Origin of the sequence: Luedemannella flava (assembly GCF_039528515.1) — a bacterium.
Classification (GTDB): Bacteria; Actinomycetota; Actinomycetes; order Mycobacteriales; family Micromonosporaceae; genus Luedemannella; species Luedemannella flava.
Window position 1 is genome coordinate 1 of sequence record NZ_BAAALT010000101.1, and the last position, 56744, is coordinate 56744.

The 56744-nt window shown below is 71.6% G+C and carries 53 protein-coding genes and 1 pseudogene (1 of these 54 running past the window's edge); 32 read left to right on the forward strand and 22 right to left on the reverse strand.

Going from position 1 to position 56744, the window contains the following annotated elements; all coding sequences use genetic code 11:
* On the forward strand, positions 1-1019 hold a 1019-nt coding region (locus ABD211_RS17675; RefSeq protein WP_344132655.1), incomplete at its 5' end, for an aminotransferase class I/II-fold pyridoxal phosphate-dependent enzyme.
* 75 nt (positions 1020-1094) lie between these two features.
* On the opposite strand, the gene ABD211_RS17680 is transcribed toward ABD211_RS17675, so the two are convergent.
* The 3 genes from ABD211_RS17680 to ABD211_RS17690 are packed head-to-tail and all read right to left on the reverse strand — an operon-like array spanning position 1095 to position 4419.
* Positions 1095-1553 (reverse strand): response regulator, encoded by a 459-nt coding sequence (locus ABD211_RS17680; RefSeq protein ID WP_344132658.1) that lies wholly within the window; start codon positions 1551-1553, stop codon positions 1095-1097.
* Positions 1550-3181: a sensor histidine kinase gene (locus ABD211_RS17685; protein ID WP_344132662.1), complete on the reverse strand. Its 1632-nt coding sequence runs from the start codon at positions 3179-3181 to the stop codon at positions 1550-1552. Before ABD211_RS17685 ends, ABD211_RS17680 begins: the two co-directional genes overlap by 4 nt.
* Positions 3178-4419 (reverse strand): PP2C family protein-serine/threonine phosphatase, encoded by a 1242-nt coding sequence (locus tag ABD211_RS17690; RefSeq protein WP_344132665.1) that lies wholly within the window; start codon positions 4417-4419, stop codon positions 3178-3180. The genes ABD211_RS17685 and ABD211_RS17690 overlap by 4 nt, the downstream gene beginning before the upstream one ends.
* A gap of 158 nt (positions 4420-4577) precedes the next feature.
* On the opposite strand from ABD211_RS17690, the gene ABD211_RS17695 reads away from it, so the two are divergent.
* The 7 genes from ABD211_RS17695 (at position 4578) to rny (ending at position 12492) form a co-directional block, all read left to right on the forward strand.
* Positions 4578-6044 (forward strand): GH1 family beta-glucosidase, encoded by a 1467-nt coding sequence (locus tag ABD211_RS17695; RefSeq protein WP_344132668.1) that lies wholly within the window; start codon positions 4578-4580, stop codon positions 6042-6044.
* Positions 6045-6098: 54 nt separating this feature from the next.
* A complete protein-coding gene (locus ABD211_RS17700; protein WP_344132670.1) occupies positions 6099-6434 on the forward strand; it encodes a hypothetical protein in 336 nt (111 codons plus the stop codon).
* A gap of 24 nt (positions 6435-6458) precedes the next feature.
* Complete coding sequence (locus tag ABD211_RS17705; protein ID WP_425560445.1) at positions 6459-7763, forward strand: MFS transporter; 1305 nt, start codon at positions 6459-6461, stop codon at positions 7761-7763.
* A complete protein-coding gene (locus ABD211_RS17710) occupies positions 7750-7950 on the forward strand; it encodes a DUF3046 domain-containing protein (protein WP_344132677.1) in 201 nt (66 codons plus the stop codon). The genes ABD211_RS17705 and ABD211_RS17710 overlap by 14 nt, the downstream gene beginning before the upstream one ends.
* Before the next feature lie 170 nt (positions 7951-8120).
* Positions 8121-9164 (forward strand): recombinase RecA, encoded by a 1044-nt coding sequence (recA, locus tag ABD211_RS17715; RefSeq protein ID WP_344132679.1) that lies wholly within the window; start codon positions 8121-8123, stop codon positions 9162-9164.
* A gap of 17 nt (positions 9165-9181) precedes the next feature.
* Positions 9182-9925 (forward strand): regulatory protein RecX, encoded by a 744-nt coding sequence (locus tag ABD211_RS17720; RefSeq protein WP_344132681.1) that lies wholly within the window; start codon positions 9182-9184, stop codon positions 9923-9925.
* Positions 9926-10716: 791 nt separating this feature from the next.
* Positions 10717-12492 (forward strand): ribonuclease Y, encoded by a 1776-nt coding sequence (gene rny, locus ABD211_RS17725; protein ID WP_344132685.1) that lies wholly within the window; start codon positions 10717-10719, stop codon positions 12490-12492.
* Here rny and ABD211_RS17730 read toward each other — a convergent pair.
* The 5 genes from ABD211_RS17730 to ABD211_RS17750 all read right to left on the reverse strand — a co-directional run bounded on the left by ABD211_RS17730 (position 12489) and on the right by ABD211_RS17750 (position 16097).
* Positions 12489-13283: an amino acid ABC transporter permease gene (locus ABD211_RS17730; protein ID WP_344132688.1), complete on the reverse strand. Its 795-nt coding sequence runs from the start codon at positions 13281-13283 to the stop codon at positions 12489-12491. The genes rny and ABD211_RS17730 overlap by 4 nt on opposite strands.
* Positions 13280-13936 carry an amino acid ABC transporter permease gene (locus tag ABD211_RS17735; RefSeq protein WP_344132691.1) on the reverse strand — a complete coding sequence of 219 codons (657 nt, stop codon included), beginning with the start codon at positions 13934-13936 and terminating at the stop codon, positions 13280-13282. The genes ABD211_RS17730 and ABD211_RS17735 overlap by 4 nt, the downstream gene beginning before the upstream one ends.
* A gap of 62 nt (positions 13937-13998) precedes the next feature.
* Positions 13999-14931 carry a glutamate ABC transporter substrate-binding protein gene (locus tag ABD211_RS17740; RefSeq protein WP_344132694.1) on the reverse strand — a complete coding sequence of 311 codons (933 nt, stop codon included), beginning with the start codon at positions 14929-14931 and terminating at the stop codon, positions 13999-14001.
* Between the two features lie 51 nt (positions 14932-14982).
* Entirely contained in the window at positions 14983-15735 is a 753-nt protein-coding gene (locus ABD211_RS17745; RefSeq protein ID WP_344132698.1) for an amino acid ABC transporter ATP-binding protein, read from the reverse strand.
* A 128-nt stretch (positions 15736-15863) separates the two neighbouring features.
* A complete protein-coding gene (locus ABD211_RS17750; protein WP_344132701.1) occupies positions 15864-16097 on the reverse strand; it encodes a DUF2277 domain-containing protein in 234 nt (77 codons plus the stop codon).
* 38 nt (positions 16098-16135) lie between these two features.
* Here ABD211_RS17750 and miaB point away from each other — a divergent pair, with 38 nt between their 5' ends.
* Both miaB and ABD211_RS34030 read left to right on the forward strand, forming a co-directional pair.
* On the forward strand, positions 16136-17626 hold the full coding sequence (gene miaB / locus ABD211_RS17755; protein ID WP_344132704.1) for a tRNA (N6-isopentenyl adenosine(37)-C2)-methylthiotransferase MiaB: 1491 nt from the start codon (positions 16136-16138) through the stop codon (positions 17624-17626).
* A gap of 253 nt (positions 17627-17879) precedes the next feature.
* Positions 17880-18288: pseudogene (locus ABD211_RS34030) on the forward strand (DUF7737 domain-containing protein).
* Here ABD211_RS34030 and ABD211_RS17765 read toward each other — a convergent pair.
* Positions 18281-21055, reverse strand: a complete 2775-nt coding sequence (locus ABD211_RS17765; protein ID WP_344132710.1) for an AfsR/SARP family transcriptional regulator — start codon at positions 21053-21055, stop codon at positions 18281-18283. The pseudogene ABD211_RS34030 and the gene ABD211_RS17765 sit on opposite strands and share 8 nt — an antisense overlap.
* 106 nt (positions 21056-21161) lie before the next feature.
* Between ABD211_RS17765 and ABD211_RS17770 the strand changes: the two genes are divergently transcribed.
* Positions 21162-21581 carry an SH3 domain-containing protein gene (locus tag ABD211_RS17770; RefSeq protein WP_344132713.1) on the forward strand — a complete coding sequence of 140 codons (420 nt, stop codon included), beginning with the start codon at positions 21162-21164 and terminating at the stop codon, positions 21579-21581.
* Between the two features lie 66 nt (positions 21582-21647).
* Here the strand turns inward: ABD211_RS17770 and ABD211_RS17775 are convergent, their stop codons facing one another.
* From ABD211_RS17775 to ABD211_RS17785, 3 genes are all read right to left on the reverse strand, one after another.
* Positions 21648-23024, reverse strand: a complete 1377-nt coding sequence (locus ABD211_RS17775; RefSeq protein WP_344132716.1) for a pectate lyase family protein — start codon at positions 23022-23024, stop codon at positions 21648-21650.
* 222 nt (positions 23025-23246) lie between these two features.
* A complete protein-coding gene (locus ABD211_RS17780; protein WP_344132719.1) occupies positions 23247-24977 on the reverse strand; it encodes a cellulase family glycosylhydrolase in 1731 nt (576 codons plus the stop codon).
* Between the two features lie 299 nt (positions 24978-25276).
* Positions 25277-26485, reverse strand: a complete 1209-nt coding sequence (locus ABD211_RS17785) for a DUF349 domain-containing protein (protein ID WP_344132722.1) — start codon at positions 26483-26485, stop codon at positions 25277-25279.
* A gap of 231 nt (positions 26486-26716) precedes the next feature.
* On the opposite strand from ABD211_RS17785, the gene ABD211_RS17790 reads away from it, so the two are divergent.
* Positions 26717-27412: a class III extradiol ring-cleavage dioxygenase family protein gene (locus tag ABD211_RS17790; RefSeq protein WP_344132725.1), complete on the forward strand. Its 696-nt coding sequence runs from the start codon at positions 26717-26719 to the stop codon at positions 27410-27412.
* Positions 27304-28332, forward strand: a complete 1029-nt coding sequence (gene miaA / locus ABD211_RS17795) for a tRNA (adenosine(37)-N6)-dimethylallyltransferase MiaA (RefSeq protein ID WP_425560446.1) — start codon at positions 27304-27306, stop codon at positions 28330-28332. The genes ABD211_RS17790 and miaA overlap by 109 nt, the downstream gene beginning before the upstream one ends.
* Positions 28333-28388: 56 nt before the next feature.
* Here the strand turns inward: miaA and ABD211_RS17800 are convergent, their stop codons facing one another.
* The gene (locus ABD211_RS17800; RefSeq protein WP_344132731.1) at positions 28389-29300 is read right to left on the reverse strand and encodes a hypothetical protein; all 912 of its coding nucleotides are present in this window, start codon (positions 29298-29300) and stop codon (positions 28389-28391) included.
* Positions 29301-29430: 130 nt separating this feature from the next.
* On the opposite strand from ABD211_RS17800, the gene dapF reads away from it, so the two are divergent.
* Positions 29431-30273 (forward strand): diaminopimelate epimerase, encoded by an 843-nt coding sequence (gene dapF, locus ABD211_RS17805; protein ID WP_344132806.1) that lies wholly within the window; start codon positions 29431-29433, stop codon positions 30271-30273.
* Positions 30274-30413: 140 nt separating this feature from the next.
* Here the strand turns inward: dapF and ABD211_RS17810 are convergent, their stop codons facing one another.
* Positions 30414-31907, reverse strand: a complete 1494-nt coding sequence (locus ABD211_RS17810) for an NAD-dependent malic enzyme (protein ID WP_425560442.1) — start codon at positions 31905-31907, stop codon at positions 30414-30416.
* A gap of 15 nt (positions 31908-31922) precedes the next feature.
* Here ABD211_RS17810 and hflX point away from each other — a divergent pair, with 15 nt between their 5' ends.
* Entirely contained in the window at positions 31923-33353 is a 1431-nt protein-coding gene (gene hflX, locus ABD211_RS17815) for a GTPase HflX (protein WP_344132734.1), read from the forward strand.
* A 104-nt stretch (positions 33354-33457) separates the two neighbouring features.
* Complete coding sequence (locus ABD211_RS17820; protein WP_344132737.1) at positions 33458-35152, forward strand: hypothetical protein; 1695 nt, start codon at positions 33458-33460, stop codon at positions 35150-35152.
* A 50-nt stretch (positions 35153-35202) separates the two neighbouring features.
* Here the strand turns inward: ABD211_RS17820 and lexA are convergent, their stop codons facing one another.
* A complete protein-coding gene (gene lexA, locus ABD211_RS17825; RefSeq protein WP_425560443.1) occupies positions 35203-35916 on the reverse strand; it encodes a transcriptional repressor LexA in 714 nt (237 codons plus the stop codon).
* Between the two features lie 315 nt (positions 35917-36231).
* Here lexA and ABD211_RS17830 point away from each other — a divergent pair, with 315 nt between their 5' ends.
* The 4 genes from ABD211_RS17830 (at position 36232) to ABD211_RS17845 (ending at position 40798) form a co-directional block, all read left to right on the forward strand.
* Positions 36232-36534 carry a LysM peptidoglycan-binding domain-containing protein gene (locus ABD211_RS17830; RefSeq protein ID WP_344132740.1) on the forward strand — a complete coding sequence of 101 codons (303 nt, stop codon included), beginning with the start codon at positions 36232-36234 and terminating at the stop codon, positions 36532-36534.
* A gap of 270 nt (positions 36535-36804) precedes the next feature.
* Positions 36805-37263 carry a transcriptional regulator NrdR gene (gene nrdR / locus ABD211_RS17835; RefSeq protein ID WP_344132743.1) on the forward strand — a complete coding sequence of 153 codons (459 nt, stop codon included), beginning with the start codon at positions 36805-36807 and terminating at the stop codon, positions 37261-37263.
* Between the two features lie 56 nt (positions 37264-37319).
* The gene (locus ABD211_RS17840) at positions 37320-40163 is read left to right on the forward strand and encodes a vitamin B12-dependent ribonucleotide reductase (protein WP_344132745.1); all 2844 of its coding nucleotides are present in this window, start codon (positions 37320-37322) and stop codon (positions 40161-40163) included.
* A 143-nt stretch (positions 40164-40306) separates the two neighbouring features.
* On the forward strand, positions 40307-40798 hold the full coding sequence (locus tag ABD211_RS17845) for a hypothetical protein (RefSeq protein ID WP_344132748.1): 492 nt from the start codon (positions 40307-40309) through the stop codon (positions 40796-40798).
* A 93-nt stretch (positions 40799-40891) separates the two neighbouring features.
* Here ABD211_RS17845 and ABD211_RS17850 read toward each other — a convergent pair whose 3' ends face one another.
* Both ABD211_RS17850 and ABD211_RS17855 read right to left on the reverse strand, forming a co-directional pair.
* Positions 40892-41998 (reverse strand): hypothetical protein, encoded by a 1107-nt coding sequence (locus tag ABD211_RS17850; protein ID WP_344132752.1) that lies wholly within the window; start codon positions 41996-41998, stop codon positions 40892-40894.
* 9 nt (positions 41999-42007) lie between these two features.
* Entirely contained in the window at positions 42008-43111 is a 1104-nt protein-coding gene (locus tag ABD211_RS17855) for a hypothetical protein (protein ID WP_344132755.1), read from the reverse strand.
* Between the two features lie 65 nt (positions 43112-43176).
* On the opposite strand from ABD211_RS17855, the gene ABD211_RS17860 reads away from it, so the two are divergent.
* Together ABD211_RS17860 and ABD211_RS17865 are read left to right on the forward strand one after the other, a co-directional pair.
* Entirely contained in the window at positions 43177-43740 is a 564-nt protein-coding gene (locus ABD211_RS17860) for a helix-turn-helix domain-containing protein (RefSeq protein ID WP_344132758.1), read from the forward strand.
* Positions 43727-44614 (forward strand): SRPBCC domain-containing protein, encoded by an 888-nt coding sequence (locus ABD211_RS17865; protein WP_344132760.1) that lies wholly within the window; start codon positions 43727-43729, stop codon positions 44612-44614. Before ABD211_RS17860 ends, ABD211_RS17865 begins: the two co-directional genes overlap by 14 nt.
* Positions 44615-44659: 45 nt before the next feature.
* On the opposite strand, the gene ABD211_RS17870 is transcribed toward ABD211_RS17865, so the two are convergent.
* The 3 genes from ABD211_RS17870 to ABD211_RS17880 all read right to left on the reverse strand — a co-directional run bounded on the left by ABD211_RS17870 (position 44660) and on the right by ABD211_RS17880 (position 46469).
* Complete coding sequence (locus ABD211_RS17870; protein ID WP_344132763.1) at positions 44660-45292, reverse strand: M23 family metallopeptidase; 633 nt, start codon at positions 45290-45292, stop codon at positions 44660-44662.
* A gap of 29 nt (positions 45293-45321) precedes the next feature.
* A complete protein-coding gene (locus ABD211_RS17875; RefSeq protein WP_344132766.1) occupies positions 45322-46029 on the reverse strand; it encodes a nucleoside/nucleotide kinase family protein in 708 nt (235 codons plus the stop codon).
* Between the two features lie 101 nt (positions 46030-46130).
* Entirely contained in the window at positions 46131-46469 is a 339-nt protein-coding gene (locus tag ABD211_RS17880; protein ID WP_344132769.1) for a YciI family protein, read from the reverse strand.
* A 97-nt stretch (positions 46470-46566) separates the two neighbouring features.
* On the opposite strand from ABD211_RS17880, the gene ABD211_RS17885 reads away from it, so the two are divergent.
* The 4 genes from ABD211_RS17885 to ABD211_RS17900 all read left to right on the forward strand — a co-directional run bounded on the left by ABD211_RS17885 (position 46567) and on the right by ABD211_RS17900 (position 49345).
* Entirely contained in the window at positions 46567-47502 is a 936-nt protein-coding gene (locus ABD211_RS17885) for a DUF2332 domain-containing protein (RefSeq protein WP_344132772.1), read from the forward strand.
* A 70-nt stretch (positions 47503-47572) separates the two neighbouring features.
* Positions 47573-48061 (forward strand): DinB family protein, encoded by a 489-nt coding sequence (locus ABD211_RS17890; RefSeq protein WP_344132775.1) that lies wholly within the window; start codon positions 47573-47575, stop codon positions 48059-48061.
* Between the two features lie 21 nt (positions 48062-48082).
* The gene (locus ABD211_RS17895; RefSeq protein WP_344132778.1) at positions 48083-48475 is read left to right on the forward strand and encodes a phosphotransferase family protein; all 393 of its coding nucleotides are present in this window, start codon (positions 48083-48085) and stop codon (positions 48473-48475) included.
* A 24-nt stretch (positions 48476-48499) separates the two neighbouring features.
* Positions 48500-49345 carry a hypothetical protein gene (locus ABD211_RS17900; RefSeq protein WP_344132781.1) on the forward strand — a complete coding sequence of 282 codons (846 nt, stop codon included), beginning with the start codon at positions 48500-48502 and terminating at the stop codon, positions 49343-49345.
* A gap of 7 nt (positions 49346-49352) precedes the next feature.
* Here the strand turns inward: ABD211_RS17900 and ABD211_RS17905 are convergent, their stop codons facing one another.
* A complete protein-coding gene (locus ABD211_RS17905) occupies positions 49353-50348 on the reverse strand; it encodes a GlxA family transcriptional regulator (protein ID WP_344132784.1) in 996 nt (331 codons plus the stop codon).
* A 19-nt stretch (positions 50349-50367) separates the two neighbouring features.
* Between ABD211_RS17905 and ABD211_RS17910 the strand changes: the two genes are divergently transcribed.
* The 3 genes from ABD211_RS17910 (at position 50368) to ABD211_RS17920 (ending at position 53635) form a co-directional block, all read left to right on the forward strand.
* The gene (locus tag ABD211_RS17910) at positions 50368-51717 is read left to right on the forward strand and encodes an MFS transporter (protein WP_425560444.1); all 1350 of its coding nucleotides are present in this window, start codon (positions 50368-50370) and stop codon (positions 51715-51717) included.
* A gap of 103 nt (positions 51718-51820) precedes the next feature.
* Positions 51821-53005, forward strand: coding sequence for an L-2-hydroxyglutarate oxidase (gene lhgO / locus ABD211_RS17915; RefSeq protein ID WP_344132789.1), 1185 nt, complete (start codon positions 51821-51823; stop codon positions 53003-53005).
* Between the two features lie 75 nt (positions 53006-53080).
* Positions 53081-53635 (forward strand): hypothetical protein, encoded by a 555-nt coding sequence (locus ABD211_RS17920; RefSeq protein WP_344132791.1) that lies wholly within the window; start codon positions 53081-53083, stop codon positions 53633-53635.
* A gap of 144 nt (positions 53636-53779) precedes the next feature.
* On the opposite strand, the gene ABD211_RS17925 is transcribed toward ABD211_RS17920, so the two are convergent.
* Positions 53780-54442 carry an iron-dependent transcriptional repressor DtxR gene (locus ABD211_RS17925; protein WP_344132794.1) on the reverse strand — a complete coding sequence of 221 codons (663 nt, stop codon included), beginning with the start codon at positions 54440-54442 and terminating at the stop codon, positions 53780-53782.
* A gap of 90 nt (positions 54443-54532) precedes the next feature.
* Here ABD211_RS17925 and ABD211_RS17930 point away from each other — a divergent pair, with 90 nt between their 5' ends.
* The 3 genes from ABD211_RS17930 to ABD211_RS17940 form a co-directional block, all read left to right on the forward strand.
* Positions 54533-55366: a sulfurtransferase gene (locus tag ABD211_RS17930; RefSeq protein WP_344132797.1), complete on the forward strand. Its 834-nt coding sequence runs from the start codon at positions 54533-54535 to the stop codon at positions 55364-55366.
* Positions 55363-56574, forward strand: coding sequence for an acetoin utilization protein AcuC (locus tag ABD211_RS17935; protein ID WP_344132800.1), 1212 nt, complete (start codon positions 55363-55365; stop codon positions 56572-56574). Before ABD211_RS17930 ends, ABD211_RS17935 begins: the two co-directional genes overlap by 4 nt.
* Positions 56571-56744 carry part of the coding region annotated (locus ABD211_RS17940) for a GNAT family N-acetyltransferase (RefSeq protein ID WP_425560447.1) on the forward strand (this coding region is incomplete at its 3' end). Its footprint extends 1298 nt past the window's final position, so 174 of the 1472 annotated nt are shown. The genes ABD211_RS17935 and ABD211_RS17940, both read left to right, overlap by 4 nt.

Genomic DNA, 56744 nt, shown 5'->3' on the forward strand with positions numbered 1-56744 from the left:
TCCGGGCCGCCGCCCTGCGGCGCGTCGCGGCGGCCGGCGTGCGGCCCGGCAACTACTCCGACGGCGGGCCGCTGCCCGAGCTTGTCGACCTCGCGGCCGGCCGGCTCGCGGCGGAGGGCCTCCCCGTGTCGCGGGCGGCCCTGACGGTCACCTCCGGCGCGCTCGACGCGATCGAGCGGGTGCTCGGCGCCCACCTGCGCCCCGGCGACCGGGTCGGTGTCGAGGACCCCGGTTGGGCCAACCTCATCGACCTCGTGGCCGCGCTCGGCCTGGTCGGGGTGCCGGTGCTGGTCGACGCCGAGGGGCCGACCGTCGCCGGCGTGACCGCCGCCCTCGACGCGGGCACCGCGGCGCTGATCGTCACCGCCCGGGCGCAGAACCCCACCGGCGGCGCCGTCTCGCCGGCGCGCGCGGCGGCGTTGCGTCCCCTGCTCGCGGCCCGTTCGGACCTGCTCGTCATGGAGGACGACCACGCCGGCGAACTCGACGACCTGCCGCTCGCACCGCTGGCCGCGGCCGGCGCGCGCTGGGCGTTCGTCCAGTCGGTCGCCAAGGCGTACGGGCCGGACCTGCGCCTGGCGGTCGTCGCCGGCGACGAGGCGACTGTGGCGCGCGTCGAGGGCCGGCTGCGCCTGGGCGCCGGCTGGGTCTCCACGCTGCTGCAACGCGTCGTGGTCGACCTGTGGCGCGACCCCGAGGTCGCCCGGTGCGTGGCGGCGGCCGGGCCGGCCTACGCGGGTCGCCGCGACGGGCTGGTGTTGGCGCTCGCCGAGCGTGGCGCGGTCGCGAGCGCCCGGTCGGGCTTCAACGTGTGGGTGCCGACGGCCGATGAGGCCGCGGCGGTCACCGCGCTCCGCGACGCCGGCTGGGCGGTCGCCCCCGGTTCCCGCTTCCGCCTGGCCAGCCCGCCCGGCGTCCGCATCAGCACGAGCGCCCTGCCCGAAGCCGACGCCCCCGCCCTGGCGGACGCCGTCGCGGGCGTGCTGACAACCGCCCCCCATCCCCTCCTGAGCCGCTGACACCGCCAGCAATGGTCGCCGCAGTTTCGGAAATGTCGCCCGCGGCGTGCGGCGGCGCGCTCGTATCCCGGGACGTCAGCCGTTGAGGCGCGGGGGGAGGCGGACGACGCTGACGAAGAAGTCGTCGATCTGGCGGACGACCGAGATGAACTGCTCGAAGTCGACCGGCTTGGTGACGTACGCGTTGGCGTGCAGGGAGTAGCTGCGCAGGATGTCCTCGTCCGCCGCCGAGGTGGTCAGCACGACGACGGGGATGCGGCGCAGGTCCTCGTCCGCCTTGATGTCGGCGAGCACCTCGCGGCCGTCGCGGCGGGGGAGGTTGAGGTCGAGCAGGATGAGGTCGGGGCGCACAGCGTCCGTGTACTCGCCCTCCCGGCGGAGGTAGGCCAGGGCCTCGGCGCCGTCGGAGACGACCGTGAGCCGGTTGTTGACCTTGTGCTCCTCGAACGCCTCGCGGGTCATCAGCACGTCGCCCGGGTCGTCCTCGACGAGGAGTACCTCGATCGGGGTCACGCGCGCGGTCGGCAGCGTCATGCGGTGGTCTCCTCGAGATCTGGTGCGACGGGCGCCGGCTCGACCGCGGGGGTGGCCCCGATCACCGGCAGGGTGAAGCGGATGGTCGTGCCCGTGCCCTCGGACGGCACCACCCAGATGCGGCCACCATGGTATTCCACGATCTTCTTGGCGATGGCCAGGCCGATGCCGGTCCCGGGGTAGGCCTCCCGGCCGTGCAGCCGTTGGAAGATCACGAAGACCTTCTCCGCGAACTCCGGCTCGATGCCGATGCCGTTGTCGGCGCAGCTGACCTCCCACTCGTCGCCGACCCGCGCGACGCTGACGTGGACGGTGACCGGCGCCTCGGGCTGGCGGAACTTCAGCGAGTTGCTCACGAGGTTGGCCAGCAGGTTCACCAGCAGCCGTTCCTCGCCGAGCACGACCGGCAGGTCGGGGTCCCAGGTCAGGGCGGCCTTCGCGGCGGTGCGGGCCGGCTCGGTCTGGGCGGCCACCTCGGTCATCACCGATTCGAGCGCGACCTCGGCGAAGCCGGTCGTGTTGCGCCCGATGCGGGAGAAGGCCAGCAGGTCGTTGATGAGGCGCTGCATGCGTTGCGCCCCGTTGACGGCGAACGCGATGTACTGGTCCGCGCGCTCGTCGAGCTGCCCGGCGTAGCGGCGCTGCAGGAGCTGGCAGAAGCTGGCCACCTTGCGCAGCGGCTCCTGCAGGTCGTGCGAGGCGACGTAGGCGAACTGTTCCAGATCGCGGTTGGACCGTTCCAGCTCGGTGGCCTGCGCCTCCAGCCGTCGGTTGGTCGCCTCGATGACCTCGCGGGCCGTCTCCACCTCGGCGAGGTCGGTGGCGATGCGCGCGCGCATGCGGTCCACGTCGCGGGCGAGCCGGGCCAGCTCGGGTGGGCCGGGGCTTCCGATCTGCAGGTCGTAGTCGCCGGTGGCGACTGTGCGGACCTGTGCGGCGAGGTCGCTGACGGGCCGGATCACCAGCCGTTGCAGCAGCATGACCATGCCGATGCCGCCGAGCAGGACGACCCCGGCGGCGACGAAGAGCACCCACACCAGGCGGGTGCTGTAGCCCTTCACGGCGTCCGCGCTGTTGTTGCGGATCTCCAGGATGCTGTCCTGCAGCACGGCGACGGCGGTCCGGACGTCGTCGAACGACCGGGGCGCCCGCTGGTTGAGGAACTGCTGGGCCGCCGTCGCGTCCTCGTCGCGGACGAGGGCGATGGCCGGCTCGGCGACGTCGCGCCGCCAGGTGTCGGCCAGGTCGGTGACGACCGCGAGCTGCTGCCTGATCGTCGCGGTGGCGGCCGGGTTCGCCATCATCGCGTCCGTGATCGCGCGCTGGTTGGCCTGGCCCTTGGCGTAGGGCTCCAGGTCGACCGCCCCGCCGCGCAGCACGTACCCCCGCATGCCTGTCTCCTGGTCGAGCAGGGACTGCATGAGGTCGTCGGAGCCGGTGCGCAGCGGCCCGACGCTGTCGAGCAGCGTGTCGAGCTCACTGCGGGTGGACAGCGCCGTGGTGGCCGCGCCGCCCGCGAGGATCAGGACGATCGCCACGAGAAGGCCGGCGAGGGCCGCGACCCGGGTGCGCAGCGACCAGTCGCCGGTGCGGAAGCGGCGGCCCAGGCGCGCGACGGCGTCGGTCACCGGTCACCGTCGCGGCTGGTCACCAGCAGTGTGGCCACGTCGTCGACGAGCGGCCCGCCGTTGTGCTCCTCGGCGCGCCCCACCAGCCAGGCCGGCAGCTCGGCCAGCGGGACCGCGCGGGCCTCCGGCTGCTCCAGCAGGGCGCAGAGCCGTTCGACGCCCAGGCGCTCGCCGCCGTCGCCGTACCGGCCCTCGATGAGCCCGTCGGTGTACATGAGCAAGGACCAGTCCTCCGAGTCCAGGTCGACGTGCGCGGTCGGACGGATAGCACCGGGTAGGACGCCGAGCACGGTGCCGAACGCGGCCGGCAGGGGGCGGCACCGGCCGTTCGTGATGAGCAGCGGCGGGGGGTGCCCGGCCAACCGTACCGCGATCCGGGACTGGGCCAGATCGACCGTGACGGTCGCGACGGTCGCGAAGATCTCCTCGGCCGAGCGCTCGGTGACGAGCACCTGCTCGACGGCGGCGAGCACGCTGTCCTCCGGGACGCCGGCGAGGGTGAGGGCGCGCCAGGCGACGCGGAGCATGACGCCGAGCGCGGCCTCGTCGATGTCGTGCCCCGCCACGTCGCCGACCATCAGGTCGATCCGGTCGTGGCCGGTCTGGACGACGTCGTAGAAGTCGCCACCGAGCGTCGCGCTGTGCCGGCCGGGGCGGTAGAACATGTGCAGGCCGATGGCGTCGTTCGTCTTGACCGGCTGGGGCAGCAGGCCGCGTTCGAGCCGGGCCGACTCCTGCTGACGCATCTCGATCTCGCGCAGCCGCAGGGCGTTCTCGTCGAGGCGCTTGCGGGAGACGGCGTAGTGCAGGGCCCGGGACAGTCCGGCCCCGTCGACCTGACCCTTGATCAGGTAGTCCTCGGCGCCGCGCGCGACGGCCTCCATGCCCAGGGCCTCGTCGCCGAGGCCGGTGAGGACGCAGACGGCAGTGCGGTCGGCCACGGTGAGCAGTTGCTCGAGGGCGGCCAGGCCCTGCGCGTCGGGCAGGCCCAGGTCCAGCAGGACGCAGTCGACGTCGTGCAGCAGGCGGCGTGCCTGCGCGATGGTGGTCGCCTGGATGACGTCGATCGGGGCGTTCGCGACCGCCAGTTCGTCCTGCACGATCATCGCGTCCTGCTCGTCGTCCTCGACCAGGAGCACGCGTAGCCGTTGGGGGGACCGGACCGTGGCGCGGTCGTCGTTGACGGGGGACCGCGCGGGAACCGGCACGGGTGCGTGCCCGTTCATCTGCGTGGCCATCTGCGTTCTTCGTTCCTTCCGGTCGGTCGCGCTCGCTCGGCGAAGGTCTACCACATCACGTCGGTGGTAGACAGCTGAAGCGATCGTAGCCGCGCCGGAACCCGGCGACCCGTTCGTGACTCGGCATCGTGATCGCCCTACCCACATAAGGAGAAACCATGACATCTCCGGCATACAGGCGCTTGTCGCGCCGCGCGCTGCTGCGCGGGGCCGCTGTCGCGGCGGCCGCCTCGGTCGGGGGTGCCGCGCTGGGGGCGTGCGACGCCGACCCGCCGTCCCAGCCGCTGCCGACCGCCACCGGGCCGCTCGGGCTGACCTTCCCGGACACGTTCGTGTTCGGCGCGGCCACCTCGGCGTACCAGATCGAGGGCGCGGCGGCCGAGGACGGCCGAGGTCCGTCCATCTGGGACACGTTCAGCCACGCGGGCGGCAACGTGCGCAACAACGACAACGGGGACGTAGCGGCTGATCACTACCATCGTTGGGCGGAGGACCTCGATCTGGTCAAGTCCCTGGGCCTCGGCTCCTACCGGTTCTCCATCTCGTGGTCGCGGGTGCTGCCCACCGGCGCCGGCGCGGTCAACCAGAAGGGCCTCGACTTCTACAAGCGCCTCGTCGACGGCCTGCGCGAGCGGGGCATCGCGCCGATGGCGACGATGTTCCACTGGGACCTGCCCCAGGCGCTGCAGGACCGCGGGGGCTGGGAGAACCGCGACTGCGCCGGCTGGTTCGCCGACTACGCCGAGGTCCTCTACGGCGCCCTCGGCGACCGGGTGCCCACCTGGTTGACGCTCAACGAGCCCAAGACGGTCGTGCAGGTCGGCTACCGGTACGGCGTCCACGCCCCCGGCAAGCAGGACGCCCGGGCGTCCCTGGTGGTGGCGCACCACCTGCTGCTGGCGCACGGGCTGGCCGTGCAGGCGTACCGGGCCTCGGGCGACAAGGGCCGCATCGGGCCGGCGCTCAACCTCTCCCCGGCGTACCCGGCCACCGACAGCGATTCCGCGCGGCGGGCGGCGCTGCTGGCCGACGGCGTGGAGAACCGCCTCTACCTCGACCCGATCCTCAAGGGCGGCTACCCGGGCGACATCGTGGAGCAGTGGGCGCCGGACGAGCCCGTGCGCGCCGCGATCCGCGCCGAGGACCTGAAGGTCATCAGCTCGCCGGTCGACCTGCTCGCCGTGCAGTACTACAACCCGATCTACGTCACGTCCTCCGGCGACCAGGCGCAGGTGAAGCCCACGTCGGTGGCGAGCTGGCAGCAGATCCACCCGGACGGCCTGTTCGACATACTCACCCGGATCAAGCGGGACTACGGTGACATCCCGCTCACCATCACCGAGAACGGCATCCCCGTCGACGACGTCCCGGACGCCGACGGAAAGATCAACGACACGCCGCGCATCGCCTTCCTGCGCGATCACCTCGCGGCCGCGCTCCGTGCGGTCCAATCGGGGGTACGCCTGGAGAGCTACCACGTGTGGTCGTTGCTGGACAACTTCGAGTGGGCCGAGGGCTACGCCCAGCGCTGGGGTATCACCTACGTCGACTACCGGACCCAGAAGCGCACCCCGAAGGCCAGCGCCGAGTGGTACCGCACGGTGGCCACGACCCGCCGCCTCTGACCACCGTCCACCGCCGGCTTGGCAACAGGCGTCCGTTGCGACAGACTGCGCGTCATGGATGAACGTGGCGAGCCGGACATGGCGACGCGCGTCGATCGGTTCGCCGAGGATTCCTACGACGATTCCTTCGACGACTCCTACGGTGAGTCCGTTGACGACTACCCGGCCGACGGCCACGGCATCGACCGGGACGACATCATCTTCCTGGTCTTCGCGCTGCTCTCGGGCGGACTGCTGGCGCTCTACTACGCGCCGCTCGGGCTCGTCACGTTCCTGGTGTTCGCCGTCGCCGCCTGGGTGCGCCGCCGCCACGCCGTCGCCCGGTGGACCCTCACCCTCGTCGCGATCCTGGGCGTGCTGGGCGTCCTCGCCCTCACCATGACGTCATAGCCTGGGCGTAGTCTCCTCGTCGTGCTGATCACCGAGGAGTCCGTTCCGTCCACTGTGGTGGATAGCCGACGCCTGGCGCGGGTGCAGCGCCGCACGCTCGGGTTGCTGTCCGCCACCCAGATCGTCGGCGGCGTCGGCGTCGCGACGGGCATCACGGTCGGCGCGCTGCTCGCCGCACGGTTGGGCGGCACCGCCGTCTCCGGGTTCGGGCAGAGCGCCTTCGTCGTCGGCAGCGCGCTGCTCGCCCTGCCCGTCGCCCGCCTGATGCGCGCCCGCGGCCGCCGGCCGGGCCTGCTGCTGGCGTACGTGGCCGGCACGGTCGGCGCGGTCCTCGTCGTCGCCGCGGCCGCCCGCTCCTCGCTGCCCCTGCTGTTCCTCGGCCTGTTCCTGTTCGGCGGCGGCTCGACCGCAAACCTGCAGGTCCGCTACTCCGCCATGGACCTCGCGCCGGCCGACCGGCGCGGCCGGCACCTGTCGATCGTGGTCTGGGCCAGCACGGTCGGCGCGGTCGCGGGGCCCAACCTCGCGCCCTGGGCGGACGAGGTGGGCCGCGACCACGGCGCGGCCGGGCTCGCCGGTCCGTTCGGGCTCAGCGTGGTCGCCTTCGCCGTGGCCGGGCTGCTCGTGTGGGCGCTGCTGCGACCGGATCCGCTGGCACTGGCGCGTGCTGTCGCCCGTACTCCGGAAAATGAGCGGACGGTGAGCGCGCCGCGGCGCGGGTTCGGTGCGGCCCTGCGCGAGGTGGCCGCGGCGCCGCGGGCCCGGCTGGGGCTCGCGGCCGTGACCGTCGGGCACACCGTGATGATCGCGGTGATGACGATGACACCGGTGCGCATCGGCGAGCAGGCGCACGGCGACGTGCTGCGCATCGTGGGGATCGTGCTCAGCGTGCACATCGCCGGCATGTACGGGATATCGCTGATCACCGGGTGGCTCACCGACCGGATCGGGCGGATCGCGGTGATCCTGGGCGGGGTGGGGTTGCAGCTGGCCGCGTGCGCGGTGGCGGGCACCGCGGGGCACGACCCCGTGCTCCTCGGCATCGGCCTCACCCTGCTGGGAATGGGTTGGTCCGGCACGATGGTGGCTGGTTCGACCCTGTTGTCCGAGTCGGTCGGCGACGACAACCGGCCGGCCGTGCAGGGCGTGTCCGATCTGATCATGGGGATGTCCGGGGCGCTCGCGGGGGCGCTGTCCGGGCTGGTGCTGACCTGGTCGTCGTACCCGACGCTCACGCTGCTCGCCGCACTCCTGCTGGTGCCGCTGCTGGCGGCCGCCGTACGGTTGCTGCGTGTTCACGAGGGGGCGATGAGCGGTGCGACTGACTGACTTCTGGGCGCGGTTGGAAGAGGCGTTCGGCGTGGGGTACGCGGCGAGTCTCGCCAGTGACCAGGTGCTGCCCCAGCTCGGTGGGCGCACCATCCGGCAGGCCCTGGCCGCCGGCACGGACACCGTGGTCGTGTGGCGCGCCGTGGTGGCCGCCTACCCCGACCGGATCCCGACCCGGCTGCACTGAGTTTCCGCGCGCGTCGGCTTGCGTCGTACACGTGTACGGGTATTGTCCACAGGGTGCGTGCCCGTCCACAGATCAGCTGACGGCTGCTGATTCTGTCGGACCCGCCGCATAACGTGTCCCGCGTGACGACGAAGAAGACTACGAAGACCGCGAACTCAGGGGTGGCAGACATGGCTGGTGTGCCTGACCGCGAGAAGGCGCTCACGCTCGCCCTCGCGCAGATCGACAAACAGTTCGGCAAGGGGTCCGTGATGCGGCTCGGGGAGCGCCCCGTGACCCAGATGTCCGTGATCCCCACCGGCTCCATCGCGCTCGACGTGGCGCTCGGCGTGGGCGGCTACCCGCGCGGCCGCATCGTCGAGATCTACGGTCCGGAGTCCTCCGGCAAGACCACGGTGTCGCTGCACGCGATCGCCAACGCCCAGCGGGCCGGCGGCATCGCGGCGTTCATCGACGCCGAGCACGCCCTCGACCCGGAGTACGCGCGGGCGTTGGGCGTCGACACCGACGCGCTCCTGGTCTCCCAGCCCGACACGGGCGAGCAGGCCCTCGAGATCGCCGACATGCTGGTGCGCTCCGGCGCCATCGACCTCATCGTCATCGACTCGGTCGCCGCGCTCGTGCCGCGCGCCGAGATCGAGGGCGAGATGGGCGACAGCCACGTCGGCCTGCAGGCCCGCCTCATGTCCCAGGCGCTGCGCAAGATGACCGGCGCGCTCAACAGCACCGGCACCACGGCCATCTTCATCAACCAGCTCCGCGAGAAGATCGGCGTCATGTTCGGCAGCCCCGAGACCACGACGGGTGGCCGCGCGCTGAAGTTCTACTCGTCGGTGCGCCTCGACGTGCGCCGCATCGAGAGCCTCAAGGACGGCACCGACGCGGTCGGCAACCGCACCAAGGTCAAGGTCGTCAAGAACAAGGTCGCCTCGCCGTTCAAGCAGGCCGAGTTCGACATCATGTACGGCAAGGGCATCTCCCGCGAGGGCTCCCTCATCGACGTGGGCGTCGAGCAGGCCATCATCCGCAAGTCCGGCGCTTGGTACACGTACGAGGGCGACCAGCTGGGGCAGGGCAAGGAGAACGCCCGCAACTTCCTCAAGGAGAACCCGGACGTCGCCGCCGAGATCGAGAAGAAGATCCTGGAGAAGCTCGGCGTGGGCACCAGCCCGTCCGACGCCGCCGGCCCGGCCCTGCCGCCGGTCGACTTCTGATCCGGACGGTCACCGTCGTGCCACCCCGACGACGCGGCGCGCGCACGGGGCGGGGCTGGGATGCCGCCCCGCCCCGTGCCGCCGCCGGCTCGTTCCCGTCCGGTCGGCGCCGGGCCTCCCGCCCCGCGCCGACGGGCGCGGATACACCGGACGCCCTGGACGATGCCCGGTCGCCACGTCCGTCCGGCGCCGACGCGACCAGCGAGGAGCGTGAACGCACGCCCGCCGAGTGGGCGGAGCGGGCGCGCGAGATCTGCCTGCGCCAGCTGTCCGTGCGCCCGCGCACGCACGCCGAGCTGGCGACCGCGTTGCGCGCGCGCGGCGTGCCGGACGACATCGCCGACGAGGTCCTGGAGCGCTACCGCGACGTCGGCATGGTCGACGACGAGGCGTTCGCCCGCGCCTGGGTGAACAGCCGGCACTCCGGCCGTGGCCTGGCCCGCCGGGCCCTCGGCAGCGAACTGCGCCGCAAGGGCGTCGACAACGCCGCGATCAGCGAGGCGCTCGCCGACCTCGACGACGACACCGAGGCCCGCACCGCCCGCGACCTGGTCGACCGCAGGCTCCGCACCGAACGCGGCGCCCCCGATGCCGCCTTCCGCCGCCTCGTCGGCATGCTCGCCCGCAAGGGCTACCCACCCGGTCTGGCCGTGCGCGTCGTCAAGCAGGCCATGGCCGACCGCGAACAGACAGCCACCTTCGCCGACGAGGTCGACGCGGACGCCCTCACGGCGGCCCTGGAAGCCACCGACCCCGACTGACGCGCCCTCGGCCGCCACCCGTAGCCGCACCACGCTGCCCGCCCCGCCAGATGCGCACATCTGGCGGGGCGCCACGTCTGGCGCTCCGCCGCACGCGCACGTTCTGCGAGGCGCGACCTGCCCCGCCAGCTGTGCGGACGAACGGGTAGGCAAGCCGCAGGTGCGCATCGTGCGGACGCCCTGCGCGCACGCCACCCTGCGGCTTCCGGCGGCCGGACTTGCCACGAGGTGGGACGGTGGGCGAATTGTCGTTCCGTGCGGGAGTGCGCGTTTCCGACGGGTCGTTAGAGTTCACCCGCAGGTGGGAACAGTTACGACCCGTGGATGCGGTACGGACGCGACGTACGTCCCGACTAGTGCCGGATCATGGGTCCTTGACCGGAGCGGCATCTGGCGCCTAGCCTCGCGTTACCGGGAGTCAGACACCACCGCGGAACAACCGCACAACATAGATCGCGTAACAAAATAACATCAATAGGAGCCGCATCGCAGGCGGCGCGGGGTTGGCGTTACTTCCCGCTGCCGGGGCGATACGGAAGGTGAGTGCACCGCTGCGCACGGCACGGCGACGCCGGGCGCCCGGACCGACCGGGGGACACCCCCACCGGCGGTCGACGCCGCGACCCAGGGTTCCGACCAGTTCGGACACCGCACACGGGTGACGCGGCACGGACGCGGACGCTCGCAGTACCAGTCGTCCCCGAAGCACAGCACCGCGGTGGCCGTAGGACTCCCGATCCAACATGGCGCGTCGTTCGAACCGGGCGGCGGGCACGGGAGGGGAGGCGACGGTGGCTCCGCTGGAGATCGTGCTCACGTTCGCGGTTGTGGCGCTCGCGGTTCTGGTCATCGCCGGTGGCGCGCTGGTTATGCGCGTGCTGCGGCGACTCGACGCCGGCGCCGCCGCGCCAACGGCCACCACCGCCGGCAGGAGCGAAGCGGACGAGCGGGCGCGTCAGCGCGCCGACGACGCGATCCGCCAGGCGGAGAAGGCGCGACGGACCGCCGACGACGCGCTGACCGAGACGGCCGCGGCGAAGGCTGAGGCGGCCGCGGCCCGCACCGAGGCAGCCGCCGCGCGCACGGAGGCCCAGCGCATCCTGGCCGCCGCCCGTACGGAGGCCGACGGGCTGCTGGAGCGGGCCCACAAGCAGGCCGACCACGATGCCGAGCAGGCCCGCGTGGCCGCCCGGCGGGCCGGTGAGCGCGAGGTCGCCAGCCTGACCGCCGTGGCCAGGGAGCAGGCCGCGGACGCCGAGCGCCGGCAGCGCCGGCTCGACGAGCGCGAACGTCTCCTGGCTGACGAGGCCGAGCGCCTCGCCGAGCGCGACCGCCGCTCCACCGCCCACGACGTCGACCTGGCCGACCGCGAGTCCGCGCTGGTCGTGCGGGAGGCCGAGCTGGCGACGGCGGAGGACACGTACAAGCGGGAACTGGAGCGCATCGGCGGGCTCTCCGTCGAGTCCGCCCGCACCGAGCTCATCGACTCGATCGAGGGTCAGGCCAAGCGCGACGCGGCGATCCTCGTCCGCGACATCGAGCACGACGCGCGGGCCACGGCCGAGCAGCGGGCCCGGCACATCGTCGTCGACGCCATCCAGCGGGTCGCCAGCGAGCAGACCGCCGAGAGCGTGGTCAGCGTGCTGCACCTGCCGACCGACGAGATGAAGGGCCGCATCATCGGCCGCGAGGGCCGCAACATCCGCGCCTTCGAGTCGGTCACCGGCGTCAACCTCATCATCGACGACACCCCCGAGGCGGTGCTGCTGTCGTGTTTTGATCCGGTCCGCCGCGAGGTGGGCCGGCTCACGCTGGAGAAGCTCGTCCTCGACGGCCGCATCCACCCGCACCGCATCGAGGAGGTCTACGAGGGCGCCCGGCACGAGGTGGAGCGGATGTGCGACCGGGCGGCCGAGGAGGCGCTCGTCGAGGTCGGCATCACCGACATGAACCCGGAGCTGATGACCCACCTGGGCCGGCTGCGCTACCGCACCAGCTACGGCCAGAACGTGCTCAAGCACCTGGTGGAGACCGCGCACATCGCCGGCATCATGGCCGCCGAGCTGCGGCTGGATCCGCAGCTCATCAAGCGGTGCGCGTTCCTGCACGACATCGGCAAGGCGCTCACCCACGAGGTGGAGGGCAGCCACGCCCTCATCGGCGCGGACCTGGCCCGCAAGTACGGCGAGGCCGACGAGGTCGTGCACGCGATCGAGGCGCACCACAACGAGGTCGCCCCGCAGACGCTGGAGGCGGTCCTGACGCAGGCGTCGGACGCGTGCTCGGGCGGTCGTCCCGGCGCCCGCCGGGAGAGCCTCGAGGCGTACGTGAAGCGGCTGGAGCGCATCGAGGAGATCGCCTCGGCCAAGCAGGGCGTGGAGAAGGTCTTCGCGATGCAGGCGGGCCGCGAGATCCGGGTCATGGTGCGCCCGGACGACGTGGACGACATCGGCGCCTCGGTGCTGGCCCGCGACGTGGCCAAGCAGATCGAGGAGGAGCTGACCTACCCCGGCCAGATCCGCGTCACCGTCGTGCGCGAGTCGCGTTCCAGCGAGGTCGCCCGCTAACGCAAACGTTTACGTAACCACCAGGCGAAGACCGACAATGCTCCGCAGATGCTGACGTAGATCGCACCGATCACCAGGTACGCAGGGACGTACGGCACGTCGAAGGCGAGCCGCCCGCCGATCTGCTTGCCGACCCACAACAGCTCCGGGTACGTGACGATGAAGCCGAGCGCGGTGTCCTTGAGCAGCACGACGAACTGACTGACCAGCGCCGGCAGCATCGCCCGGAACGCCTGCGGCAGCAGCACCAGCCGCAGGAGCTGGGCCTTGCGCAGCCCCAGGGAGGACGCCGCCTCGCTCTGCCCGCGCGGCACCGCGTTGATGCCGGCGCGCAGGATCTCGGCGAGCACGGCCCCGTTGTAGAGCGTCAGCCCCAGCACGAGCGCCCACAGCGTGTCGATGTGCCACCCGAACTGCAGCGGCACGTAGTACCCGAAAAAGATCAGAATCAGCAGCGGTACGGCGCGGAAGAACTCCACCACGGTCGTGGCCGGCGCGCGCAGCACGGCCCGGTCGGACAGCCGGCCCGCGGCCAGCAGCACCGCCAACAGCGAGGCCAGCACCGCCGCGAGGCCGGCCGCCTTGAGCGTGTTGCCCAGGCCGGCGAGAATCTCCCGCTGCACGGCCTCGTACTGGAACTGCTCCCACTTGATCGCCTCGAACTGACCGGTCTCCCAGAACCGGTAGACGATCCAGGCCACCAGCGCCGCGATCCCGGCCGTGGACAGCACGCCGATGACGGCGTTGCGCCGCCGCGCCCGCGGCCCCGGAAGATCGTAGAGAACGCTCATCGAACGACCCGCAGTCTGTTCTCCATGGACCGCTGCAGCAGCGCCAGCGGGACGATGATGACGAGGAAGCCGATCGTGATCCAGACCAGCACCGCGAACCGGTTCTCGCCGCGCTCGGACAGGTACTCCGGGATGGCGCCGGCCTCGAAGACCGAGAAGCCGGCCGCGATGGTCGTGTTCTTCAGCATGGCGATGAACACGCTGACCATCGGCGCCACCATGGCGCGCAGCGCCTGCGGCAGGACCACGTGCCCGAGCACCTGCCCGAAGCCCATGCCCAGCGCCCGGGCGGCCTCGGCCTGCCCGTTCGGCACGGTGTTGACGCCGGAGCGGACCACCTCGCAGACGAACGCCGCCGTGTAGACCGACAGCGCGACGAGCGCGCTCGGCAGGTAGTCGATGTTCACGCCGAGCTTCGGCACGGCGAACACCATGAACGCGAAGACCAGCGTCAGGGGCGTGTTGCGGATCAGGTTGACGTACGTCGCGCCGAAGGCGCGCAGCGCCGGGATGGGGGACACCCGCATCGCGCCCAGCAGCGTGCCCCCCACGAGGCTGGCCACGCCCGCGATGAGGAACAGGCGGATCGTGGCGCCGAAGCCGCGCGCGAAGTCGTGCCAGTTGTCGGTCAGCACCGCGAAGAACGTGCCCATGCCTCTCCCCACGTCGGGTGCGGCGCGGGCCTACCGGCCCGCGCCGCACCCCACCACGAAACTCAGTACCGCTCGAGCGGCGGCGCCGTCGCCGGCGAGCCCGACTTGCCCAGCGTCGCGTCGTAGATCTTCTGCCAGGTGCCGTCCTTGAAGGCGGCGTCGAGCGTGTCGTTGATGAAGTCGCGCAGCGCCTTGTCGTCGTGCGCCAGGCCGATGCCGTACTTCTCGGTGCTGAACGGCTTGCCGACCACCTTGAGCTTGTCGGGGCGCTGCGCCGCGTACCCCTTGAGGATCGCGTCGTCGGTGGTCACCGCGTCCGTCTTGCCGTCGAGCAGCTGGGACACACATTCGGAGTACGTCTTGAACTCCGAGATGTTCGCCGCGTCCGTGAGCTTCTCGTCGCGGACCCGCTGGATCGGCGTCGAGCCGGTCACCGAGCAGACCTTCTTGCCCTGCAGCGTCTCCTTGCCGGTGATGGCCGTGTCGTCCTTGCGGACGAGCAGGTCCTGCCCGGCGATGAAGTAGGGCCCCGCGAACGAGACGTCCGCCTTGCGCTTGTCGGTGATCGAGTACGTCCCGACGTAGTAGTCGATGCCGCCGCCCTTGATCTCGGTCTCCCGGTTGGCGGACGGGATCTCCTTGTACTCAATCTTGGACTCGTCGAAGCCCAGCTTGCTGGCCAGCAGGCGGGCGATCTCGATGTCGAAGCCGCACCGCTTGCCCTGGGTGTCCTTGTAGCCCAGGTTCGGCTGGTCGAACTTCACGCCGATCACGATCTTGCCCGCGGTCTTGGCCTTGTCGTACGTCGGGCTGCCCGTGATTGTCGGGGTCGCCGGGGTGTTGGTGAGGCCGGTGTCGACGCACGCGTCGCTCACGGGAGCCGCGCCCCCACCGCCCGGCGTGCTCGGCGTGGGGGTGCCCTCCTTGCCGCACGCGGCCGGGGCGATGGCCAGAGCGGCCAGTGCCACCACGGCCGCCACCTGCTTGATTCTCATTCACTCTCCCTCTCTCGATGGGCGCCCGGGGGACGGCCCAAGTCGATGCGGTCAGTGCGTCAAGATCTTGGAAAGGAAGTCGCGGGCCCGCTCGGTGCGCGGGTTGCCGAAGAACTCGGCGGGCGGCGCGTCCTCCAGGAGCTGGCCGTCGGCCATGAAGATCACCCGGTTGGCGGCGTGCCGGGCGAAGCCCATCTCGTGGGTGACCACGACCATCGTCATGCCCTCGGTCGCGAGGTCGGTCATGACCGCGAGCACCTCGCCGACCATCTCGGGGTCGAGCGCGCTCGTGGGCTCGTCGAAGAGCATGGCCTTGGGGCGCATGGCCAACGCCCGGGCGATCGCCGCCCGCTGCTGCTGGCCGCCCGACAGCGCGCCCGGCATCTTTTTCGCCTGGTCGGCGATGCCGACCCGGTCGAGCAGGGCCATGGCACGCTCGCGCGCGACGGCCGTCCTCTCCCCGCGGACCCGGATCGGACCCATGGTCACGTTGTCCAGGACCGTGCGGTGGGGGAACAGGTTGAACGACTGGAAGACCATGCCGACCTCGCTGCGCAGCCGCGCCAGCGAGCGGCCCTCGGCGGGCAGGGGCACGCCGTCGAAGCGGATCTCGCCGGAGTCGATGGGCTCCAGGCGGTTGATGGCCCGGCACAGCGTCGACTTGCCCGACCCGGACGGGCCGATGACGACGACCACCTCGCCACGCGCGACGGCGAGGTCCACGTCACGCAGCACGTGGAGCTGGCCGAAGTGCTTGTTGACGCCCGACATGAGGATGAGCGGCTCCGCCGCGCTGTCCGTCATTCGGCGCCCCCTCGTCGACCGTCCGGCTGGCTGCGATCAACTCTAAAGGTGCACATGCGACGGGCGCCGCACGCCGGCATCACAGTGTGATAACGCGCCCCAATTCACCCAGCCGGCTCACAGCGTACTCACCGGGTGGAAACGGATGGCGGGCGCGAACCCCGTACCTCCAGGTTTTCCAGCAGCTCGCGCGTCGCGGCCGTGACCGCGGCGACCGCCCTGTCGAAGGCCTCGGCGTTGTGGGCGGCCGGGCGGCGGAATCCGGAGATCTTTCGGACGTACTGCAGGGCGGCGGCCTCGATGTCATCGGCCGTGACATCCTCGGTGAACGGCTCGCGGAGGGTCTTGATGCTGCGGCACATGCACTGCTCCGATCGTCGCGGCTACCCTTACTACCGTCATGACTACCCCAGCTTCGGCGCCGCGTACATATGAGGTGCGCACCTACGGCTGCCAGATGAACGCGCACGACTCCGAGCGCATCTCCGGTCTCCTCGACGACGCCGGATATGTCCGGGTTGATGGTGGCACGCCCGACGTGGTCGTCTTCAACACCTGCGCCGTGCGCGAGAACGCCGACAACCGCCTCTACGGCAACCTCGGCCACCTGCGGCCGGTCAAGACCGCGAACCCCGGCATGCAGATCGCCGTCGGCGGCTGCCTGGCCCAGAAGGACCGCGGCGAGATCACCCGCAGGGCGCCCTGGGTCGACGTCGTGTTCGGCACGCACAACATCGGCTCGCTGCCCGCGCTGCTCGAGCGCGCCCGGCACAACGAGGAGGCCCAGGTCGAGATCCTGGAGTCGCTGGAGGTCTTCCCCTCGACCCTGCCGACCCGCCGCGAGTCCACCTACGCCGGCTGGGTGTCGATCTCCGTGGGCTGCAACAACACCTGCACGTTCTGCATCGTGCCGAGCCTGCGCGGGACGGAGAAGGACCGCCGCCCCGGCGACATCCTCGCCGAGGTCCGCGCGCTCGTCGACGCCGGCGCCCTCGAGGTCACCCTGCTCGGCCAGAACGTCAACTCGTACGGCGTGGAGTTCGGCGACCGGTACGCGTTCGGCAAGCTGCTGCGCGCCTGCGGCGAGATCGACGGCCTGGAGCGGGTCCGGTTCACCAGCCCGCACCCGAAGGACTTCACCGACGACGTGATCGCGGCGATGGCCGAGACGCCCAACGTCTGCCACAGCCTGCACATGCCGCTGCAGTCCGGCTCCGACACGGTGCTGAAGGCCATGCGCCGTTCCTACCGCCGCGAGCGCTACCTCGGCATCATCGACAAGGTCCGGGCCGCCATGCCCGACGCCGCGATCACCACGGACATCATCGTCGGCTTCCCCGGCGAGACCGAGGAGGACTTCCTCGGCACTCTTGAGACGGTCCGGGCCGCGCGCTTCTCCTCGGCCTTCACCTTCCAGTACTCGATCCGGCCCGGCACGCCGGCGGCGACCATGCCCGACCAGATCCCGAAGGCCGTGGTCCAGGACCGTTACGACCGCCTCATCGCGACCCTGGAGGACATCTCCTGGGACGAGAACAAGAAGCTGGTCGGGCAGACGGTCGAGGTTCTGGTCGCGGTCGGCGAGGGCCGCAAGGACGGGAGTACGGGCCGGCTGTCCGGCCGCGCCCGCGACGGCCGCCTCGTGCACTTCGCCGGCGACGCGTCCATGCGGCCCGGCGACATCGTGCACACCACGGTCACGTACGCCGCCCCGCACCACCTCAACGCCGACGGCCCCGTGCTGTCCCACCGGCACACCCGAGCCGGCGACGCGTGGGCGGCGCAGCAGGCGGCGCCGGCCCCGGCCGGCGTCCTGCTCGGTCTGCCCACGATCGGCACACCGCCTCCGGCGCCCGAGCCGGCGAGCGCCTGCGCCGCCCCGACGCCCTAGCCAGGGTCCGGTCGCGACGTCGCCGACGCCTGTTCGTTCGTGGTGGTCCCGGCGGCGTAGTGCCGGGACCGCCATGTCGCCGCCACGCGTCACTGAACGAATGCTGACATCGTGTGGAACCTGTGTCGCACTTTTCGCGCAACACGAGGTTTGACGCGACCTGCTACCTGTCCAGGCGCGCTCAGCGGACAGCGGTAGTTGGATCCCCGGCTCTTGTCGGTCGAGGTCCCTATAGTTCGCGGGCATCGCGACAGTGAGCTTCTTTCGAGGAGCGTCTGGCCCTGCGGGAGGTGATCCGCCGCCGCGTGTTCCAGGAGGTGGCCGAGCACAATGCGGGCGCGGCGCTGACCCTCCGCCCCGCCGCGACCTGCTCACCCGCCTCCTGCCGCGGTTGGCGATCGCCGACCGGGCGAGCGTCGACGGCAGGTTCCTCGTGGTCCGGGGCGACCTGCGCACGTACAGGATTCATCATGAGCCCCGACGACCAGTACCTGTGCGTCGTGCCGGAGCAGTCCAGCGATCTGACCGACAAGGGGCTGTTCCTGCCGTTCGAGGGGGACCGGGTGCTGGCCGTGATCCTCAGCAAGGCCCTGCTGCTCGCGAGGGACACGCAGATCACCGACCCGACCATCACCCAGCAGATCGGGCGGGTCGTCAGCTGACGCCGAGGTCCGTCAGCCGGCGGCGGACGTCGTCGGCTGACGGGTCGCCCAGGTCGTCGTAGATCTCCGCGGCGCGCCGCCAGGCCCGGGCGGCCGCCGCGCGGTCGTCGCGGGCCTCCTGCGCCTCGCCCAGCCGGACCAGGGTCTCCGCCTCGTGGTAGCGGTCGGCGGAGTCGCGGAACAGCGCGACCGACTGCTCGAAGCACCCGACCGCCCGGTCGTGGTCGCCGAGCCGGTGGTGGGCCAGGCCGAGGCTGTCCAGCGTCGCCGCCTGCCCGTTGCGGTCGTCGATCTCGCGCTGCTGGGCGAGCGCCTCGGTGCAGCTCGCGATGGCCTGCGGGTAGTCGCCGGCGATGACGCACAGGTACCCCACGGCGTTGAGGGCGCGACCCTCGCCCGGCCGGTTGCCGTCCAGCCGGTACAGCCGCAGGGTCTCGCGGGCATGCGCGAGCGCCTCGTCCAGCCGGCCGAGCACGAAGCACTGCTCGGTGTAGTTGTGCAGCGTCTGGGCCAGGCCGGACCGGTCGCCCAGTTCCTCGTACAGCGTGAGCGCCACCTGGAGGCGGTGCTCGGCCGTTTCGTGGTCGCCGAGCCGGGAGGCCGCGCGGGCGGCCAGGCGGTTCGCCATCGCCTGCGCGGCCACGTCGCCGGTCCGCTCCGCCGCGGCGAGGGCGACCTCCTGCGCCGTGAGCTGGTCCTGCCACAGGCCGTGCGGCGCGAGATACGTGGTCAACGCCCAGGCGAGCTGGCACGCGTACGGCTCGAAGCCGGTCTCGGCGGCCTGCCGCACCATCCGCAGCAGCACCTCGTGTTCGGCGGTGAACCAGGCCAGCGCCGCGTCGGCGTCGGCCGGCGGCGCGTGCACGTTGGTCGGCAACGCCGGCACCGGGGCGACGGCCGTCCACTGTGGCTGGAGGAACACGGCAGCCGGATACGCGCTGTGCAGGTAGTGGTCGACGAGCCGGTGCCGCGCGGCGTGCCGTTCGTCGGCCTGCTCCGCCGCGTGGGCCAGCTCGGCCGCGTACAGCCGCAGCAGGTCGTGGAAGGCGTACCGCCCCGGTAGCAGCTCGGTGAGCAGATGGACCCGGACCAGCTCGCGCAGCAACGGGACGACGGCCGACCGCGGCCGGCCGAGCAGCGCGGCGGCGGCGTCCGCGGTGAGGTCGGGCCCCGGGTGCAGGCCGAGCAGCCGGAACAGCTGGGCCGCGTCCGGGCTCAGCGCCCGGTGCGACCAGGAGAACACGCGCCGCACGTCGCCGTCGGCCAGCGCCTCCAGGCGCGCCTGCGCGGGCCGCAGTTCGGCGGCGACCGCGTCGCCCAGGAACGCCGGCCGGGTGGCCACCCGCGCGGCCACCATCGACAGCGCCAGCGGGAGTCGGCCGGTCGCCTCGATCATGTCGGCCACCGCCGCCGGCACGGCGGCGAGCCGGTCGGCGCCGAGCCGGTTGCGCAGTAGGCACAGCGACTCGTCGTCGGTCAGTACGTCCAGCGCCACCGGGTGGGCGCCCTCGGCCGCGACCAGGCTGTGGAGCTGGTCGCGGCTGGTCACGACGACGACGCAGCGCCCCGCGCCGGGCAGCAGCGGGCGCACCTGGTCGGCGTCGCGGGCGTTGTCGAGCACGATGAGCATCTCGCGGGCGGCCAGCAGGCCACGGTACAGCCCCATCCGGGCGTCGAGACTGGTCGGGACGCGGGCGAGCGGCACGTCGAGTGCCTCCAGGAACCCGGCCAGCGCGTCGGCGGGCGGGACCACGTCGCCGTCGTCGTACCCCCGGAGGTTGATGTAGAGCTGGCCGTCCGGGAACCCGGCGGCCGCCCGGTGGGCCCAGTGCACCGCCAGGGCCGTCTTGCCGACGCCGGCCATCCCGCTCACGGCCGAGATGACCACGGTGGTCGGCCCGCCGGTGCGGGTGGCGACGGCCGCGTCGAGCCGCGCCAGCTCGGCGGCCCGCCCGATGAACCCCGGTACGGCCAGCGGAAGCTGTTCCGGGGGTCGGGTGGCGACGGTGCTGCCGGCGGCGGGCCGCTGGTGCAGGATGTCGTCGTGCAGGCGCGTCAGCTCCGGCCCGGGGTCCATCCCGGTCCGCTCCGCGATCACCTGCCGGGCCTGCTGGAACGCCGCCAGCGCGCCGGCCACGTCGCCGCTGCGGTAGAGGGCGACCAGCAGGTGCGCCCACGCCCGCTGGCGCAGCGGCTGCCGGTCGAGCAGGTCGCGCAGCCGGGGGATGACGTCGGCCGGCCCGCCGACCGCCAGCCGCGCCTCGGCGTAGTCCTCCTCCGTCAGGAGCCGCCGTTCCTCCACCTGGGACACCTGACGCACGAGCGCCCGGGGGAGCGTCAGCCCGGCCAGCGCGGGCCCGCGCCACAGGGCCAGTGCCCCGGCCAGGTCGGCCTCGGCGCGCTGCGGGTCGCCGGCCGCCAGGGCCTCGCGCCCGCGGGTGGCCAGGGCGTCGAACCGGTCCAGGTCCCGTTCGTCCGGCCCGACCCGCAGCAGATAGCCGCCGCCCGCGGTGACGATCCGGCGCTCGCCCTCGCCGCAGCCGAGTGCGCGGCGCAGCCCGCGTACGTAGGTGCGCACGTTCGCGGCGGACGACGCGGGCGGCTGGTCGCCCCACAGCATCGACTCGAGCTCCCCGGCGGTGATGATCTCGCCCGGCCGGAGCGCCAGGGCCGCCAGCACGATCTGCTGCTTGGCCGAGCCCAACGCGACCGGTCGACCATCGCCGGACACCGCCAGAGGGCCCAGCAGGTCGAACCGGAGCAGCATCGATTCCTCTGTGCGCGGACGTGTACGCCGATTGTACGCGGCATGTACGAGCGTCAACGTACGGTCACGCCGATCATGCCGTCATGTACGGAGGAGAAGAGAAACCGTGAAGTTGCTCAAGCGCGCGATGGTCGCGCTCGCCCTCGGCGCCGCCATGTCGACGCTGGTGGTGACGCCCGCCCAGGCCGCGGGCACCAAGGTGTCGAGCGTCGTGAAGTACTGCCGCCTGTTCCCGCACGACGGGTACGGCAACCCGGTCTCGTACAGCGACTACTACGCGATGTGCGCGCAGGTGTACACCACGACCAACCTGACCGTCCGCAAGGGTCCGAGCACGGCGTACGCGTCGGCCGGCTCGCTGACGGCCGGTCGCGTGTACGAGTTCGACTGCTGGACGTACGGCCAGACCGTCGACGGGAACAACGTCTGGCTGAACCTGTACGCCGCGTCGGGCGGCCCGTACTACGTGTCGGACCGGTACGTGTACACGGGCCCGAACGTCAAGACGATTCTCTGGCAGTGCTGATCGCCCGGTGACGGACGGGGGACGGGGCCCGGCGGCGCGACGCCGCCGGGCCCCGTCCGTGCCGCGTCAGAGGCTGATCCTGCCCGCGCCGGCGCCCGACTGCACGATGGACTTCACCGAACTGGCGGCGTCCAGGCTGTAGGGGTACGGGATCGACGCGACCGAACCGCCGGTCTGGCCCGAACCCGAGCCGGTCAGGTAGTTGTTGCGGGCCACCAGCGAGCCGGCCGACGACGAACCCTCACCCAGGTGGTACGGGTCGTCGACGCCCTCGAAGTAGTTGCCCTCGACGAGCACGCCCGCGCCCTCGGTGGAGGCCACGCCGTAGCTGCCGATGTTGTAGTAGTAGTTGTTGTAGACGTGCACCGGGTTGCCGAAGCGCACCCGCGGGTGGCGCTGGTTGGTGCCGTTGAAGTAGTTGTGGTGGTAGGTCACCCGCAGGTGCCCCTGGTCCTCACTGGCGTTGTCGTCGCTGTGCCCGAGCAGCATCGCCTTGTCGTGGCTGAACAGCAGGTTCCACGACACCGTGATGTAGTCCGACGCCCGCTTGATGTCGATGGCGCCGTCGTACCCGTTGGACAGCGTGTTGTGGTCGATCCACACGCGGGTCGAGTACTGCACGTTGATCGCGTCGTCGTTCCAGTTGCGGAACGTGTTGTTGCGGATGATGACGTTGCTCGCGTTGGAGACGTTCAGGCCGCAACCGACGATCGCCGACCCGCTGTTGCCGATGATGGTCTTGTTCGACCCGACGGTGATCATGCCGGAGCAGGAGATCGTGCCGGAGACCCGCACGATCCGGGCCGTCGTGCCGGATACGGCGCTGGACAGTGCGGACGAGCTGGTCACGGTGGTGACGGCGGCGCTGCCGCCGCCGGTGGTGCCGCCGCCCTGGGTGGCCCAGCCGACGAGGCCGGTCGTGTTGGTGCTGCCGGTGGTGACCGGCGCGCCGGTGGTGGGTGCCGCGCTGGTCGGCGGCCGGGTGGTCGAGCCGCCCGTGGTGGTGCCGCCCGTCGTCGGGTTGGTGGTCGAGCCGGTGCAGGCGACGCCGTTCATGGCGAAGTTCGTCGGCACCGGGTTGCTCGAGTTGTTCCACGAGCCGTTGAAGCCGAACGAGGCGCTCGCGTTGGTCGCGAGCGAGCCGTTGTAGCCGACGTTCGTGGCCGTGACGTTCGACCCGCTCTGGGTCACGTTGGCGTTCCACGCCTGGGTGACCGTCTGGCCGGCGCCGAAGCTCCAGGTGAGCGTCCAGCTCGTCACCGGGTCGCCGATGTTGGTGAGCGTGACGTTGCCGCCGAAGCCGCCGGGCCACTGGCTGGCCACGGAGTACGTGACGCGGCAGCCGGTGGCGGCCTGGGCCTGCGTCGCGGTGAGGATGGTGCCGGCGAGGACCACGGCCGAGCTGGCCGCGAGCAGCGCGAAGCGCCGCCGTCTGGTGAGCATGGTGGATTCCGCCTTCACAGTGGACGGTGATTGGTTGGTTCAGCTACGCGCCGTCCTGGGGGGACGTCGGCGCGGCGCCCATGGCTGCCCGGGGCCACGGGCCTGAGGGCTCCCACCGGCCCATCGTATGGTAAGCGCTTTCCCCCAGCAACCATCGATGCACATAACACTTTTCGCCGGTCGTCCTGCGGAAATGATGATGGGGGGGGCCCGCCCCCCCNGTCACGGGCTGGTGCAGGTGAGCGCCGGGGTGGACGCCGTGCCGCTGGAGAGGAACCCGAAGCTCGCCGTGCCACCGGCCGCGAGCGAGCCGTTCCAGCTCAGGTTCTTCGCCGTGATGGTGGAGCCGCTGGTGGTGAGCGTGGCGTTCCATGCCTGGGTGATGCCGCTGATGGTGCCGGTCACCGTCCAGCCGTTGATCGCGGCGCTGCCGGCCTTGACCGTGACCTCGCCCTGCCAGCCGCCCTGCCACGAGCTGGTGATCTTCACCGTGGCCGAGCAGGCGCCCGTGGGACCGCCGGTGGTGGCGACCGCGCTGGTCGGGGGTCGGGTCGTGACGACCGAGCTGGTCGGGGGCCGGCTGGTGACGACCGAACTGGTCGGCGGCCGGCTGGTGACGACCGAGCTGGTCGGCACGCGGCTGGTCACGACGGCGCTGGTCGGGCCAGGGCCCGTCGGGCCGACCGTCGAGCCGCCGGGCACCGGCGCGATCAGGTACGGCTGCAGGATGGCCTGCTTCTCCGTGTTGATGCTGATCCAGTCGTCGAGCGCGATGCCGCCCGTGTCACCCGAGTTCGGGTTCCACGACCAGTACGTGAACGACATGCCGTCGGCGCCCGTACCCGTGTACTTCATGAGCTCGATGAGCCACGTCTTGTCGACGGCGGCCTGCATCGTCGTGCCGAACTCACCCATCATGATCGGGGCGATGTTCTGCTTGTAGAGGTAGCCCCAGTACTTGTCCCAGATCGCCGGCATGTTCGCCGGGAAGGTCGGGTCGTCGAACCACTTCTGGTGGTACACCGACGTCGCGTACTCGTGGGGGGAGTAGACGAGGCGGTTGGCCACGTTCAGCCGCACCGGGAACTCGCCGGCCTTGGACAGGTTGCCGCCCCACCAGCCGCAGTCCTCGTCGTTGCTGGTGTCGTTGTCCCAGACGTTCGACAGGCCACCGCTCGGGCAGCTCACACCCTCGACGAAGATCAGCCAGTTCGGGTTCACCCCGAGGATCGCGTTGCCGGCCCGCTCGGCCGCCAGGCGCCAGTCGCGGGTGGTGTCGCCGCAGCCCCAGCACGCGCCGGTCGCGGCCGGGTTGGTGCCGTCGGCGTGCGGCTCGTTGTGCAGGTCGGCGCCGATGACCGTGGTGTTGCCCGCGTAGCGCGCGGCCAGCCACTTCCAGTCGTTGATCCAGGTCGCCTCGGAGACCGTGGAGGTGTACCAGAGGGCGCTCTGGCCGGCCGACGTCGGGCGGTGGCGGTCCAGGATCGCCCGCATGCCCTTCTGACCCAGGTAGTCGATGACCTTGTCCAGGATCTGCATCGACGTGAGCCCGACCAGGTCCGGGTTGGAGGCCGTGTTGACGCTGGTGGCGGTCACGCCCTCCTTGGCGGAGTCGTTGGAGAACGGGATCCGCAGCGTGTTGTAGCCGAGCGACGCCATCTTGTCGATCTGCTGCTTCCACGTGGCGGAGGCCCACAGACCGTGGAAGGTCTTGTTGTCGGTCTCCATGCCGAACCAGTTGATACCGGTGATACGCACCGTGGCACCGGTGCTGTCAACGATCTTGTTACCGCTGGTGCGCAGGTAGCCGACGCCGGTGCCGGCAGCGGCCGCCGTGGCCGGGCCGGCCGCGACGGTCATGGCGATCAGCGTGCCGGCGGCGACCGCCGTGAGCGCGCTAGCCCCGGCGATCCACCGTTTGCGGCGGCTGCCGGCCCTGAGGTTTATGGCCATGGGGAGGAACCCTTCAGCATGGTTGCGTGGACGGGCCCGGACCGGTGCCCAGGGACAGGGGGCACGTGGGGGCTCGACGCAATCCTTTTGCTGGCCAGCTTCGGGCGTCAACGCGCAACATCACCGATGTCCCGGGTGTAACGCGGGACATAACGCATTGACCTGCACGGCCTCAGCCGTGCAGGTCAATGCGGTAAGTGAAATTTACCTGTCGAACGACCGGTCGAACGGAGGAACGTCCGCAGGTCAGGCTGTTGATCGGAGCTTCCGGCCCGCGCAGAAAAGCGCTGCTCGGCCCGTCAGCCGCTGTGCTCGGCCAGCTTGAGGAACTGCCGCTTCTGGTCCAGGGCGGCCTGGGCCTCGCGGATGCGCTTGGCGTCGCCGGCGGTCTGGGCGCGGGCGAGGCGCTGCTCCGCCTCGGCCACCTGCTCACGCATCTGCGCCAGCAGCGGGCTGGACTCGGGCGTGGTGCGCCGCCACGCCGACTCCATCGCGGCGCGGACCTTGTCGTCCACGGCGCGCAGCCGGCGGTCGAGGCTGGCGGCCGCCTCGCGCGGCACCCGGCCGGTGTCGTGCCAGTGGCCCTGGATCTCGCGCAGCGCGGCCTGCGCGGCGCGCGGGTCGGCGTCCACATCGATGGCCTCGGCCTGCGAGAGCAGCTCCTGCCGCTTCTCCAGCGCGGCCTTCTGCTCGTTGTCGCGGGCGGAGAACACCTCGCTGCGGTGGGTGAAGAACGCGTCCTGCGCGGCGCGGAACCGCTCCCACAGGCGCTGCTCAACCTCCTTGCTGGCGCGCGGCGCGGCCTTCCATTCGGACATGAGCTCCTTGAGCCGGTTGGCGGTGGCCGCCCACTCGGTCGAGGTGGCCAGCGACTCGGCCTCGGTGACCAGGTGTTCCTTCTGCCCGGTGGCCTGCTTACGCTGGGAGTCGAGGTTGGCGAAGTGGGCGCCCCGGCGGCGGGTGAACCCGTCCCGCGCGGCGGCGTAGCGCTTCCACAGCTCGCCGTCGGCCTTCTTGTCGACGCCCTTGATGAGCTTCCACTCGTCGAGGATCTGGCGCAGCCGGTCGCCCGAGGACTTCCACTGGGTCGACTCGTTGGCGATCTTCTCCGCCTCCTCGACCAGCGCCGTCTTCGCGGCGAGGGCCTCGACGCGGGCGGCGTCGCGCGCGGCGCGCGCCTCGTTGGCCTTCTCCTCGGCGACGCCCGTGAGCTTGTCGAGCCGGGCGCCGAGCCCGTCGATGTCGCCGACGACGTGCGCCTCGTCGAGCGAGCCGCGCAGCCGGCGCAGCGAGCTCAGCGAGTGGCCCGCGTCGGCCGCGCCGCTGGCGAGCCGGGCCTCGATGAGATCGACTTCTGTGACGAGGTCGGCGAAGCGACGCGCGAAGTGCGCCAGGCCCTCCTCGGGCGTGCCCGCCTGCCATGACCCGACGGCCCGCTCGCCCGCGGACGTCTTGACGTACACGGTGCCGTCCTCGTCGACCCGACCGAAGGCCGTCCAGTCGCTCATGTGCCCATCCTTGTATCCCCGGCGCGTCGGGCCGGGCGGCCCGACTATCGCCGCCAGTGCGCAGTCACCACGCGGTGCGCGCGGCATGACGACATCAACATGTCCTCCCAGGCATTGTCACAGGGGATTGGGGGGACACGTCGAGCGGCCACTGTACTCCTGCGACCGAACCGTGACCTTCTGTGCCGATGGGAGCGCTCCCAGGCTACCGCGCCCCGTTACGGTTGGCCCGTGCCACTGGTCGCCGTCGCCGTTTGCCCCCATCCGCCCCTGCTCGTTCCGGAGGTCGCCGGCGGCGCCGCGCCGGAACTCGACGCGCTCCGCGCCGCGTGCGCCACAGCCGTCGCGACCTTGGCCGATGCGGCCCTCGACCGCCTCGTCATCCTCGGTTCGGCCGACCGCACCGCCGCCTGGGACGACACCTTCGCCACGTCGTTCGCGCCCTGGGGGGTGCCGTTGTCGGTGCGGCCCGGCGCCCCGGGCCTCCCGTTGAGTCTGACAGTCGGCACGTGGCTGGTGGACCGATACTTTCATCCGGCCAGCCCGGTCCCCGTCGAGCGGCACAGCGTGGCGGCCGACCTGTCGCCTTCGCGTTGCCGTTCACTCGCCGACGCGCTGCGCGCGTCGGACCGGTGGGGGCTGCTGGTGATGGGCGACGGCTCAGCCTGTCGCGGCGAAAAATCCCCGGGGTACGCCGACCCGCGCGCCGAACCGTTCGACTCCGCGGTCGCGACGGCGCTCGCCGCCGCGGACAGTTCGGCGTTGCTGGCGTTGGACCCGGTTGTCGCTGCTGAACTCCGGGTGGCGGGGCGGGCGCCCTGGCAGGTGCTCGCGTCGGCCGCTTCCGGATCCTGGCGAGGGTCCCTGCTCGCCGACGAAGTGCCCTACGGCGTGGCGTACTTCGTCGCCACCTGGCGGCCGGCGTGACCGGCCCGGTTCCCGTGGTGGCCGTCGTCGGTCCGACCGCGACCGGCAAGACGGCGCTGAGCCTGGACCTCGCCGAGGCGCTCGGCGGGGAGGTGGTCAACGCCGACTCCATGCAGCTCTACGAGGGCATGGACATCGGTACGGCCAAGCTGCGCGTCGGCGAGCGACGGGGGATCGCCCACCACGTCTTCGACATCTGGCAGGTCACCGAGCCGGCCAGCGTCGCCGAGTACCAGGCCCGGGCGCGCGCCGCGATCACCGACATCGCCGCGCGGGGCAGGGTGCCCCTCCTGGTCGGCGGCTCCGGCCTGTACATCCGCGCCGTCCTCGACGACTTCTCCTTCCCCGGCACCGACCCCGACCTGCGCGCCACCCTGGAAGCGGAACTGGCCGAGGTGGGCCCGGGCCCGCTGCACGCCCGCCTCGCGTCCCTCGACGCCGCGGCGGCGGCCAGGATCCTCCCCTCCAACGGCCGCCGGATCGTCCGTGCGCTGGAGGTCATCGAGCTCACCGGCGCCCCCTTCACCGCCGAACTCCCCGGCGAGCGTCCCTACCACCCCGCGCTGCAACTGGGCGTCGACCGCGACCCCGCCGACCTGGACACCCGGGTGAACCGTCGCGTGGAGCTCATGTGGGAGGAGGGACTCGTCGCCGAGGTGGAACACCTGATCGTCCGCGGCCTCCGCGAGGGCCGCACGGCGAGTCGCGCGCTGGGTTACCAGCAGGTCATAGCCTTCCTCGACGGTCAATGCGACGAGCAGACGGCGGCGGCGGACACCTCCCGAGCCACCCGCCGCTTCGTCCGCCGCCAACGCTCCTGGTTCCGCCGCGACCCCCGCATAACGTGGCTGAACGCGGCTTCCCCCGACGTTGTAACCACCGCAATGGTTGCCGTCGAGGAGTGGCGCCGGAGCTTTTAGTGGATCTTCGGGGTTTTCTGCTGGCCTGACGACAGGAGATCCCGAAGATCTACTGGTCAGCCGGGCCAACCCGCGGCCCTCAGGGCGTCGCGGAGCTGGGTGACCACGATCTCGGGGCGGTCGCGGACGAGCCAGGCGGGAAAGCGCAGCACCCGGTCGCCACGGATCCACGTGGCGTTCTGTCGGGCCATGTCGTCCCAGGCCTGCCACGGATCGTGATGTTGAGCGCCGTCGACTTCCAGGTGGACACCGTATTCGGGGTAGTAGGCGTCGAGGTAGCGCGTTCGGCCGTCTGCATCACGGCGACGATATTGGAGCTCCGGTTCCGGGAGACCGGCGCGACGGATGGCGCGGAGTAGGTCGAGCTCGCCCAGGGAGGTCGCGCCGTAAGCGGCGTCACGGACGGTTGTGGCGATGAGCCGGTGGCGGTTGACGTTGGGTGCGCGGGCGAGCGCGTCGAGGACATCGTCATGGCGGACCAGTTGCTGCTGGTAGGTCGCGGCGATGATGGCGCGCGCCTCACGGTTGGTGCGGGCCCAGGCTGCCGCTTCGACCAGTGACCGGGGTGCCCGGATGCGGGGTGGTCGCCCGGTCGGGTGAAGGTCGCGACTCGTCAGGGTCGTCGTCTGGTGGACGATCACGCCGGCGGGTGGGTTGCGGTGGTCGCGTGTGCGGGGCAGAAGCACCCAGATGGCGGGCGCTTCGAAGGTGCGCAGTCCGTGCGCCACCAGCGCCGTCAGCCCGGCGATCGGCGCCGGCTCGCCACCACCGGCGGCCAACGAGGCGACCCACAGCCGTTGCTGGTCGGTCGGGTCACCGTTGTGCGTGATCAACACGCCCCGGTGCGGGCGCTGCCAGCGGCGTGCCCGCAGGTGGGCGCGGATCGCACCGTAGGTGAGGAAGCGCAGCGCCTGTCGCACGCTCAACGCGCCGTCCTGCTGCGCGATCAACTCGTCGAGGTCGGACATCTGGTGAGTCTCGTGGTGCGCGCGGCGTCGCGATAAGACCTGTGGATAACTGCCCGCCGGTTGGGTGTGATCTTGAGAGTGCGTCATGATGGGCGGGATGGATGCGATGGTGAGTGAGCCGGACCGGGCCGTGAGCTTTGCCAAGGGGCACGGGACCGGGAACGACTTCGTGGTGCTGCCCGACCCCGACGGGGCCTTGGCGCTCACGCCCGAGTTCGTGGCGGCCGTGTGTGACCGGCGGTTCGGGGTCGGTGGGGACGGGGTGCTGCGGGTCGTCCGGACGGCGGCGCATCCGGAGGTGGCGCACCGGGCCGCCGAGGCGGAGTGGTTCATGGACTACTGGAACTCGGACGGGTCGCTCGCCGCGATGTGCGGCAACGGCGTACGGGTGTACTCGCGGTACCTGGTCGAGTCCGGCCTCGCGGAGGGCCCCACGGTCACGGTGCTCACCCGGGCCGGCGTCGTGGTCGCCGAGGTGGGCGCCGAGGTGGCCGTGTCGATGCCGCTGCCCTCCGTCGGCGGCCGGGGCACCGCCGACGTCGGCGGCGTGATCTTCACCGGCACGGCGGCCACCTGCGGAAACCCCAATCTGGTCTGCCCGGTCGCCGACCTCGACACGCTCAGCCTGGACGCCGTGCCGCGCCTGGACACCATGCAGTTCCCGGAGTCGGCGAACGTCGAGTTCGTGGTGCTCGCCAAGGACGACGTCCCCGGCGCGGACCTGCACGTGGCCATGCGGGTGATCGAGCGCGGGTCGGGGGAGACGCTGTCGTGCGGGTCGGGCGCGTGCGCCGTGGCCGCCGTCGCGCTGGCCGGCGGGCTGGGCACGGATCCGCTGACCGAGGGGACCGTCGCGATCGACGTGCCGGGCGGGCGCGTCACCGTGTCGGTGTCACCCGATCGGTGCGTGCTGAGCGGGCCGGCCGTCCTCGTGGCCACCGGCGAGATCGACCTGGCCAGCCTGCGCGCCTAGCCCGCGATGGCGCCCGGACCTTGGCGCGAATGGCGCTCCGACCTTGGCCCGAATGGCGCCCCGACCTTGGCGCGACGGCGCCGCGGACCTGGCGCGACGGCGCCGCGGATCTGGCGCGACGGCGCCCGCACCCGGGCGGCTCAGGCCTGCTCGGGCGGCTCCCAGTCGGTGCTGTGCGAGCTCGGGCGGGCCACGTCGCGGGCCGCCGCCCGGACGGCGGCGGCGACCGCCGGGGCGACGCGGGCGTCGAAGACACTGGGCACGATCACGCTGGCGTTGATCTTCTCCTCGCCGACGACGTCGGCGATCGCCTTGGCGGCCGCGAGGGCCATGTCGGCGGTGAACCCGCGGGCGCCCGCGTCCAGCATCCCCCGGAACACGCCCGGGAAGGCGAGCACGTTGTTGATCTGGTTGGGCTGGTCGGAGCGGCCGGTCGCGACGATCGCGGCGTGCTCGCGCGCCTCCCGGGGGTCCACCTCCGGGTCGGGGTTGGCCAGGGCGAACACGATCGCGTCCTTGGCCATGCCGGCGATGTCCGCCCCGGTGAGCAGGTTGGGCGCGCTCACCCCGATGAAGACGTCCGCGCCCCGGATGGCGCCCGACAGGTCGCCCGCGTAGTTCCCGGCGTTGGTGTGTTCCACCAGCCACTGCCAGGACGGGTTGAGCCCGGTGAGCCCCCGGTGCAGCGCGCCCACGCGGTCGTACGCGATGACGTCGCCCACGCCCTGGCGCAGCAGCAGCTTCATGATCGCCGTGCCGGCCGCTCCGGCACCGCTCACCACTACCCGTACATCCGCGATGTTCTTGCCCACGACCCGCAGCGCGTTCGTGAGGGCGGCCAGCACGCAGATCGCGGTGCCGTGCTGGTCGTCGTGGAAGACCGGGATGTCGAGCAGACCGCGCAGCCGCTCCTCGATCTCGAAGCAGCGCGGGGCGGCGATGTCCTCCAGGTTGATGCCGCCGTAGGCGGGGGCGATGGCCTGCACGATCCGCACGATCTCGTCGGTGTCCTGCGTGTCGAGCACGACCGGCCACGCGTCGACGCCGCCGAAGCGCTTGAACAGCGCGGCCTTGCCCTCCATGACGGGCAGCGCGGCGGCCGGGCCGATATTTCCCAGGCCGAGTACGGCGCTGCCGTCGGTCACCACGGCGACGGTGTTGCGCTTGATCGTGAGCCGGCGGGCGTCCTCGGGGTTCTCGGCGATGGCCAGGCAGACCCGGGCGACCCCGGGGGTGTACGCGCGGGACAGCTCGTCACGGGTGCGCAGCGCGATCTTGGGGGTCACCTCGATCTTGCCGCCGAGGTGGAGCAGGAACGTCCGGTCGCTGACCTTGCGCACCTCGACCCCGGGCAGCTCGTGCAGCGCAGCGCTGACCTGCGCCGCGTGGGCCGCGTCGGCGGTGTCGCAGGTGAGGTCGGCGATGATGCGGGTGTGGTCGGAGTCGACCACGTCGAGGGCGGTGACGATCGCGCCGGCGCTGCCCACGCAGGTGGTGAGCCGGCCGATAGCCGACGCGTCGGCGGTTACGGCGACACGGACAGTGATCGAGAACCCGGCGCTGGGCAGTCGGTTGGCCACGCACGCATTGTGCCGCGCCGGGCATAACTGGGGTGCACCGACGCCCCTCACCATGGCACGATCGATGGGATGGCTAAGAAAGAAGTCGTACCGGAGTTCGAGTTCGACGACGCTCCGGCAACCACGGGTGAGTATGAGCTCGAGGAGCGGCACGCGCTGCGTCGCGTCGCCGGCCTGTCCACCGAGCTCGTCGACGTCACCGAGGTCGAATACCGGCAGCTGCGCCTCGAGCGCGTGGTGCTGGTCGGCGTGTGGACCGAGGGCACCGTCACCGACGCGGAGAACTCGCTGACCGAGCTCGCCGCGCTGGCCGAGACGGCCGGCTCGCAGGTGCTCGAAGGGCTGATCCAGCGGCGCGGCCGCCCCGACCCGTCCACCTACATCGGCCGGGGCAAGGTCGACGAGCTGCGCTCCGTCGTGCTCTCCTCCGGCGCGGACACCGTGATCTGCGACGGCGAGCTGTCGCCGAGCCAGCTGCGTACCCTGGAAAATCAGGTCAAAGTGAAGGTCATCGACCGGACCGCCCTGATCCTGGACATCTTCGCCCAGCACGCGAAGTCCAAGGAGGGCAAGGCCCAGGTCGAGCTGGCCCAGCTGCAGTATTTCCTCCCGCGTCTGCGCGGTTGGGGTGAGGCGCTGTCCCGGCAGGCCGGTGGTTCCGGCCGCGGTGGCGGCGCGGGCGGCGGCGTGGGCACCCGTGGCCCCGGTGAGACCAAGATCGAGACTGACCGGCGCCGGATCCGCACCCGGATCTCGAAGCTCAAGCGCGAGATCGCCGCGATGCGCACGATCCGCGACACCAAGCGCGCCGGCCGCCGCCGCAACGCGGTGCCGGCCGTGGCCATCGCCGGCTACACCAACGCGGGCAAGTCGAGCATCCTCAACCGGCTCACCGGCGCGGGCGTCCTCGTGGAGGACGCGCTGTTCGCCACGCTGGACCCCACCGTCCGCCAGGCCCGCACCGCCGACGGGCGCATCTACACGCTCTCGGACACCGTGGGTTTCGTCCGGCACCTGCCGCACCAGATCGTCGAGGCGTTCCGCTCGACGCTGGAGGAGGTCGGCGACGCCGACCTGGTGGTGCACGTGGTGGACGGCTCGCACCCCGACCCGGAGGAGCAGGTCCGGGCGGTCCACGAGGTGCTGGGCGAGGTGGGCACCGAGCGGATCAACGAGCTGTTGGTGATCAACAAGGTCGACGCCGCCGACGAGGAGACCCTGCTGCGCCTCAAGCGCACCTGGCCCGACGCGGTCTTCGTGTCGGCGCACAGCGGGGTGGGCCTGACCGAGCTGCGCGCCGCCGTCGAGGCCCGGCTGCCCCGTCCGGCCATCGAGGTCGAGGCCGTGGTGCCGTACGACCGGGGTGACCTGGTCGCCCGGCTGCACCAGCGCGGCGAGGTGCTGAGCGCGGAGCACACCGCGGACGGCACGGCCGTCCGGGTGCGGGTGGATGAAGGGCTCGCGGCCGAGTTGGCACCCTTTGTGGCGACCTCCGTGTGAACCGCCACCTGCGGATCCTTACGATTCGTAAGATTTCTCTCACGTCCGGCCGCCGGACCGGATCCGAGGCGGCGGCGCGGGCGTCCCTCTGCCAAACTGGTGCGATGCGACGTGTCTTGTCCCCCCACCACGTGGCCTCCGTCATAGTCCTCGCCGCCGGTCTGGCGCTCGGTCCGGTCACGGCTGCCGCCGCTGCCGCGCCGACCCCCGACCCGTCCGCAAGCTCGGACACGGGCGGTGCGGACGCCCTGATCATCGGAGAGCCCGTCGCGGGCAAGAAGGTCTGCACCATCAGCGGCACCGGCCTCAAGGCCATCACCGGCCTGGTGGCCATCGAGTCCGGCTTCGCCGCGATCACGGACGGCTTCCGGAGCAACCTGGGCCTCGCCTTCCTCGACGAGAAGTGCAAGGTGACCGACACGTTCACCAACAGTGCCGGTCGGCGCAGCCCGCAGGACCTGGCGCTGGGCAAGGACGGCAAGACGATCTGGGTGGCGGACTTCGGCGACGCCAAGAACCGGCCGTCCATCGCGGTGTGGAAGGTGCCCGCCAACCACACCAGCGCCGCCACGATCTACCGGATGACGTTCCCGGACGACCCCCACCCGGCCCAGGCCCTCCTGCTGGACGGCGACGACACGCCGATCGTGCTCACCAACGACGGCGGCGCCACGGAGCTGTACAAGCCGACGAAGAAGCTCGTCGGCAACGACACCACGGGCGTGCCGATGGAGAAGGTCGGCGAGTTCAAGCCGGCAAAGACGGACACCGAGAACGACATGTCGGTGCTCGCCAACCAGGTCACCGGCGCGGCCCGGTCGCCCGACGGCTCCAAGGTCGTCATTCGCACCTACGCGGACGCGTACGAGTTCGACGTGGCCGACGGCGACGTGGTCAAGGCGGTCACCACGGGCAAGCCGCGGATCACCCGCCTGCCCAACGAGACCTCCGGCGAGTCGATCACCTACAGCGCCGACGGCGCCCTGTTCTACACGACCTCCAAGCTCGAGGCCGACGCGAGCGACTCGCCCAAGATCCTTTCGTACAAGCCGCACGTGCCGCCGGCCCCGGAGCCGAGCGGCGACGGGGGTGGCGGCGGCCTGCAGTCGCCGGGCGCGGAGCTGAGCTGGTTCGACAGGCTCGGCCCGTCCGACCTCACGCGCATCGCCGCGGCCGTCGGCGCCGTCGGCCTCGCGCTGGCCATCGCGGGCATCGTCGGCATCCGCCGCGCCCGCCGCCGTCGGCGCGAGGAGGAGGAAGACGAGTACGACGACTACGACGACGGCTACGACGAGGCGCCCGCGCCCCGCCGCGGCGGCGGGGAGTACGGTGCGCCGCCGCAGCCGCGCGACGCCCGCTACGCCGGCGACGGGTACGACGACTTCGACCCGTACGCGGCGCCGGCCGGGATGGCGGCCGCCGGCCAGCGCGGCGGCACCTACGGCGGCGCCGCCGGCTACGACCAGGGCTATGAACAGGGTTATGCCCAGCAGGGTTACGACCAGGGTTATGCCCAGCAGGGTTACGACCAGGGTTATGCCCAGCAGGGTTACGACCAGGGCTACGCCCAGCAGGGTTACGACCAGGGCTATGCGCAGCAGGGCTACGACCAGAGCGGCTACGGCGCCCAGCAGGGCTACGAACAGGGTTACGGCCAGCAGGGCTACGACCAGTACGGCCAGCAGGGTTACGAACAGGGCTATGCCCAGCAGGGCTACGACCAGGGCCAGTACGGTCAACAGCAGCAGTACGGCGAGTACGACGGCTACGACCAGCAGTACGACCCACGTCGCCGCTGACCAGGCGACATGGAAAGGGCGCCCGATCGGGCGCCCTTCCATGTCCGTGACTAAATGCGGCGCAGCACGGCGACGACCTTGCCGAGGATGGCGGCCTCGTCGCCGAGGATCGGGTCGAACGCCGGGTTCTGCGGCATGAGCCAGACGTGGCCGTCGCGGCGGCGGAACGTCTTCACCGTCGCCTCGCCGTCGAGCATGGCGGCCACGATGTCGCCGCCGTCCGCGGTCTGCTGCTGACGCACGACCACCCAGTCGCCGTCGCAGATCGCGGCGTCGAGCATCGAGTCGCCCTTGACCTGGAGCAGGAAGAGCGTGCCCTCGCCGACGAGCTCCCGGGGGAGCGGAAAGACATCCTCAATGGACTGCTCGGCGAGGATCGGACCGCCGGCGGCGATGCGACCGACCAGCGGCACGTAGGCCGGGCGGGGCCGGTTGCGCGCGTCGTCCTCGATCACCTGGACGGGCGTGCGCACGTCGACGGCGCGCGGCCGGTTGGGGTCCTTGCGCAGGTAGCCCTTCTTCTCCAGCACGCCGAGCTGGTAGGCGACGCTCGAGGGGGACACGAGCCCGACCGCTTCGCCGATCTCGCGCACCGTGGGCGGGTAGCCCCGCTGGCTCACGATGTCGCGCATGTACTCCAGGATGCGCCGCTGGCGGTCGGTGAGGTCGGGCGCGAAGCTCTCCGGGTACGGAGTGGAAACCGCCTCCACCGCGCGGGCGGCGGCGCCCCGCCTCGGCTGCGACTCCCGGTCTTCGGTTGACACGTCCGTCCTCCCTCGATTGGCGCCGGGGTCGTCGCCGACCGTCGGCCGTGGCCGGTGGCCACCGTCGTCGTTGTCGCACGTTGTTGTTGATGGCGCGGCGTCTGGATGTGCCGCGCCGCACCGCAATCGTGCTGGACTCTGACCGTAACGCCGATGTGCCCGATTTTCAAACAGCTGTTCGACCGGCGTGTCGTCGGCGTGGCGTCGAACATGTGTGCCGCGTACCTCGACTCGATCTTGCACAGGTGATACAACATCGTACGGAAGTTCGATCGAACCTCTGTACGGTAGATCCACCCTGGCGAGGGAGTTCCCATGGGACACGCCGGAGGGCTGCGGCTGACGCGGCGGGGGCGAGCGGTCGTCCTGAGTCTGTTGATCGCGGCGACGACGACGCTGGGCGCGGTGGTCGTGTCGACCACGGGCGAGGCGGCGGCACCCGTGTCGGACGCGCCGGTCGCGGTCGTGCGACCCGGCGACACGTTGTGGCGCATCGCGGCCCGGGAGCTGCCCGGTCGCGACCCCTGGGCCGCCGTCGCGGCGATCCGCGAGCTGAACGGCATCGACGATTACACGGTGCAGCCGGGACAGGAGTTGCGGCTACCCGTTATGCGGTAGTTCAAGGGGTATGTTCTCCGAGACCGGCGACACACCCGTCCCACTTGGCGGTTCGGCTTGCCGTCGGGTGGCCGGAAGGCGTACGGTCAACCCCTAGATGTAGTAGTTACATCGGTGTCAGTTACCCACAGGTTGTGGATTACCGACGCACAATCGCTACCCAGAGGTTATGGGTGGCTACGTAGTGAACTCATTCGCACTACCGGTGTTGTCGCGGGTGCACGCGACCGCATCGGTGGGTCGTCGTGCGCGAAAGTGGGGTGCTTTGTCATGCGTTGTCCGTACTGCCGCCACCCTGACTCCCGCGTCGTCGATTCCCGCGAGGCCGACGACGGCGCGCTGATCCGCCGCCGCCGTTCGTGCCCGGAGTGCGGCCGACGGTTCACCACGGTCGAGGAGGCCGTGCTCGCTGTGGTCAAGCGCAGCGGGGTCACCGAACCGTTCAGCCGGGCGAAGATCATGTCCGGTGTTCGCAAGGCCTGCCAGGGGCGTCCGGTCGACGAGGACTCGATCGCGCTGCTGGCCCAGCGGGTGGAGGAGACGATCCGTGCCCGGGGTGCCGCCGAGGTGCCCAGTCACGAGGTCGGCCTGGCCATCCTCGGTCCGCTGCGGGAGCTCGACGAAGTGGCGTACCTGCGCTTCGCGAGCGTCTACCGCGCGTTCGAGTCGCTCGACGACTTCGAGCGAGAGATCAAATCGTTGCGTGCGGAGCCCGGCTCCGCCGGGTAGCTAGAAGTCGAAAACAGGCGGCGGTGCCGCCAGGAACTATGTGGGGGCAGGGGTAGATGACACGCGCCGTGGGGGCGGAAAAGGGCCGTGGACGCACGCCGGCAGGGCTGCGGATCGACCGGGTGTGGACGACGGAGGGCGTGCACCCCTATGACGAGGTCACGTGGGAGCGCCGTGACGTCGTTATGACCAACTGGCGGGACGGCTCGATCAACTTTGAGCAGCGGGGCGTCGAGTTCCCCGAGTTCTGGAGCGTCAACGCCGCCAACATCGTGACCACCAAGTACTTCCGGGGGGCGGTGGGCACCCCCGAGCGGGAGTGGAGCCTGCGCCAGCTCATCGACCGGGTCGTCGGCACCTACCGCCGCGCCGGCGAGGAGCACGGCTACTTCGCGAGCGACGCCGACGCCGAGCTGTTCGAGCACGAGCTGACCTGGATGCTGCTGCACCAGGTGTTCAGCTTCAACTCGCCGGTCTGGTTCAACGTGGGCACCTCGTCCAAGCAGCAGGTGAGCGCCTGCTTCATCCTCTCGGTCGACGACTCGATGGACTCGATCCTCGACTGGTACAAGGAGGAGGGCCTCATCTTCCAGGGCGGGTCCGGCGCCGGGGTCAACCTGAGCCGCATCCGCGCATCCCGGGAGCTGCTCTCGTCCGGCGGCACCGCGTCCGGCCCGGTGAGCTTCATGCGCGGCGCCGACGCGAGCGCCGGCACCATCAAGTCCGGCGGCGCCACCCGGCGCGCCGCGAAGATGGTCATCCTCGACGTCGACCACCCGGACATCGTCGAGTTCATCGCCACGAAGGCCAAGGAGGAGAACAAGATCCGCGCGCTGCGCGACGCGGGCTTCGACATGGACCTCGGCGGCGACGACATCGTCTCCGTGCAGTACCAGAACGCCAACAACTCCGTACGCGTCAACGGCGAGTTCATGCGCGCCGTCGAGAGCGGCGGCACGTTCGAGCTGCTCGGCCGCCTCGACGGCCGGGTCATCGAGACCGTCGACGCGAGGAGCCTGTTCCGCGACCTGGCCCAGGCCGCGTGGGAGTGCGCCGACCCCGGCATCCAGTACGACGACACGATCAACGACTGGCACACCAACCCGGAGACCGGCCGCATCACCGCGTCGAACCCGTGCTCCGAGTACATGTCGCTGGACAACTCCTCGTGCAACCTCGCGTCGCTGAACCTCATGAAGTTCCGCACCGATGACGGCGGCTTCGAGGTGGAGAAGTTCGTCAAGGCGGTGGAGCTGATCATCACGGCGATGGACATCTCCATCTGCTTCGCCGACTTCCCGACCGAGAAGATCGGCGAGGGCACCCGCGCCTACCGCCAGCTCGGCATCGGCTACGCCAACCTGGGCGCCCTGCTCATGGCCAGCGGCATGCCGTACGACTCGGAGCCGGGCCGCAACCTCGCCGCCGCGATCACCTCGCTCATGACCGGCGCGGCGTACCGTCGCTCGGCCGAGCTGGCCGCGGTCGTCGGTACGTACGACGGCTACGCCCGCAACGCCGACGCGCACAAGCGCGTCATGCGCAAGCACGCGGCCGCGAGCGACGACCTCAAGCCGACCTCGCCGGTGGCCACCGCGATCGCCAAGGAGGCGACCGCCCAGTGGCAGCGCGGCAACAAGCTGGGCGAGAAGAGCGGCTGGCGCAACGCGCAGGCCAGCCTCCTCGCGCCGACCGGCACCATCGGCCTGATGATGGACTGCGACACCACCGGCATCGAGCCCGACCTGGCGCTCGTGAAGTTCAAGAAGCTGGTCGGCGGCGGCTCCATGCAGATCGTCAACCGCACCGTCCCGCAGGCGCTGCGCCACCTCGGCTACCCCGAGGAGCAGGTCGAGGCGATCGTCGAGTTCATCGCCGAGCACGGCCACGTCGTCGACGCCCCGGGCCTCAAGACCGAGCACTACGCGGTGTTCGACTGCGCCATGGGCGAGCGGGCGATCGCGCCGATGGGCCACGTGCGGATGATGGCGGCCACCCAGCCGTTCCTCTCCGGCGCCATCTCCAAGACCGTGAACATGCCGGAGTCGGCCACGGTCGAGGACGTCGAGAAGATCTACTTCGAGGGCTGGAAGCTCGGCCTCAAGGCGCTGGCCATCTACCGCGACAACTGCAAGGTCGGCCAGCCGCTGTCGAACGCGAAGCCCGGCAAGAAGGCCGACGAGGTCGCCGCCGCCGAGCCCGAGAAGATCATCGAGTACCGGCCGGTGCGCAAGCGGCTGCCGAAGAAGCGCCCCAGCCAGACCATGTCGTTCTCGGTCGCCGGCGCGGAGGGTTACCTCACCGCGTCGTCCTACCCGGACGACGGCCTCGGCGAGGTCTTCCTCAAGATGTCCAAGCAGGGCTCGACCCTGGCCGGCGTGATGGACGCCTTCTCGGTCGCCATCTCCATCGGCCTGCAGTACGGCGTGCCCCTGGAGACGTACGTCGCCAAGTTCGTCAACATGCGCTTCGAGCCGGCCGGCATGACCGACGACCCGGACCTGCGCATGGCGACCTCGGTGATGGACTACATCTTCCGCCGCCTCGCCCTGGACTACCTCCCGGTCGAGCGCCGCGCCGAGCTGGGCATCTTCACCTCCGCCGAGCGCGCCGCCCAGGCCCGCGCCGAGGCGAACGGGGAGGACTTCGACCTCGTCGAGTACGCCGCGGGCGTCTCCATCGAGTCCGGCCGGGCCAAGGCGGACAAGGCGGACGAGAAGCCGGCCGCCGAGGTGGCCGTCCGCCCGACCCGCGCGGCGGGCAGCTCCACCGAGCTGTTGGAGTTGGTGCAGGGCAAGGCGGCCGACGCCCCGCTCTGCTTCACCTGCGGCACCAAGATGCGCCCCGCCGGCAGCTGCTACGTCTGCGAGGGCTGCGGCTCCACCAGCGGCTGCAGCTGAACCGGCGGCCCAACTACGACGACCGCCCGATCCTGTAGGGGTCGGGCGGTCGTCGTGGCAGGACATTGTGTCGCCTGCATGTCAGGGCCTCGGTCTCTTACCAGGACGGCGAATGATCGCGGGGCACGCACTAGCCTCGGGTCGTGGATGAGGGACTTCTACGCCGGCTGCGGGTCGAGCTAGCTAGGGCGCTGCTCGACGACGCTGACCCCCACAATGCGGTGATGCTGGCCTGCGACCTGCTGGTGGCAGGTGTCGACGGTGACGCCGTGGTGGCGCTCGCGGCAGAGTCGGCTCGGGCACTTACGCCGCATGACGCGGGTAGGCGCCTTGCGGCGGTCGCCGCCGAACTCGGGCTCTGCGAGCCGGACCTGCCGACCGCGGTGGAACTGGTCGCGGCTGACACCTGTGAACGGATCCTTGACCGGACCATCCCCGCCGAGGTTGGAGCTCACCGCCTCTACGTGGTGGGGCACGCGGGCAGCCCGCTCAACGACCTGCTTCCGGCGGTCAGCGCGATGGCCGGGCGTCTCGAGGACGAGCTCGGCGGGCGAGCCGACCATGACCTGCGAACCGGACTCGCCGCGCTTGCCCGGACCGTGCTCAACCGCCTCGCAGCCGCATGTCCGGATTGAGGCTCCGCTTCCCGCAGGCCGGAGCGAGCGTCAACTAACAAGATCTGGCGTACGCGGTTGAACACGTTCACCTGTACGCCGGCACCTGATGCGTTACCCGTCGAAGCGGGACCAGCGGAAACCGTGTTCGAGTAACGGTGTCAGGGTCGCCCGGTGGAGCGCAGCGAAGCTCACGAAAGCCTCGTTCTCGTCGCCGCCGACCTGCGTGAGTAAGCCCGGGGTCACGAAGAACCGCTCGGCCGTGTAGGTCGGCAGGAACGGGCTCAGGGGGATGGGAAGCAGCATGCTCAACAGCGCGTCAAGGCGTGCCGTCGGCGTGCAGTAGCTCCATGCGTGATACGGGGCGGCATTCATGGCTTCGTTGAGGGTGAACTGCAGGAGGAAGCGACTGAGCGGCTCCGCTTCGAGGATCGTCTCCGGCACCACAGCGCGGGGGTCGTCGGTGAGCCAGACGCGGGGGTCGGCTTCACCCGACTTCCTCGGCGGCCACGGGATGGACCAGTCCATCCCGCCCTCGTTCCACACGGCAGAGATCAGCCGATCGCCGAGTGGTCCCGAAGCGCGCCTGGGCTCTTTCAGTATCGGGTCGACAAACCTCAGGATTGCCGGGCGGAGTCGAGCCAGGCGGTGGTAGGCGGCCAGTGCGTCCGGCAGGTTGTCCAGCTCACCCACCGTGCACGCTTCCTGGGTCAATTTGTCCTCCTCGGCCGGGAACCAGCCGAGGACGAACGACTCCAGGGCCTGCATCGGATCCGATTCCACGAGGCCGACCCACTCCACCCCCGGCACCGGCCCGGGTGCCGGGACCGGTCGGACCGCGTCCAGCATCTCGCGCGTCAGCGGCTGATCGAGTTCCAGTTCGGCGTGGTTGAAATCAGCAGAGTAGGACGTTGTTGCCCGGCATAGGGCGGTGCCCAAGGGAAGGCAGCCCTGGTTCAGGTAGGCGAAGACGTGGATGGGCAGGGGACCCCGGAATATGAACCGTGAATGAAGGTCCGGAATCCTGTCCCCGCGCAGGAGCACCTTGGTGGAGTCCTGGACGCCGCTGACCCCGGGGTTATCCCCGGACCCGACGATGACCACGGTTGCGTCCGGCCCCGCCCCGATCAGCGCTGGGCCCATCTCGTAGCGGTGGAGTCCGGCTCCGGCAACGGACAGCGCCTCGGCCTCCGTGATCAGAGGCGGGAGCGTTCGCGACATGCGGCGACCCTATCCACCCAGTAGGCCGCGTTCCCGCAGCTGGGTGAGCCGGTCTGGCGGCAGGCAGTCGGCCAGGTTTCGCTCGAGGTCGACCAGCTCGAGGTCCACCGCGTACACCACGAAGTCGTTGGTGACCGGCAGCGTGTCGGACCAGTCGCGGAGGTTGAGCTGCGCCGCCACCGCGCACAACATCCGCCGGCCGACCTCGGATCCGGCGGCGGCATCACGGTCGCCGGCGTCGAGCAGGGCGAGTTCCTGTCGTACCAGCCGCACCAGTCCCGCGTGGTCGAACTCGACGTCTGTACTCGCATCGAAGTCCGCCGGCGACCATGCGGCCTGGGCGTCGATCGCCGCCAGGGCGGCGCGCTCGTCCTCCGTGGCTGCGTAGACCTCGATGGACAGCGCGTCGGACCGGTAGTAGCACAACGCGACGCAGGCGACGGGGCCATCGACCACCAGGCGCGCCACGGCATCCGGGATCAGCGTGACCAAGGAGTCCTCGATGGTGCGGCACGCCGCCTCGAGGTCGAAGCCGGCCGGCGGCCGCTCATAGCGCACCCTGGACCCACGGCCTATGACCTCGACGATACTGACCAGCCCGCGGTCGTCGTGCTCGGCCGTCAGGACCGAACGCGCCACGCCGTCGTGCTCGATCTCGACCCGGCTGATCCTGCCATCGGTGTACGCGTACGTTTCCCGCCCCGAACCGTGGCGCGCGACCATGGCGGCCGAACGCATCAACCCCTCCGCGAAGCGGTACTCGTGCAGATAGATGGGCTGGTCCGGATCGAAGTGCGCGGCCTCGACCACGTCGCCGTCGTGGCGGACGAACGTCTCGTAGTACAGACGACCGTGAAGGAAGCCGCTGTACTCCTCCGTCACCACCGCGCGGCCGTCCGCGTCGAAGCCGATGCGCAGTACGTCTGGATCGACCGGCGGTCGGGCGTCCAGCCGGCGGCCGGCCCTGAGCAGGTCCCGTTCGAAATGCAACGGACGAAGATCAAGACCCGGCCAGGTGTACCAGTCCCAGCGCGCGACGAGCGCGGTCGCCGCACTCCTCCGCGCGTCGCGCTCGGAATCGAGCCGGGCGAACCGTTCCGCAAGATCCGACATCTTCGCGATCCTACGGATACCTGGCATTGACAAAATAGTTTTTTACGTAAAGACTGGTTTTCGCTATGAGAGATGTCGTCTACCTCGACCGGATCGAGCAGGCTGAGGCCCTGCTCAAGCCGCAGCGGATCGACGTGCTGCGGCAGCTCGCCGAGCCCCGCTCGTGCACCGAGGTGTCGGTTGAGCTCGACCAGACCCCCCAGCGGGTCTACTACCACGTGAAACGCCTGCTGGAGGCCGGCCTGGTGCGCCAGGTCGCCGAGCGCCGGGTGCGCGGCATCACCGAGGGCATCTACCAGGCGGCGGGCCGGTCCTACTGGCTGTCCCCGAGCCTGGTGGGCCGGATCGGGCTGCGCCGCACCCGCGATCAGCTCAACCTGGGCTACCTGGTCGACCTGATGGAGGACGTCCAGGCGGACATCGCCGCGCTCGACCTCACCCGCCCGGACCTGCCCTCCATCGGCGTGTCCGGGGAGATCCGGCTGCGCCCGGAGCAACGTAAGGCGTTCCTCGACGAGCTGCAGCGGACGCTGCAGGACCTGTTCACCCGCTACGGCGGGGCCGAGGGCGACGCGTTCCGCCTGGCCGTCGCCTGTTATCCGAAGGGAGATCCCGATGACCGAGTTTGACCTGCGCCTGCGCGCGGTCATGCCGGCCCCGTTGAAGGTCACGTACGAGGCGCTCACCGACCCGGCCGCCCTGCGGGTGTGGCTGGCCGAGCACGCCGAGGTCGACCTGCCACGGACATACCAGTTCTGGGGCCGGACCACGCCGGACGGCGCCGAGCCGCACCAGCGCGTGCTGCACGTGGACGAGCGGACCCTCCGGCTCGCCTGGACCGTGGACGGCGTGGAGACCACGTCGCAGTTCGAGCTGGCCGAGGACGAGGACGGCACGCTGGTCACGCTGAGCCAGAGCGACCTGCCCAGCTTCGAGGACGTGATCCACGACAGGGCCGGTGCCCGCGGCGCGGTGCAGACGTTCTGGTCGCTGGCGATCGCCAACCTGGCCGACTATCTGGCCGGCCGCGAGCTGACGCCGGCGTGCGACTTCACGTCCAGCGACATGCGCACGTCGGTCCTCATCGACGCCGCGCCGGACAAGGTGTTCGACTCGATGGTCCAGCCGGAGCACTTCCGCCGGTGGTTCGGCGCCCACGTGGACATCGAGCCCTACGTGGGCGGCCGCTTCGCCATGGGCGGGTTCGAAATGGACCCGGGCGGGGCCAAGTTCGTGGAGTTCGAGCCGGGCCGCAAGGCGAGCCTACGGTTCGTCGACGGCGAGACCACCACCTGGGAGCTGGAAGGTTCGCACGGCAAGACCCGGCTTACCTTGAAGCACAGCGGGTTCAACCCAGACAACCCGCCGTACGCGGGCTGGGTCGGGTGGCTCGGCGGCCTCGCCGAGCTGCGCCGCTACCACGAACTGCCGCAGTGGCGCTCGATCTGGCGCAGCGTCGAGGTCGCCGGGATCCCCGAGAGCATGTTCACCATCGACCAGTGACGCGTGCGGGCCGGGGCCGGGCACTGCCCGGCTCCGGCCCGCGCGTCAGGGGCAGTTGTTGGACGTGCGGTAGAGGATGTGTTCGGCGTCGTCCGTGGTGATCCCGGACGGCTTGCCGTCGAAGTACGACTCGACCTTCTGCACGCCCCGGCGCTGCTCGTAGTGCAGATGCGGGGAGCTGGAGTTGCCGGTGCTGCCGACCTTGCCGAGCTGGTCGCCCTGCTCGACGTGTTGACCCACCGTGACCATCGGCGGTTCGAGCATGTGCAGGTACTGCGTCGTCCAGCGGCCGCCGTGGTCGATCTTCACCCAGTAGCCGCCGCCCGAACCGCGCTTTCCATCCGGATTGTCGGGCGTGCGGCTGCCCAGGCCGCCGTTGATGCCGGCCTCGATGACCTCGCCCGCGTACGACGCGTAGACCGGGCGGCCCCACGCGGAGCCCTCCGTGGGGATCAGGTCGACGTCGAACTCGCCGTGGCCCGGGTACGTGCTCAGGCGCCACTTCTCGCCGCACGCCACGGGCATCTGGAACAACGGGCGGGGGCCGGCCGGCCAGAACAGCACCACGGCGCCCACCGCGACGCCCATGACCGCCACCAACCCGACGATGAGCAGGACACGTGTCCGTCGACGCAGGCGGCGGGGGGTGCGGGGGGTGCCGTAGGTGGTGCCGGTCATGGCCTGAGGATGCCAAACACGGGCAACGCCTAGCCGCCCCGCAGGAGGCGGGGCTCGTCGAATGTCGTGTTGTCGACGATCACGTCGACCAGGCTCAGCGGGTCGACCTCGGCCAGGTAGATCCGCTCGGCGGGCAGGTACCGGTCACGGTGCAACGCCTCGGCCGCCGCGCCCTCGCGGGCGGAGTCACGGGAGGTGCCCCGGCGGATCGACGTGGCCTCGTCGACGTCGACCCAGATCCGGACCTCCCAGTGGTTGTTGAGCTGCGGCCGGAACGCGAACACGCCGTCAACGATGAGGACCGCGTCCGGGGCCGCGACAGAGATCACGTCCCGATGACCACGCTGGGTGAGCGGGTCGATCGCGCAGAGCACACACGCGCCGGACCCGGACGGACCTGCCGGTTCGAGAAGCAGTCGGACGACAGCGTCGTAGTCGAACGCGTTGCGGTAGTAGCCCTCACCGGACATCCGGTCATACAGGTGCCGTTCGGCCCAGGGCCGCTTGAAGTCGTCCAGGCTGGCCCGCAGCACCGGCCGTCCCAACGCGCTCACGCGCAGGGCCAGCTCATGCCCGAAGCTCGTCTTCCCGGCCGCGGTGAGTCCATCGATCCCCACCCGCACCCGTCCGGCGCTCCGCGCGACCACCCGCGCGGCAACCCGGTCGAGCACCGTCCCCCGCGCGTCGGACGCCGCCGCGGGCACGCCCTGCCGCCACGTCGACACGGACCACCGCACGCCACCCTCCACGAAGGAGAGTGTTCCATGCGTGTGGACCGTGCCATCGGCTGTTCCGGGCGGAATAACCGGCGTAACGGTCCAAACGCCGGAAATGCGGGCTACGCGGGCGGGGCGAGGAGGGGCCGGATCTCTACGGCGCCGTCGCGGGTGGCGGGGTTCAGGCGGGCGATCGCGATGGCCACGTCCAGGTTGGGGGCCTCGAGGATGAAGAAGCCGGCGATCACCTCGCGGGTGTCGTGGAAGGTGCCGTCGACGACCTCGTCGCCGCGGACCGCCGTGGCGACCGTGCTGGGCTGGAAGGCGAAGCCGGTGACCGCCCTGCCGCCCAGCGCCTCGATCTGGGCGGGGTAGCGCTCCAGCTCCTCAAGGTCCGCCGGCGTCAGCGCCATCGGGTCGGCGGGAGCCGGCGAGTAGATCAGGATGCCGTACCGGGCCATGGTGTCCTCCTCGGGAAGTGTCCTTCGCCCTACCGACGAGCGACCCCGACCGGAATCGACAGCACCGCGGAAATTTCGCGGCGGGCATGATGGGCGCATGACCATCGCGGCGGACTACGCCGAATTCGGCCTACGCGAGGCGCGGGGCGTCTCCCCGGCCTACGAACGCCTCTCGCGGGCGGTCGCCCACGACGACGAGGTGCTCGGCCTCCTCGCGTCGCTGCCCGAGGGCAAACGTCAACCCAACCTCTTGTACGGGGTGGTGCGCCTCCTCGGCGGTCCCGTGGACGATCCGGCGGTCTTCCACGACTACGTGGTCGCGAACTGGTCCGCGATCGCGGACGAGCTGCGGGTGCGCGCGACGCAGACCAACGAGGTCGGCCGGTGCGCGTTCCTGGTGCCCGTACTCGCGGCGTTGCCGCAACCGGTCGCGTTGCTGGAGGTGGGCGCGGCGGCCGGCCTGAGTCTGTTCCTGGACCGGTACTCGTACCGCTACGGGGACCGGGTGCTCGGCACCGGGGAGCCGGTGCTGGAGTGCGAGCTGACGGGCGTCGCACCGCCGGAGCGGCTGCCCGAGGTCGCGTGGCGGGCCGGGCTGGATCTCAATCCGCTACGCGTGACGGACCCCGACGACGTGGCGTGGCTGGACCCGCTGATCTGGCCCGAGCACGAGCACCGCCGCGCCCGGTTGCGCGCCGCCGCCGCGGTCGCGGCCGCCGACCCGCCGCAGCTCGTGCGCGGCGACCTCGTCGACGACCTGCCGGCGCTGGCCGCGAAGGCGCCGGGCGACGCCACGCTCGTCGTCTACCACACCTCGGTGCTCTACCAGGTGCCGCGCGACCGCAGGGAAGCGTTCATCGACCTGGTCAAGGGACTGCCGGGGCACTGGCTGTCCAGCGAGGCCGCCGACGTGGTCGTCCACGACGACCTGCCGGAGCCGCCGAGCGACACGTTCCACAACGTGCTGTCCCTGGACGGTCGGCCGCTCGCCTACACCCGCCCGCATGGGCAGGGGATGACGTGGTTCGGGTGACCGGCTCCGATGAATTCCCGTCGGTTGGTGCGTCCAATGTCCGAGGACATGTCGCGTGTAGGGAGAGTCCATGACCGAGAAGGAGTTGCTGCTCACGACCCTCAACGGGCAGCGTCAGCACATCCTGGGTGCGCTGGAGGGTCTGTCGGACAAGGATCTGCGCAGGCCGGTGCTGCCGACCGGGTGGAGCTGTCTGGGCCTCGTGCACCACCTGGCGCTGGATGTCGAGCGGTTCTGGTTCCGCGCGGTCGTTGACGGCGAGCAGGTCGAGCTCCTTGACGGCGCCGACGCCTGGCAGGTGCCGGCGGGCGCGACGACCGGGCAGATCCTCGACCTCTACCGGCAGGAGATCGCGCTCGCGGACGCCGTCATCGCGCGTACGCCGCTGGATGCCGAGCCCCGCTGGTGGCCCGCGGCGCAGTTCGGGGAGCACTTCCCGAGCCGGCCGCTGCGGGGCCTGCTGCTGCACGTCATCACGGAGACGGCCACGCACGCGGGCCACCTCGACGCGGTCCGCGAACTGATCGACGGGCGAACCTGGTTCGTCGTCGAGGACTGACGTTCGCATAGGGTCGGCGGCGTGGAGCGACTGGGTTCCGGGCGTACCGCTGATGTGTTCGCGGTGGACGGTGAGCGGGTCGTGCGCCGCTACCGCGAGAGCTGGGACACGGCCCGCGAGGCGGCGATCATGACCTACGTGGGCGGGCACGGCTACCCGGTGCCGGCCGTGCACGGATCCGACGGGCCGGAGCTCGTCATGGAGCGGCTCGACGGGGTCACCATGCTCAGCGCGCTGGTGTCCGGGGGGATCGACCCGGGCGCCGGCGTGCGGATGCTCGCCGACCTGCACACCCGGCTGCACGCCCTGCCGGCCCGGCCGGACGGGGCCCCCGGCGAGCGGGTCCTCCACCTCGACCTGCACGAGAAGGCTCGCCTGCGACAGGCCGCCGACCTGGTCGTCACCCCGGCGTAACAGCGACGCTGGCATGCTGGGCTGATGCCGGACCCCGAGCCGTTCCTGCGGCTGGACCACGAGCACCGCGACGGGCTGCACACCTACGTCGCCGCGGTCAGCGGCGCCGACGTGCCGTCGCCGGCGTGGCCGGGCCTGTGGGAACAGGACTATCCGACCGACCCCGAGCTGAGCCCGTTCTTCCGGTTCGGCGTCAACAACGTGGGCGGCGAGGCCCTGGCGGTGTGGCGGGCGCTGGCCTGGGCGCTCACCGAGGGCCGGCAGCGCCGGGCCACGCCGAGCTACTACCGCGAGAAGGCGGCCCTGCTGCTCGGCGTGGACCGCGCGGCGGTCCCGCTGGTCCTGTGGGAGTACAAGGTCGACGCCGAGCGGGACACCTGGGCGGACGCGGACATCGGTTTCGTGCCCGCCCGGTCGTGCGTGCGCCTGCAACCGCCGCCCGACCCGTGGGAGCGCGAGCACGCCGACTTCGCCGGCCTGTTCGCGCTGACGGAGTTCCGGCAGCTCACGGCCCTGGACGTGGCGGTGAGCTTCGACCTCAGCTCCGAGGTGACCCTGTTCGGTGTCGCCGACCCGCAGCGGCTTCAGACGGCCCTGGCCGGCGTGATGCGCCCCTGCCTGGCGGAGCTGCTGCATCCGGGCGACCTCGTGGTCGACCTCTCGATCGTGCGGGACATCGAGGCGGGCGGGATGAGCTTCCTCAGCGTCCGGTCACCCGAGCCGCTCGCCGCGGTGGCCACCCTGGCCGACCACTACTCGGACGCGTTCCGCCGCTACCGGGACCGGGTCGCGGACCTGAAGACGTTCGACGACTTCGCCGCCGCGATGACCGAACTGCTCGCCCCGCCGGACGGCGCCTGGACCCCGTAGCGGGGCGTCACGCCGTGACGGCGCCCGCGCGGAACGTGCGGCGGTAGGTCGCGGGGGACACCCCGACCGTGCGGTGCAGGTGGGCGCGCAGCGACACGGCCGTGCCGAAGCCCGCCCGCCGGGCCACCGTGTCGACCCCGAGATCGGTGGTCTCCAGCAGCAGCCGGGCGTGCTCCACGCGCTCGGCGAGCAGCCACTGGTTGGGGCTCAGCCCGGTCTCCTCGCGGAACCGGCGGGTGAACGTCCGCACGCTCATCCGCGCGGCGCGCGCCATGGCGTCCAGGTCGATCGGCTCGTGCAGCCGGTGGCGGGCCCACTCGCGCGCCGCGGCCGTGGCGCTGCCGTTCGCGGCGGGCACCGGCCGCTCGATGAACTGCGACTGCCCGCCGTCGCGCCAGGGCTGCACCACGCAGCGGCGCGCGGCCCGGTTGGCCACCTCGGAGCCGTGGTCGCGCCGCACGACGTGCAGGCACAGGTCGAGGCCGGCCGCGACCCCGGCCGAGGTCAACACGTCCCCGTCGTCGACGAACAACACATCAGGATCCAGGAGTACGCGCGGGAAGCGCCGCCGGAACCGGTCCACGTAGAACCAGTGGGTCGTGGCCGGGCGGCCGTCGAGCACGCCCATCTCGGCGAGCGCGAACGCGGCGGTGCAGATGGACATGAGCCGGGGCGCGCGGACCGCGACGGCGAGCGCCGCCCGCTCGACCGCGGTGAGGTCGCCGTCGACGAACAGGGCCGCGTGGTCGGTGCTGATGCCCGGGATGATCACCGTGTCGGCCTCGGCGAGGATCTCCGGCCCGTCGTCGGGCAGGACCTTGAAGCCCCCGGTGCACCACACGGGGCCGCCGTCGGGGGTGCAGGTGCGCACGGCGTAGTGGCGCCGGCCCGCGTCGTCGCGGGCCGTGTTGAAGACCTGCGCGGGGATGCCGAGGTCGAGGGGGACGACGCCGTCGAGGACGAGCACCGCCACCTTGTGGCGGCCGTCGGTGGGGAAGGGCATGGCCCGATTCTTTCACATAGTGGCTCTCCGGCCACTCGTCCGTCGGTACGGATCCGGTGATCATTGGTCCGTGGTGATAACAGAGAGCACAGTGACAACGCCGGTCCCGGCCCGCCGCCGGGTGCACCGGGCCTGGTGGGTGGCGGCGGTCGCGTTCGTGGCGACCATCGGCGCGGCCGGCTTCCGGGCCACGCCCGGCGTGCTCATCGCGCCGTTGCAGGACGAGTTCGGCTGGTCGCGCGGCACCATCTCGGCGGCCGTCAGCGTCAACCTCGTCCTGTTCGGCCTCACCGCGCCGTTCGCGGCGGCGCTCATGCTGCGCTTCGGCATCCGGCGCGTGGTGACGTTCGCGCTGCTGCTCGTGGCCGCCGGCAGCGGGCTGACCGTGTTCATGACCCAGTCCTGGCAGCTCGTGCTCTGCTGGGGCGTGCTCGTCGGCCTCGGCACGGGGTCCATGGCGCTGACCTTCGTGGCCATGGTGACCGGGAACTGGTTCGTCGCCCGGCGCGGGCTCGTCACCGGCGTACTCACCGCGGCGGGGGCCACCGGGCAGCTCATCTTCCTGCCCGTACTCGCGAATCTGGCGGGGGAGCGCGGGTGGCGCAGCGCGGCACTCACGGTGACCGTCGCGGCGCTGGCGGTCGTGCCGCTCGTGCTCCTGCTGCTGCGCGACCGGCCGTCCGACGTGGGGCTGCGGCCCTACGGGGCGACCGACGACACGGTCATCGCGCCGCCGACGCCGGCGGCGGGCGGGGTGGCCGCCCGGGCGCTGCGGGAGCTGGGGCGCGCGTCGCGGACGCCGGCGTTCTGGTTCCTCGCGGCCGGGTTCGCGATCTGCGGCGCCAGCACCAACGGGCTGATCGGCACACACCTCATCCCGGCCGCGCACGACCACGGCATGGCGGAGACGACCGCCGCCGGGCTGCTCGCGCTCGTCGGCGTCTTCGACATCGTCGGCACGGTCCTGTCGGGCTGGCTCACCGACCGGTTCGACCCGCGCGTGCTGCTCGTCGTCTACTACACGCTGCGCGGGGTGTCGCTGCTGTTCCTGCCCGCGGTGCTCGGCGACGCCGTGCACCTCGGCATGGTCGGCTTCATCGTGTTCTACGGGCTGGACTGGATCGCGACCGTGCCACCGACCATCGCCCTGTGCCGGGCACACTTCGGCGAGGCCGGGCCCATCGTGTTCGGCTGGGTGTTCGCCTCGCACCAGATCGGCGCGGCCGTCGCCGCGTCCGCCGCGGGGGTGTTGCGCGATGTGCGCGGTGACTACGCGCTCGCGTGGGCGGGCGCCGGGGTGCTCTGCCTGCTCGCCGCCGCGTTCTCGGCCAGAGTGGGGCTGCCCCGGGCGGTCGCCGCCACGGTGTGACGGGTGGTGCCGGCGGCCGTACCCCGGTCGCCGGCGCCGGGATGGCGGACCTAGGCTCACGTCAGCCCGGTCGGCGGCGCCGGGCCAGGCGGGAGGCGGTCCGATGGCGCGGTATGTGGTGATCGGTGGCGGCATCGTCGGGTTGGCCACCGCGCACCGGATCACCCTCGACTACCCCGACGCGACCGTGACCGTCCTGGAGAAGGAGCCGCGCGTCGCGGCCCACCAGACCGGGCACAACTCGGGCGTCATCCACGCCGGTGTCTACTACAGACCGGGCAGCCTCAAGGCCACGATGTGCCGTTCCGGGCAGGCGTCCATGCTGGAGTTCTGCGCCGAGCACGGCATCGCCGCGCGGGTCACCGGCAAACTCATCGTCGCCACCGACTCCGCCGAACTGCCCCGGTTGCGCGCGCTGCACGAGCGGTCGCTGGCCAACGGGCTGCCGGTGACGCTGCTCGACGGCGACCGGGCCCGCGAGTACGAGCCGCACGTCGCGGCCGTCGAGGCGCTGCACGTGGCGTCCACCGGGATCGTCGACTACGCCGAGGTGTGCCGCGTGCTCGCCGACCTCGTGGTGAAGGTCGGCGGCGAGGTGCGCCTCGGGGTGCGGGTCACCGGGCTGCGCCGCGACGGCGCGACCACCGTCGTGCAGACGACGTCCGGCGACGTCGTCGCCGACCGCCTGGTCAACTGCGCCGGCCTGCACTCCGACCGGATCGCCCGGCTCGCCGGGTTGTCGCCGGATGCCAGGATCATCCCGTTCCGTGGGGAGTACTTCGAGCTGCGCGAGGACCGGCGCGACCTCGTCAACGGCCTCATCTACCCGGTGCCCGACCCGCAGTTCCCGTTCCTCGGCGTGCACCTCACGCGGATGGTCGACGGGAGCGTGCACGCCGGCCCCAACGCGGTGCTCGCGCTCGCCCGCGAGGGCTACGGCTGGAGCCGGATCAGGCCCCGCGACGTCGTCGACGAGGTCGCCTGGCCCGGGCTGTGGCGGCTCGCCCGCCGGCACTGGGCGTACGGGCTCACCGAGGTGCGCCGGTCGTTGTCCCGCACGCGGTTCGCCGCGAGCCTCGCCCGGCTCGTCCCCGAGCTCACGACCGCCGACATCGTGCCGTCGGGCGCGGGCGTGCGGGCCCAGGCCATCCGCGCCGACGGCGCGCTCGTCGACGACTTCCTCATCGAACGGGCGCCCGGACAGGTCCACGTGCTCAACGCCCCGTCGCCCGCGGCGACCAGCTCGCTGGAGATCGCCCGGCATATCGTGGCGCAGTTCGACGAGTAGGGCACGGCGGATGCGCCGACCGCACGGTCGGGCGTAGGTTGTGGCGATCGGACGGCTCCTGGGAGGGGACTGCACATGCGCGACGGTGGACGACGGGTCCTCGGGCTCGGCGTCGTCGTGCTGTTGGCGGCCCTTGGCGCGGGGTGCGACAAGGGCGCGGCGGCCGCGCCGACCGAGCCGCCGCCGCGCCCGTACGCGGCGCCCGCCGCCGGGGGAGCGTGCCAGCTGCTCGACTTCGCGGTGATCGCGGAGGCGACCGGGCTGACGTTCGACATCGCCGGGTCGGGTCAGAAGGACCACACGTTCACGTGCGCGGTGACGAGGTCCGGCGAGACGTACCCGGACCTGACCTTCTCGGTCGCGGCGATCGGCTCGGACACGGCGATCTACAAGTCCGCCCTCGTGCCGAAGGGCGCCAAGACCGTCACCGAGCTGGGCAAGGTCGCCTACCAGACCACGTCGGCCGCGAGCGGCGACCACGGCCCGCGCATCGAGGTCGGCTGGCTCACGGCGACCAAGGCGATGGTCCTCCGCTTCACGTTCCCGGCGTCCGCGACCCCCGAGGACGTGACGTCGATGACCCCGAAGATCGTCACCCTGGCGAAAAAGATCGCCTTCGCCAACCTCTGACCGCAGGTTATTGGCCATAGGTGTGTTGTCCGCGCCGCCATAACGCACCACCTATGGCCACAAACCGTGGAAAGGCAGCCGCAGGCGGGCCTGGATGCGGAGCGACCCGCCGCGTAGCGGCGGGTCGGCAGGCGGTGCGGGGGACTAGCGGGAGGCGATCTCGCGGGGGAGACGGACCTCGTCGCCGTCGCGCTCGACGATGACGGAGTCGCGTTCGTGGGCCACGCCGACCTTCGCGCCCGGGTCGATGCCGGCCGCGTGCAGCTGGCGCAGCACGTCGGCGTCGGTCTGCACGCTCTCGCAGATGCGGGTCACCACGACGGTGCCGGTCAGGCCGGGGAAGCCGAGGTTGCGTTCCGTGTCGCCGGCAGCCGTCTCGGCGGCCAGCGGACCGAACTCGTCCAGACCCGGGATCGGGTTGCCGTAGGGGGAACGGGTGGGCCGGCCGAGCAGTTCGTAGACCTTCTGCTCGACGGCCTCGCTCATCACGTGCTCCCAGCGGCAGGCCTCCTCGTGGGCCTCCTCGTAGGGCATGCCGATGACGTTGACCAGGAGCAGCTCGGCGAGGCGGTGCTTGCGCATCACGGCCACGGCCTTGGCGCGGCCGAGGTCGGTGAGCGCGAGATGCCGGTCACCCTCGACGTTGAGCAGCCCGTCGCGCTCCATGCGGGCGACGGTCTGGCTCACGGTCGGGCCCGACTGGTGCAGCCGCTCGGCGATGCGCGCGCGCAAGGGTGGGACCTGCTCCTCTTCGAGTTCGAGGATGGTCCTGAGGTACATCTCGGTAGTGTCAACAAGATCATTCACAGTGGGTGCCCTCCCGACCTGAATGCTACCTGGCCGTACTGACAACACCTACGCGGCGAGACGCCCGCCGGCAGGTGGAAGACTGGCCGGGTGACGCTTATCGACGCGGCCACGCTCGCCGCCCAGCTTGCCGAGCCCCACCCGCCGACGGTCCTCGATGTGCGCTGGCGGCTCGGTGGCCCGCCCGGGCGCGACGCGTACCGGGCCGGTCACGTGCCCGGCGCCGTCTTCGTCGACCTCGACGCCGAGCTGTGCGGCCCGCCGGGTGCCGGCGGGCGCCACCCGCTGCCCGACCCCGACGCGCTGCAGCGGGTCCTGCGCGCCGCCGGGGTGCGCGCCGGGCATCCGGTCGTCGCGTACGACGACGGCGACGGCCAGGCCGCGTCCCGCCTCTGGTGGACCCTGCGCTGGGCCGGCCACGACGACGTACGCGTCCTCGACGGCGGCTTCGCCGCGTGGACCGCGCAGGACCGGCCCGTAACCGACGAGGAGGTCACCCCGCCGGCCGGCGACATCGAGGTCCGCCCCGGCGGCCTGCCCGTCGTCGACGCGGCGGGCGCCGTGGCGCTCGCGGACGCCGGGGTGCTGCTGGACGCGCGGGTCGCGCCGCGCTACCGGGGTGAGACCGAGCCGGTCGACCCGGTCGCGGGTCACGTGCCGGGCGCGGTGAACCTCCCGGTCGGCGAGCTGTCGGGTCCCGACGGCCGGCTGAAGCCGGTCGCCGACCTGGCCGCCGCGTTCTCCGCCGCCGGAGTGGACAGTGACCGCCCCGTAGGTGCCTACTGCGGATCGGGCGTCACCGCGGCCCGCACCGTCCTCGCGCTGCACGCGGCCGGCCGCACCGACGCCGCCCTCTACGTCGGCTCGTGGAGCAACTGGGTCGCCGACCCCGACCGTCCGGTGGCGACGGGCGAGAACACGTGACAACGCTGGTCGTGTGGGGGGAGGAGCTGCTGGGGTACGACCTCGGCGAGCATCCCCTCAACCCCGTGCGCGTCGAGCTGGCCATGGCGCTCGCGCGCGAGTTCGGCGTCCTGGACCGGCCCGGGGTGCGCGTGGTCGCGCCCGAGCCGGCCGACGACGCGGCGCTGACCCGGGTGCACGACGCGAAGTACCTCGACGCCGTGCGCGCCGCCGCCCGCGACGCCCGGTCGGCGCTGGCCTACGGCCGCTGGGGCCTGGGGACCAGCGACAACCCCGTGTTCGAGCGCATGCACGAGGCGAGCGCGCTGGTCGCCGGCGCCACGCTCGCCGCCGCCGAGGCGGTCTGGCGGGGCGAGGCGACCGCGGCCGCCAGTATCGCCGGCGGGCTGCACCACGCCATGCCGGCGAAGGCCGCCGGGTTCTGCGTCTACAACGACCCGGCCGTGGCCATCGCGCGCCTGCTCGACCTGGGCGCGCAACGGATCGCGTACGTCGACATCGACGTGCACCACGGCGACGGCGTCGAGGCGATCTTCTACGACGACCCGCGCGTGCTCACGATCAGCCTGCACGAGTCGCCGCTGAGCCTCTTCCCGGGCACCGGCTTCGCCGACGAGACCGGCGGCCCGGACGCGCCGGGCAGCGCGGTGAACGTGGCGCTGCCCGCCGGCACCGGCGACCAGGGGTGGCTGCGCGCGTTCCACGCGGTCGTGCCGGCGCTGCTGCGGGCGTTCCGGCCGGAGCTGATCGTCGCCCAGTGCGGCGCGGACACCCACCGGCTCGACCCGCTCGCCGACCTGCGGCTGACCGTGGACGGCCAGCGCGCCGCCCAACTGGCGGTCCGCGACCTCGCGGTCGAACTGTGCGACGGCCGCTGGGTGGCCACCGGCGGCGGCGGGTACGCCCTGGTGGTGGCCCTGCCGCGGGCCTGGGCGCACCTGCTCGCGACGGTCACCGGCGAGCCGCTGGAGCCGGGCCGGCCGACCCCGCCGCAGTGGCGGGCGCTGGCCGCGCAACGGCTGACGGAGTTGTCCCCGGGGGCGCGCCGCGTGGCCGGCGACGTGCCGCCGAGCATGACCGACTTCGGCGACACGACCGTGACCGCCTGGGATCCGGACTCCGACCATCCGGTCGACCGGGCCGTCCGCGCCACCCGCCGGGCGGTGTTCCCGCTGCACGGCCTCGACCCGTACGACCCGCGGGACTGACCGTGCCGGCGCGCGAGGCGGATGTGCTGCTGGCCGACGGCGCGACCGTCCACATCCGACCGATCCGGGCGGACGACGCGGACGCGGTCGTGGCGCTGCACTCACGCTTCTCCGAGCGCACCCGCTACCTGCGCTACTTCTCCCCGTACCCCCGCATTCCCGCCGCGGAC

Coding starts and splice junctions, on each gene's coding strand:
- ABD211_RS17680 (WP_344132658.1), bottom strand. CDS start 1,553: ATGACGCTGCCGACCGCGCGCGTGACCCCGATCGAGGTACTCCTCGTC.
- ABD211_RS17690 (WP_344132665.1), bottom strand. CDS start 4,419: ATGGCCACGCAGATGAACGGGCACGCACCCGTGCCGGTTCCCGCGCGG.
- ABD211_RS17695 (WP_344132668.1), top strand. CDS start 4,578: ATGACATCTCCGGCATACAGGCGCTTGTCGCGCCGCGCGCTGCTGCGC.
- ABD211_RS17700 (WP_344132670.1), top strand. CDS start 6,099: ATGGATGAACGTGGCGAGCCGGACATGGCGACGCGCGTCGATCGGTTC.
- recA (WP_344132679.1), top strand. CDS start 8,121: ATGGCTGGTGTGCCTGACCGCGAGAAGGCGCTCACGCTCGCCCTCGCG.
- ABD211_RS17730 (WP_344132688.1), bottom strand. CDS start 13,283: ATGAGCGTTCTCTACGATCTTCCGGGGCCGCGGGCGCGGCGGCGCAAC.
- ABD211_RS17735 (WP_344132691.1), bottom strand. CDS start 13,936: ATGGGCACGTTCTTCGCGGTGCTGACCGACAACTGGCACGACTTCGCG.
- ABD211_RS17740 (WP_344132694.1), bottom strand. CDS start 14,931: ATGAGAATCAAGCAGGTGGCGGCCGTGGTGGCACTGGCCGCTCTGGCC.
- ABD211_RS17745 (WP_344132698.1), bottom strand. CDS start 15,735: ATGACGGACAGCGCGGCGGAGCCGCTCATCCTCATGTCGGGCGTCAAC.
- ABD211_RS17750 (WP_344132701.1), bottom strand. CDS start 16,097: ATGTGCCGCAGCATCAAGACCCTCCGCGAGCCGTTCACCGAGGATGTC.
- miaB (WP_344132704.1), top strand. CDS start 16,136: ATGACTACCCCAGCTTCGGCGCCGCGTACATATGAGGTGCGCACCTAC.
- ABD211_RS17765 (WP_344132710.1), bottom strand. CDS start 21,055: ATGCTGCTCCGGTTCGACCTGCTGGGCCCTCTGGCGGTGTCCGGCGAT.
- ABD211_RS17775 (WP_344132716.1), bottom strand. CDS start 23,024: ATGCTCACCAGACGGCGGCGCTTCGCGCTGCTCGCGGCCAGCTCGGCC.
- ABD211_RS17780 (WP_344132719.1), bottom strand. CDS start 24,977: ATGGCCATAAACCTCAGGGCCGGCAGCCGCCGCAAACGGTGGATCGCC.
- ABD211_RS17785 (WP_344132722.1), bottom strand. CDS start 26,485: ATGAGCGACTGGACGGCCTTCGGTCGGGTCGACGAGGACGGCACCGTG.
- ABD211_RS17800 (WP_344132731.1), bottom strand. CDS start 29,300: ATGTCCGACCTCGACGAGTTGATCGCGCAGCAGGACGGCGCGTTGAGC.
- ABD211_RS17810 (WP_425560442.1), bottom strand. CDS start 31,907: ATGGTGAGGGGCGTCGGTGCACCCCAGTTATGCCCGGCGCGGCACAAT.
- hflX (WP_344132734.1), top strand. CDS start 31,923: ATGGCTAAGAAAGAAGTCGTACCGGAGTTCGAGTTCGACGACGCTCCG.
- ABD211_RS17820 (WP_344132737.1), top strand. CDS start 33,458: ATGCGACGTGTCTTGTCCCCCCACCACGTGGCCTCCGTCATAGTCCTC.
- ABD211_RS17830 (WP_344132740.1), top strand. CDS start 36,232: ATGGGACACGCCGGAGGGCTGCGGCTGACGCGGCGGGGGCGAGCGGTC.
- nrdR (WP_344132743.1), top strand. CDS start 36,805: ATGCGTTGTCCGTACTGCCGCCACCCTGACTCCCGCGTCGTCGATTCC.
- ABD211_RS17840 (WP_344132745.1), top strand. CDS start 37,320: ATGACACGCGCCGTGGGGGCGGAAAAGGGCCGTGGACGCACGCCGGCA.
- ABD211_RS17850 (WP_344132752.1), bottom strand. CDS start 41,998: ATGTCGCGAACGCTCCCGCCTCTGATCACGGAGGCCGAGGCGCTGTCC.
- ABD211_RS17855 (WP_344132755.1), bottom strand. CDS start 43,111: ATGTCGGATCTTGCGGAACGGTTCGCCCGGCTCGATTCCGAGCGCGAC.
- ABD211_RS17860 (WP_344132758.1), top strand. CDS start 43,177: ATGAGAGATGTCGTCTACCTCGACCGGATCGAGCAGGCTGAGGCCCTG.
- ABD211_RS17865 (WP_344132760.1), top strand. CDS start 43,727: ATGACCGAGTTTGACCTGCGCCTGCGCGCGGTCATGCCGGCCCCGTTG.
- ABD211_RS17870 (WP_344132763.1), bottom strand. CDS start 45,292: ATGACCGGCACCACCTACGGCACCCCCCGCACCCCCCGCCGCCTGCGT.
- ABD211_RS17880 (WP_344132769.1), bottom strand. CDS start 46,469: ATGGCCCGGTACGGCATCCTGATCTACTCGCCGGCTCCCGCCGACCCG.
- ABD211_RS17885 (WP_344132772.1), top strand. CDS start 46,567: ATGACCATCGCGGCGGACTACGCCGAATTCGGCCTACGCGAGGCGCGG.
- ABD211_RS17890 (WP_344132775.1), top strand. CDS start 47,573: ATGACCGAGAAGGAGTTGCTGCTCACGACCCTCAACGGGCAGCGTCAG.
- ABD211_RS17900 (WP_344132781.1), top strand. CDS start 48,500: ATGCCGGACCCCGAGCCGTTCCTGCGGCTGGACCACGAGCACCGCGAC.
- ABD211_RS17905 (WP_344132784.1), bottom strand. CDS start 50,348: ATGCCCTTCCCCACCGACGGCCGCCACAAGGTGGCGGTGCTCGTCCTC.
- lhgO (WP_344132789.1), top strand. CDS start 51,821: ATGGCGCGGTATGTGGTGATCGGTGGCGGCATCGTCGGGTTGGCCACC.
- ABD211_RS17920 (WP_344132791.1), top strand. CDS start 53,081: ATGCGCGACGGTGGACGACGGGTCCTCGGGCTCGGCGTCGTCGTGCTG.